Below are 57,671 nucleotides of genomic sequence, written 5' to 3'. Positions count from 1 at the left end.
CATTGGGGTTCTGATTTCGTGTGATAAATTAGCCAAAAAGGAAGATTTCAATCGGTCGCTCTCTTCTGCTTTGATTTTAGCGGTAATCAATTCGAGTTTCTGATTGTTATTTTCTTCAAATAAATTACCTATATAACTAAACTCACCATTGGATTCCTTTAATAATTTTATGGCTTTTTTATTGCCGGTTTCCAAAACCCTTCTCACCAAATCTAACGGATGATACACCAAGGTTCTGGTGTAAATTAAATTTACCAATAGACTTACAAAAAAGGCTATAATGATTACATAGAGCATGTTGATAGTATTCTCAAAATAAACTTCAAAGTCTCTTTGGAACAACAACTCTCCAATAACTTTATCCTCAGAATCTTTAAGTTGATAGATAGAAGAAATTTTATTTTTTTTATCCGAAGCTTTATAATCAGCAGCAACCAATTGCATTTCCGAATTGGTGATGCGTTCTAAATTATCAATAAACTCCTGATCAATTAACCGAACCACAAAAAAATAGCCCGAGGTTTTGGTTTTATTTTTTAGCGGATCGTCAGAAGGATGGATAGCGGCTCCTGTAATTTCAACCAACCCTTCGGGAATTCTTAAATAAAACTTTTTTATGCCTTCTTTATTAAGCAAATCCATGGCTTGCTTCGGAATAAAATCTAAGGTTTTAATGCTTGGCGTAGGTGTCCTGATGATAAAACGCTTATCAACGTCATAAGCGCCCAAATAATCTGCGTCATATATTTCTAATTCGTTTCCGATGGTTTCATCAAACCACTCCCTATCTTTTGAAGCTATAAAATCAACAAATTCATCCCAATTGGTGTCATTATTAATGGCTACCAAAACAGGCTTGGATTCCAAATCTAAGAGTTTATGAATTTCGTTTTCAAACTGCTCAACAGAATCGCTATAAACTTGCTTTTCCGCTTTCTTGGTATAATAAAAAAGAGCAAAATAAAGAATAATAAAAAAGATACTTGAGGAAATTATTAACCAAAGAATTTTAGGGAAGGTCTTTTTAACTTTCATTCAATACGACTAAATAATTATTAGGAAAATAAATTTAGGCTAAAAAACAGCCTGTAAGCCACCCAAAAATAAAACTAATGAACAAGTTATCAAGAGTTTTATATTCACTACAACACCAATAAAAACCCAAAATCCCTCAATGTTTTTAATGGTTTTGAGTGCCAAAACAATTCAAAATCTTCAAATTGTATTTCGAAATCGGTTTTGAGTTGTAAAAAAGTAATTGGTTTTTGTTGGGGAAGCGTCAAATCGTTTATAATCTTCAATACCCAATCCGCCTTTTCTTTGTCTAAATTAATTTCAACGGTGTCCTTTTTATCAAATAATACGAGTCTCATCATTTCCCAACGTTTGCCTTTTTTAGATTTAGTAAAAATTTCCGGCAAAGGCTTTCCGCCTAACCAAACTATTTTCGCAGAAGGTTTTACCACTAAATCCGGTTCTTTTTCCAAACAGGAGATAATAAAGTCGGAAATCACGGTTGTTCTCGGAATTTTAAAATCGAACCATTCTTGTAGATCGTAGTCAAACCCAATACCGTGCATATAATTGAACAATGATTTTTTTAATCCAAAACTAAATTGGTCATGGTTAATCCCGGTTTGGTCTTTAAATTGAATGTCATTGTTGGCAAAAGTAATCTCATTTTGTTCCGGTATGACTCCAAATTCTTCAGGAAACAACCCTACCGGACTATGCGCCGTCATGGCAAATTGATGCCAAAAACCCGACTGCAAGACACCTACTTCAAAAAGTTGGCGAACCATTTCCAAACTATCAACCGTTTCCTGAACTGTTTGAGTAGGATAACCATACATCAAATAAGCGTGAACCATGATGCCGCTTTCGGTGAAATTACGGGTAACTTGGGCTACTTGTTCTACGGTAACGCCTTTTTTAATCAATACCAATAATCGGTCGGAAGCGACTTCTAATCCACCCGAAACCGCAATACAACCAGAAGCTTTAAGCAGCAAACAGAGGTCGCGAGTAAAACTTTTTTCAAAGCGAATGTTCGTCCACCAAGTAACCGTTAGCTTTCGGCGCAAAATCTCCAAAGCCACTTCCCGCATCAATGCCGGTGGAGCAGCTTCATCTACAAAATGAAATCCGTTTTCTCCGGTTTGGGCAACCATTTGTTCCATTCGGTCGACCAATATTTGGGCCGCAATCGGTTCGTATAATTTGATATAATCCAGAGAAATATCGCAGAAAGTACATTTGCCCCAATAACAACCATGCGCCATTGTAAGCTTGTTCCATCGACCATCGCTCCACAAACTGTGCATCGGATTAGCAATTTCTATAACCGAAATATATTGGTTTAAAAACAAATCGGAATAGTCAGGTGTGCCAATCTCACTTTGTTTATAATCCGATTTTGTGGTATTGTTTTTATACACGACTTGGTTGTTTTCAAGAAGGAATGTTCTTTTAAACTCTTTGAAGTTTGGTTCCGAAGTTTCGGAATTAATATTGGAATTTAAAAGTTCCACCGGCAATTCTCCGTCATCTAACGTAATAAAATCAAAGAACTCAAAAACCCTTTTATCTTTTAAATCCCTAAGTTCGGTATTGGGGAAACCGCCACCCATTGATACTTTTATGTTTGGAAAGTGCTTTTTGACAAACTGTGCACAGCGAAAAGCACTATACAAATTCCCAGGAAACGGAACTGAAATACAAACTAATTTAGGCTGAACACTGTTCAATCTTTCGGACAGAATTTTGAGTGTGATTTTGTCGATGTAAGTTGGTTCCTTTTGCAGATGTGCATATAGTTCGTCAAACGAATTGGCACTTCTACCCAATCTTTCGGCATAACGACTAAAACCAAAATTTTCATCCACACATTCGACGATAAAATCGGATAAATCTTCTAGGTATAATGTTGCCAAATGTTTGGCTTTGTCTTGCATTCCCATCGAACCGAATGCCCACTCCATATCATCCAATTGCTCAAATCTTGAAGCTTCGGGCAAAAAGTTACCGCTGCAAATTTGGCGAGCCAAAGTATGGTTTTTCCCTTGGAGAAAAGCGATTACAGCATCGATAGTTTGGATATAATTTTCTCTTAAATTGAAAACTCGATGACTGTTGGATCCCGAATGCTCAATATTGGATGACTCAAAAATAGCCGTCAATCCGGGCTTGGAAAACATGGCCAAAATCACTTCTATCCCCAAATCCATTTGAAAGGCTGAAATGTTTTTAGTATTCAAAAAACCTTTCAAATAAGCCGTTGCCGGATAAGGTGTGTTGAGTTGGGTAAACGGTGGCGTTATGAGCAGAATGTCTTTCATTTGTTTTTGGTGACAAACAAAAGTACTTTATTTTTCAATCTTTTTTCTTTCCGCTATAAATTGGTTAAGCTTTTTACCGTAAAGTGATTTAGCCACTTGTGGTGACAATGATTTTTGAATGGTGTCCAAATATTTCAAATTGATGTCGTAAATCTCTGCTAAGGCTACATAAGGTGCTACTTCGTATTTAGAGTTGTTTACGGCAAAATTAGTAGTGTACAAGTATTTTCTTTTTAAAATCCCTTTTTGCTCTTCTTCCATCTTACTGACTTCGTCCATTTTTCCGGCTTTAAAGGCTTTGAATTTCTTCTCTACCAAATCCAAATCTTGGTTTATATATCTTGACATTACTTTTTTGTAGTCATCATACAATTCCTGATTTTTAGAACCGGTAATCTTGGCATCTGCGGTAAAAAAGTCTAAACTGGTTTCTAAATTCATGGTGCCTTTTTCGGCAAAAAACATAATATTATTGTCGACTGAATTGGTCACACCCCGATCTAAGAACAAGTATAACATTTCAGACGATTGCAAATCAAATTCACTGACAAAATGAGAATCTCCGTCTATTTTAATGGTATCAATCGGGACTAAAAGCGTGTCTTTTATCCTTTGTATATAAATTGTTCCTTTTTTTAATCCTTTGATATTCCCGTTAAGCACAAAGTTTTTAGTGGATTTTTGTTCCGAACAGGAAACCAAAACAAATAGGGATACTATGGCTAAAAATGTTTTTTGCATGTTTAATATTAAGAGGAGAATGTCCGGTGGACATTCGGTTTATACTTAGTGATACACAGATATTTCATATCTGTTATAAATTTTGGCAATAATACTAAAAAAACCTCAATCTGTTGACCAAATTGAGGTTTTATACTGCTTACAAAATTATTTTATTTTCCGGTCAACCAAGCTTTGTTCAGCTTCTCTTTGGAAGCATCGATTAGTCCGTAACCTTCTACTTCTTCAGAAGCCAATTTTACTTTCCCATTGATTACTTGCTCTTTTCCGTCTCTTCTGATTTTTATGCTAATGGCATCATCTGCTTTCCAATTTTGACTTTCCATAATCATATCATAAATAGTGTCTAAATTGTACTCTTTATTGTTGATAGCCAAAATAATATCGCCGCCTTTGATGCCTAAGTTGGTCATAAACGAATTCAATTCCGGACTTTGGATTACCATAATTTCTTTGGTTTTTCCGTCTACGGTGATGTATGGCGTTGATTGATCTTTTAAAAACGGATTAACAGGAACACTGATTTTGGTTTTTCCTACACCCATTTTGGCAAAAAACTCATCATATTTTATCGGTGTCGGACCGGCAACATAAGTATCCAAAAACGCACCTACTTCAGGATAGGTCAACGAGGTTATTTTGGCAAAAAGTTCTTCATCATTAAAGGGTTTATTCGGACCATACTCGTTTGATAATTTTTGCATTAAGTCTAAAATCCCTCTTTCTCCGTTACTTTTTTCACGGATAATAATATCGATACACATTCCGATTAGCGCGCCTTTTTCGTATACATTTAAATATTGGTCTTTATACGGTGGCACTAATACGTTCGCACTCATTTCAGTAAATGGCATAGTGTCATTCAAAGTAGCGGCATTATCTATTTTACCCAACATTCTTTGGTAAAACTCATCGGAATCGATAAGACCTTGATTGACTTGGAACAAATTGGCGAAATACTCGGTTACTCCTTCATACATCCACAAGTGTTTTGACATTTTGGGATTGTTGTAATCAAAATATTGAATCTCTTTAGAGTGGATGCTCAATGGTGTTACTATATGGAAAAACTCATGAGAAACCACATCCTTAATTTGCTCACCTAAAGCAGCGGCCGGCATCATGTCAGGGAAAACAACGGTTGTTGAAGTATGGTGTTCTAAGGCTCCAAAACCTTTGGCATCTTTCTTTTTAACATCAGACAAATACAACAAAACAGTATATTTTTTATTGTTATTAACAGGTCCTAAAAAGGCTTTTTGAGCACGCATAGTGGTTTCTAAATAAGTCGAAAGCGATTTAGCCGTATGCATTCCGTTGGCCGAATAAACACTGAACAAAATTTCCATACCATCAACATTGAAGGTAACAAAATCAGGTTTACAATACATAATTGGATTGTCCACCAACTCAAAATATCTTTCGGTTTTAAAAGTATCTACCGTATCACTTTTGTTGGTGTCTACCAAAGAAGTAGAACCAAAAAGTGTCGCCGGATGGGTAATCGTAACGGTGTAAGGAATCTCGAGTTTGTCATCAAAATAACCGACAAAACCATGATTGTTGAGCATAAAATTTTTGCCTTCATCAATATTAGTTCCGGCCGGTGAAAAAATTTCATCTTTCCCAAAACCTCTTCCGGTTTCAGTGTCATAAGTATCATTCACCCAATACGTTACTTTTGATAAGGCTTTAGCATTGCTGATTTTCCAAGAATTGTCATCGGTTTTGGTTACTACTAACTCTTTTCCTGATTTATCCAAAGCTTTTAAATCTTCTATCAACTTTCCGTAATTGTCTGAAGAATAAGTCCCGGGAACTGTTTTAGGAATGTGAAAAACAATTTCCTCAGATTTAAAACTTGGTGGTGTGACAGTTACCATCACTTTATCCTCTTTTACTTGATTCAAATCTATCGCTACTTTAACCTCTTGGGTTACTGATTTTTTTTGGGCTGTAGCATTAAAACTGAAAATAGTCAGTGCTACAAAGGCACTTAAAATTATTTTTTTCATTGTAGAAATTTATATTTTTGGAATATGTCACCAAATGTAACCAATAGTTACAATTGATTTTAACATTTTTAGCATTGATTAACTAAAATCGTGCCGATTAACGCTTTGAGATTTTGTTGTGGGTAATTTGTTTTTGTAGGGAACATTTGAAACGGTCTATACCATTTACCCGAAGCTTGGCGTGTTTGGTGGTTCTGCCTTGTACTCTTTCTCGCCACATTTTGAAACTTGACGGTTTCATCTCACGGCGCATCATGGCAATGGTTTCTTGTTCAGAAATTCCGAACTGAAAAGTAATCGCTTCAAACGGCGTTCTGTCTTCCCAGGCCATTTCAATGATTCGGTCGATTTGTTGTTCGGTAAATGAATGGTATTTCATAAAAACAAAAATCGGTATTAAATAAAAAAACTCTTGTTGAACAAGAGTTAAAGTTTAATCAAATTTATTTTTTATATAGTATTTGCTGTCTAAATCATCGTCGAAATCGTCTATAATTGGCTTTGGTTTTGGCTTACTACCGGTGGCTTTCTTTTTCCAAAGTTCAAAATTATCTTTCGATAATCGTTTGCGCATCAATTCGGTTACTTCATTTTCGGTGAGGCCAAATTCTTCTTTTATTACTTCAAAAGGCTTTCTTTCCTCTTGAGCCATGCTGACAACTCTCTCAATTTGTTCGTTGTCAAAGTCTGCAAGCTTACTTTTTTTCATTTCTGTAAAAGCATTATTTAAAAATAGATTTCAACTGATTAATTGGTATTCCAATATTAATAAAAAAAATAATTAGTTTTTAAGTGGCATTGTTTTTTTTAAACATCAGTTTTTGGCGAACGCTTTTTCTGAAACGGAATTAAAAGCAAATTCTTCAGATTGTTGTGCTCTTCAGGCTTCATATGAGTATCAACACCATAAACAACATTTTCCCTATCTAATACTTTAAAAGTGCCGAAAAGTCGGTCCCAAACCGAAAAAATATTTCCGTAATTGCTATCGGTATAAGGTAAAACGTAATGATGGTGTACTTTGTGCATGTCGGGAGAAACCAGTACATAACTCATTATTCTATCCAATGATTTCGGTAAAGCGATATTGGCATGGGTAAACTGAGTGGCCACAACCGATAAGGTTTGGTACAAAAAAACCATCCACATTGGACTGCCAACAATTAAAACGCCCAAAGTGGTGAACGCAAAACGAATTACACTTTCCCCGGGATGATGTCTGTTACCCGAAGTGGTGTCTATCCAGGTATCGGTGTGGTGTATCAAGTGAAATCGCCATAAAAACTTCACTTTATGCTCAACCCAATGGGCTAAATAAGCTCCGATAAAATCCAAAAGCAATAAACCAACTAGGGCAAAAATCCAACCATTCATTTCCGGTAACCAATTCAGCAAACCAAAATGATTATCCACTGTCCATTGCGCAGTATTGACCAAAACCAAAGCCAAACAAAAATTAACAATGATGGTGGTTATCGTAAAAAAGAGATTGATTCCGGCATGCTGCCATTTGTTATAACCAAATTTAAAAAACGGAACTGCACTTTCAATCAGCCAGAAAAAAGCAATCCCTCCGGCCAAAATCATAGCCCTGTGTGCAGATGGAATTGTGGAGAAATATTCTATAATTTCATTCATGGTAATAGTTTTATCAAATATAACAAAAACAAGAATTATTTGATAATGCGAAAAGTAAGATTGATTCTCGGTCCGATATCTTTTGCCGTTTTCGGGATTTGGTGTTTCCAAAAATGCTGGGTTGTTCCTCTCATGATTAACAAACTTCCATGCTCCAAATTGATTTTTAGTTTTTGATCTTTGAGCGTGTTGTGTTGCAAATGAAAACTTCTTTCCGCACCGAAACTTACTGAGGCAATTACCGGATTTCTACCCAATTCTCTTTCGTTATCGGCATGCCAACCGTTACTGTCTTTACCGTCTCTGTAATAATTAAGCAAAACCGTGGTAAAATTTTCTTGAGCAATGGTTTCAATTTCATCCTTAATAAACATTAATAACGGATTCCAATGATGCGGTTGCATGACTATGTTGGAATAGCCATAAGATTTTCCTTCATTACCGAAAAGCGCGGTTAGTCTGGGTTGCGGATGGGTTTTTCCAAAAACGGTAATATTGTCTTGTTGCCAAGGAATCTCTGCCTTTAACTTCTCGAAAAGTTCATTAGCACGAGCCAAATCAAAGAAACTCGAATAATATTCGATTTCGGCATCGGGTAAATCAAAAATGATTTTTTCTTTTGGAAAAAGTGAGTTCATTCCACAAAAATAAAGAGAAAAGAACAAATAATCTCATCCTTTTCTCTTAGTCTTTTTTTCAGGCTTTCGCCCAATATTATAAAGTTTCTTTTTTGTCCAATAGAATTTTATAAATAAATCCACCTACCAAAGCACCGGCAATGGGAGCTGCCCAAAACAACCACAATTGAGATAATGATTCGCCTTGCGCAAACAAAGCTTGAGAAGTAGAACGCGCCGGGTTAACCGAAGTATTGGTAATGGGAATACTGATTAAATGGATTAGTGTTAGTGCCAAACCAATGGCCACACCGGCAAATTTACCATTAGCTAACTTGTCAGTCGCTCCAATAATTACGATTAAGAAGAACATGGTTAAAACAAATTCTGCAACAAATGCAGAACCCATTGAATAACCATCAGGAGAAAATGCACCATAACCATTAGTAGCAAAAGCTCCCGGCTTGGTGTTGTCAATGGTAAATCCTGCTTTTCCGGAGAGTATAAAAAGTAACGTTCCCGCAGCGACAATAGCACCCAAACATTGTGAAACTATATAAGGTAACAAATCTTTCCCCGAAAACCTTCCACCGGCCCAAAGCCCGAAAGAAACCGCCGGATTAAAATGACCGCCTGAAATATGTCCTACGGCATAAGCCATAGTCAAAACCGTCAATCCAAATGCCAAGGAAACACCGGCAAAACCGATGCCTAAGTCAGGTATTCCGGCTGCAAAAACGGCGCTACCACAACCGCCGAAAACAAGCCAAAAGGTTCCGAAAAATTCTGCGAATAATTTTCTCATAAGTTTAATATTTACATCACACAAGGGCGTGATTGGTTAGTCTACTAAAATTATAAAAAATAAGGAAGCGCTTTATTTAAAAGAAACAAAATTATTAACAGTCAATCAATTAACTTTAATTTTCTTGAAGCTAATATTCATAATAACAATGGCTAAAATTATCAACAATATGCCTATCCATTGTAAAAAAACTACACTTTCATTCAGAATAACATAAGCCATTAAAACTGAAACCGGTAATTCCAAAGAAGATACGATGCTTCCCAAACCAATACCGGTATGTGGAAAACCGGAGTTCATAAGCATTGGAGGGATGATGGTTCCGAATAAGGCTAAGATGATACCCCATTTGGCAAAAATACCGAAATCAAAAGGTGTGTTTTGTGTAAATAGTGCAAAACCAAAAACAATCACAGCGCCACCCAACAACATGTACAAACTCCTTTGAGAGGTTGAAATTCCCACGGCAATTCGATTGGCTGTAAACATAGTAGTAGTAAAAGAGGCTGCGGCTAATAATCCCCACAAGATACCTCGCCAATCTAATATAATTTCGGCATTTACTAAATTAGTGGCCAAAGCCGTACCGAACAACACTATCACTACAGAAAGTATTTTTTGTAAGGAAGGAGATTTTTTGTCAAGAAACCATTCGAGTAAAACACCCATCCAAACCGTTTGCATCAACAATACTATTCCGATAGAAACCGGAATGTATTTTACGGCCAAATAGTAGAAAACACTAGTCATTCCTAAAGAAGTTCCGGCCAACATCAAATGGAAGATATTTTTTGGGGAAGCTTTTACAACCGCTCCTTTTTTTCTGTTTTTTTGGAAAAGATTGATCAGCAGCAAACCAAAGATGCCTAATACAAACTGAGAAGTTGTCACTTCTGCGGTAGTATAATTTTCATCATAAGCCAATTTGACGAAAGTGGCCAACATCCCGTAACTTGTAGCGCCTAATCCCACTAAAAAAACCCCTTTAAGGACTTTGTTTCCAAACATAATTTCATTTTTAAAAAGCCGACAAAGATACAGAATTGGAATTGTTTTCAAAGGAGATATTCCAAAAACAAAAAACCACCACTTTTCAGTGATGGTTTCTTTATTGAGCCGGCAGAGGGACTCGAACCCACGACCTGCTGATTACAAATCAGCTGCTCTAGCCAACTGAGCTATGCTGGCGTCTCAATGTGAATGCAAATATAAAAGTGAAATTTAATTCTCCAAAATATTTAAGCACTTTTTTATTGTTTTTTCTTATTGCAAAGCATTGATTTTTTCAACCAACTGATTAGCAGTTTGTTCTAATTCAGCGTTGATTTGTTTGAAATGTGCTTTTTTATTTTCCACTTTCTTAGCGTTCACTTTTGTAATCAAAGCATCAAAAGACGAAATTGCTTCATCAATAATAGCATTGGTTTTATCAGAAGGTTTTCCTGAAGTTGTCATCTCGTAGATGTAAACTGCTTCAATAATATCTCCTAAAACAAAATTGATGTCTTTTTTTAAATTCTTAACACTTCCCATTTTTCTTGTAAATTTTAAATTTCGGCAAAATTACATTAAATCTTTAGAATATAAACTACGAAATATAAATTTCTAAAACCGAGGCTTGTCCATTCAGTTGAAAATCAGTCATTGAAGCCGGAATTAAAACAGTATCTCCTTTTTGATAAGAGTAAGTTTTTCCGTTATAAACCAATTCAAAATGACCTTCAACGCACATGTAAACCGTGAAAGAATCATTGTTTTTATTCACTTTTAAATTTCCGTTTAGCGGAATAAAATCGGTGGTGAAGTACTGACAGTTAATCACTTCGTTGGAAACATTTTCTGTTCTATCATAAAAACATTGGGCTTCCACTGTGTTGTAATTCAAAGCTTCCATGGCCAAATCTAAATGCAATTCACGCTTGTTTCCCTGAGCATCTACCCTATCAAAATCGTAAACGCGATAAGTAATATCAGAAGTTTGTTGGATTTCAGCGATTAAAATTCCCGCACCCAAAGCATGTATGGTTCCGGTATTGAGCATAAAAACATCGCCCGTCTTGACCGCTTTAGTATCCAAAATATCAAGCAATGTCTTGTTCTCAAGATGGGCTAAATAAGCTTCCGGTGAAGACTTTTCTTTAAAACCTACAATTAATCGAGCATTCTCATCGGCTTGCAACACATACCACATTTCGGTTTTACCAAAAGAGTTGTGGCGTTTTTGGGCCAATTCGTCATTAGGATGCAATTGAATGGATAAATCTTGACGGGCATCCAAATATTTGAACAACAAAGGAAATTGCTTTCCGAATTTTGCATGAACTTTGGTCCCTAAAATTTCGTTTGGATAGGCTTCGATTAAATCATTTAACGATTTGCCCTTGAAATCTCCGTTAGCCACAATACTAACATCATTAGCCACCGTTGAAATTTCCCAGCTTTCTCCAGTTATCTCTGAGGTAATGGGTTTATTTAAGATGGTTTTCAATTTGGTTCCGCCCCAAATTCTCTCTTTTAAAATCGGCTCAAACTGTAATGGATAAAATGGCATCACGCTAATTTTTGGCAAACTTACGTTCTTTTGAGAATTTCAAGTGCTTTTTTGATATGAATTTTGCCCGACATACTATTAAATACCAACTGAATTACACCGTTTTTATCGACAACATAAGTCACTCTACCCGGTATCAATCCGAATAAATCATTAGGAACACCAAATAATTTTCGCAGTTTTTTATCTACATCTGAAAGCAGAATAAAAGGTAATTTATACTGATTAGTGAATTTTTGATGTGATTTCACCGAATCGCTACTAACGCCAATAACTTCGGTATCTAACGCTTTAAAATCTTCGTATTGATCGCGGAAAGAACAGGCTTGCTCTGTGCAAACTCGGGTATCGTCTTTGGGATAAAAATAAATGACAAAGGCTTTTTTGCCAACAACAGTGTCGCTTTCAAACACATTCGCATTGGTATCAATGGCTGAAAAATTAGGGATTTTGTCTCCGACTTGCAATGCCATTATTCGCCTTTATAAGTTACAAAGTTTCGCGGTGTTTCGTATAAAACAACTTCCAAATCTTTATCAGAATCAATATATTTACGGAGTTTGTTCCAAATGACTACCGCTATATTTTCGGCAGTTGGATTTAAATCCGCAAACTCAGGCACATCCAAATTTAGGTTTTTATGGTCGAAAGCATTTTCGATATGTGCTTTGATTAAATCTGATAAAATCTTCACATCAATTACATAACCGGTTTCTTGGTCAATTTCACCCGTAACCGAAACGATTAACTCATAATTATGACCATGAAAATTAGGATTGTTGCACTTCCCAAAGACCGCATCGTTTTTTTCCATCGACCAATCCTTGCGATACAATCGGTGTGCGGCATTAAAATGGGCTTTTCTGGAAACGGTGACTTTCATTGGGTTGTGAGTTGTAAGTTATAGGTTTAAAATTAAAGTTTGTGGTCTTCTAGATAGTGATAAAACTCATCAAAGATGATTTTAAACCAAACCGTGTAAATGTCGGGGTTTTGAATCATATCTTGGCGTACTTCTTCGATGCACATCCATTTCCAACTTTCCACTTCTTCGGGATTAATCTGAGGTTCGTCATTGTAATATCCAATCATTACATGGTCGAGTTCATGCTCTGTCAAACCATTGTCGAATGGCGCTTTGTAAATAAAATGAAACAGTTCTTTCAACTCGGTTTTAAAACCCATTTCCTCATACAAACGTCGGCTTCCGGCTTGGATATTGGTTTCGCCATCTCGTTGGTGACTGCAACAAGTATTGGTCCATAACAAAGGCGAATGGTATTTGTGGTGCGCGCGTTGTTGCAACATGATTTCGTTATTGCTGTTCAACACAAAAACCGAAAAAGCACGGTGTAGCACTGCCTTTTCATGCGCTTCCAATTTGTTCATCAACCCAATGGGTTCATCCTGTTCGTTAACCAAGATTACTTTTTCTTCGACCATAGCTTTTATTAATCGTTCAAAAATACGAAAAAAGATTTGCCTTTTGGGACGAATTAAGAATTAGCAAAAGTTTAACGTGTGTTGAAGAGAGAAAGAATTTTCATTAATTTGGAACAATAAATTTTACTCATTGTCGTTTTAATTGTATGAAGTTAAAAATTATCATTTTATTATTGATACCTGCATTTTGTTTTTCTCAGTTGTCTGCAAAAGTAGATTCGCTTTTTACTGTAATCAATGCGACTGATCAAGTCAAAAATGGAAAGATTGGAATAGGCAGTGATGCAATAATATATTTAGATTATGAAAATCTTTACACCAAACTTGATTCTATTGCTACTGATGAAGAAATAATCTACATCGCTGAAAAAGGAAATGAAGTGATTAAATCCTATATGAGTAGAATACTGACAAATCGAAAATCTGAATACATTAGCAGTTTGTTTTCACAATATATTTTCAACAACGAAGAAATATACATTCAGGCGGGTTGTACCGGTTATCAAACCAGTTTTGCAGGTGAATTGTATGAAAATGTATTTTATCAAAAAAATAAAATTGATGAAATTGAAATATACAAAAAAGAATTTTCGATTGAAGAGATAAAGAAAAGCAATTTACCTTTTGAAACCAATTGGACTAAACCCGAAGTTGACAGTTTGCTGGTTATTCTGAACAAAACAGTTCTCTCAAATGATAATGTATTACCAATAACACTTAAACATATTTTTACGCTCAATAAATTCAAATTTGACAATTATGAACGAGTGAAATATTTTGCTAATAAACATCCGGAAATTGAAATTTTGGCCACATTAGCTTCATTTCAAAACAAAAGAGATTTGCCATTATTTCATAAGAATATTGACAATTCGTTTTTGGCTATTTCAAAGTTTCCTGATAAATCCTTTATTCCGGAATTAAAGACAAAAATTGACAAAGGTTTTTATGATTATCAATACCTAGAAGCCGCTGCAAGTTTTTCTGATAAAGATTCAGAGGAATTATTGTCAATGATTGTTGCCAAATTTGAAACAATCAGAGATAAGAAAAGGGAATTTTGGATAAGCGATAGCGAACTATTTGGCCATTTTTACAATTGTCTTGAAAAAAAGAGCTCTCATTTTAATGATGGATTTTTATTAAAGCTTTGGACTAATAATAAAATCATCAGTTTTACCTTTTTCCAAAAGATAAAAGACAAATATTACAATGAACTTGTAAAAGGATTTATAAATGAACTTCCTTTTACAACAGCTCCAATAAACCAAAATTCCGATTGGCAAAAATATTCCGAAGAAGAAATTAATGGTTATTTGTGTCCACAAATTTTAGCTTATCTAAAATCAAATTCGATATTGAATCAGGACAAATCAATCAACTTGGACACTTTAAAATGTGAAGTGAATTAACAACCGTTAAACTTTCCTTAAATCAAGGTAATTTGTAATCTATCGGACATTTCGACTCGTATTTAGCTGTAAATTTGTATCTGATTTAAAACGATTGCTATGACAAAATCCGTTGTTAATTTTTTCATTTTATTACCGCTTTTCATATTCAATGCTTGCGGTCAAAATAACAATACAATAATCAAAACAACTGCTATGGAAAATGTGATTTCAAAACCTGAAAATCCTTATTATTCAAATACCGATACTGCTAAATTGGTTTTAACCGATGAGCAATGGAAAAAGGTATTGCCGCCTGATTTGTATGCCGTAGCGCGTCAAGCCGATACTGAAAGAGCTTTCACCGGAACCATGTGGAAAAGCGAAACCAAAGGCACTTATTATTGCGCGGCTTGTGGTTTGAAATTATTCAAATCCGATCAAAAATTTGTGAGCAGCTGCGGTTGGCCGAGCTTTTTTGAACAGGACAACAAAAACAGCATCACTTTTAAAGATGATAATTCCTATGGCATGCACCGTATTGAAGCATTGTGCGGCAGATGCGACAGTCACTTAGGCCATTTATTTGACGATGGTCCGGAACCAACAGGTAAAAGATATTGCATGAATGCCATTTCATTAGATTTTGTTCCCGATGCAGTGGCCAATCAAAACAAGGGAAATCTTGAAACCATCACTATCGGCGGCGGCTGTTATTGGTGTGTGGAAGCCGTTTATGAAAACTTAACCGGTGTAGAAAAAGTAGTTTCAGGTTTCTCTGGCGGCACCGTTGAAAATCCCAGCTACGAGGAAGTTTGTACTGGAAGAACCGGTGCGGCTGAAGTAGTAGAAATCACTTATGACAAGACCAAAACCAATTTGGATGAAATTTTCAAAGTATTCTTTACCGTTCATGACCCAACGACTTTAAACCGCCAAGGCGCTGATGTAGGAACACAATACCGCTCGGTGATTTTTTATAAAAACGAAGAACAGAAGAAAGCAGCCGAAAGCATTATAGCCGAATTAAACAAAGAAGTTTTCAATAATAAAATCGTCACCACTTTAGAGCCTTTTAAAGCGTTTTACAAAGCCAAAGACTATCACCAAAACTATTATGAAAACAACAAAAACCAACCTTATTGTCAAATGGTAATCCAACCCAAATTGGAGAAATTTGAAAAGGTTTTTAAAGACAGATTGAAAAAGAAAAACTAAAAAAAGCCCTGATTTCTCAGGGCTTTTTTTATAAAATATAATCGGTATTGATAAAATTCGATTCTTTACTGTTAAGTAATTCCTGCAGAATCGCATTGTTATAAGCGTTGTCTTTAGAGGCTACAAAAGTTCTAATCGAGAACGAACGCAAAGCATCGTGTATACTCAAAGTTCCTACCGCCGAATCTTTTCTTCCGGTAAACGGATACACATCCGGTCCGCGTTGGCAAGAACTGTTTAGGTTGACACGACAAACCAAATTCACCAACGTATCAATCAGCGGCGCTATGGTTTTGATGTCTTGTCCAAACAAACTCACTTGCTGACCGTAATTGGATTCCGCCATATCGTTCAACGGTTCTTGGATATCCTTGAAAGTCAAGATTGGAATGACAGGTCCAAATTGCTCTTCATGATAGACTCTCATTTCTTTATTAATCGGAAACAAAACCGCCGGAAATATATAGTTTTCAGTTCTTTGTCCGCCTTTCTGATTAATAACATTTGCACCTTTCTCATGCGCATCGTCTATTAATTCCTGAATGTAATTGGGTTTCTCTTTTTCGGGTAATGGCGTTAAAGAAACACCTTTCTCCCATGGATTTCCAAAAGGCAAAGCATCTACTTTTTCAGCAAATCTTCGGTTGAATTCGGCTGCGATGGATTCGTGCACGTATAATATTTTTAAAGCCGTACAACGTTGGCCATTGAAAGACAAGGTTCCCGTGATACATTCCTGAATCGCCAAATCCAAATCGGCATCCGGTAAAATAATCGCCGGGTTTTTGGCTTCCAAACCTAAAATCAAACGCAAACGGTTTTTATTCGGATGCAAATCTTGTAACGCAATCGCTGATTTACTGTTGCCAATAAGTGCCAAAATATCGACTTTTCCGGACTTCATTATTGGGGAAGCTACATCTCGACCTCGACCGTAAACGATATTGATGACACCTTTTGGAAAACTCGTTTGAAACGCTGTCAATAAAGGAGAAATCAGTAAGACACCATGTTTAGCCGGTTTGAAAATCACAGTATTACCCATGATTATGGCCGGAATCAACAACGAAAAAGTTTCATTTAACGGATAATTATACGGCCCTAAACAAAGCACTACGCCTAATGGTCCGCGACGTACCATCGCATTTACGCCTTGGCTTTTGGTAAAACGCGCATTGTTTCGGTCTAGTTCTTTATAATCTTCAATGGTATCGTAAATATATTCAACAGTTCTATCAAACTCTTTTTCAGAATCAGGTAATGATTTCCCTATTTCCCACATTAAATATTTCACTACTTCACTTCGCGTGGCTTTCATTTGGGTGACAAAATTTTCCATGCATTTGATTCGGTCAATCACTTTCATCGTTGGCCACAAACCTTGTCCGTTGTTATAAGCCGCAACCGCAGCATCAACCACTTCGTTGCCTTCGGCTTCGCCCATCGCAGGAATAGAACCTAAAACCGTTGGAGAATAATGTGCGGTAGAAGATATCGTAGAGAAAACCGGCGTGGTTTCGCCTGTCCATTTTTTCAGTTCACCGTTGACTAAATAAGTATCTTGATTTAATAAAGACGTGATTTGAAATTCACTTGGAATAGTACTCATAAAAATGATTTTTTATAAAATTACTATTTTGGTTAAAACGCTCGACATCAATTATCGGAAAGAAATTAACTAAATCGTTGTAATTGAAAACTTTTAGAAATTCACCCTAAAAAAAACATTCGGCATAATGCCCAAGGAGTAAAATTCACGCCCAACATAACGCGGATTCGAAAAATCAGATAAGTTAGCATATTGGCGTTCCAATTCTTTGCTAATTAAAGTATTTCGATTGTAGAGATTGTAAATGGAAGCGCCAATTTTAAAGCTATAGCCATTTGTGTTTTGGAACTGATAACTGCCCGAAATATCTAAACGATGGTAATTGGGCAATCTTTGAGCATTATACGAATTGATTTCCCCTGAATTATCAATGGTGCTGAATGGTTTTCCGCTGTGCCAAAACCAACCCGCAGTAAAGAGAAAATTGTCCCATTTTTTATTGAAAGCCAAATTAAAACTGTGCTTAATATCAGCATTGGAAGCAAAATAATTCCCTTCATTCAAAGTTGAAAATCGGTTTTGAGAATCCTGATAAGTATAAGTGATCCAAGCTCTCCAAGTCGATGTGCTTTTTTGCAATAACACATCAACGCCTTTGGTGAAACCTTTTCCTTGGCGAATTTCATTACCGTTTTCACCTAGAAAGCCTAAGGTAAAGGATGTGATTCCTGCAATGTTTTTATAATAAGCATCAACATCCAACAACCAATTGTTCTTCTTGAAAATAATTCCCGAAGTAAATTGATTCGCTTTCTGAATGGGATATTCTGCATTATCCGAAAGCACCCAAACGTAGTTTTCCAAACTCAAATCGTTAGCGGCATTTTCGCGCACTTGGCTCAACACCTGGCTTCTTCGCTCATAAGAAGCTTGCCAAATGAAAGATTCGGAAATGGTTTTTTGAAGCAACAATCGAGGTTCAAAACTCGACGCTTTCATTTGGCTGTAAAAATTATAGCGCAAACCGGGTTGTAGATTCCAGCTTCCGAAATCTTGTTTGAAGTGAACAAATCCGGCATGGGTTACATTATAAAGATGTCTTAAACTCAACACCACGCCTATGTCCTGATTATAACTATTGAACAAATGTGAAATGTCGTTTCCAAAGACTTGGTAGCCAAAATCGAGATTAGATTTTTCGTTGATTTGGTAACCAAAATTCAATTCTGCACCCGAATCTACTACTCGATTTAATTTTTTAAATGCTTCGAATTTATCAGTTTCATAGTCTTGTTTTTTGAGATAATCGAAACTGTACAACGAATAAAACATCAAGGTTTTTTGAGTGAATTTCGGACTGTATTTTTGCACCCAATTCAGACTGAAACCATAGTTTTCAATATTCATTTTTTGGTTACTGATGCTGTCTGTTTTGATAATGTTTTTATAATCCAAATCGTTTTTGATGACTAAACCCGAAAGTGAAATCTCGGTTTTATCATTGTGTTTAAAATTTAATTTGGCCGAATAATCATGAAACTTAAATTGGTTGTTGTTGTCGAAATCTTCAAAATTAGTATTCTGAAAAACCTTATTTTCTAATTGATTAAACGTTGGCGATTGCAGCCATTCTGTATATGATTTTCTTCCTGAAATTTGCAAACCCAATTTCTCTTTGACCAATGGCACTTGTACATAAACATCCGCATTCAAAGCATTAATCCCGGCGTTGACTTTGGTTTGGTTCGAAATTTTATCCGTCGATTTGATGTCGATTATGCCGGAAACTCTTTCTCCAAATTTAGGATTCACAGCTTTGTTGTAATAATTCACCGTTTGTTCTACATTCGGATTGATGCTCGAAATCATGCCGAATAAATGTCCGGGATGATACAACCGAATGCCATCCAGGAGAATCAAATTTTGATCCGCTGTTCCGCCGCGAATGTACAATCCGGTGGCTGTTTCGTTCGGACTTTTGACTCCCGGTAATTGTTGCAGTGATTGCAAAATATCGGCATCAGTTATACCGGGAAGCGTTTGGACTTTTTGGGGTGAAATGATGTAATGTTGGTTGGTTTTGCGAATGCCTTTCGCCAAAAACTCTTCGACTAAAACTTCTTTAAGGGGAAATACTTCAAGCTTTTCTGCTTGGTTAATCGAATAAAACCGTTCATTGATTTGGATGACTTTTAAAGTAGATTGTTGCTCAATTTGGGTATTGATTTCGGCTAATGAATAAAGTTTTTTAGGCACTGAAATTCGTTGTGAAGCCACTAAAGAATCAACATAAGAATATTTAACCTCAAAAGCTTTCTCGATATCGGTCAGCACTTGGGTAAGTTGGGCATCAGCATAATAAAAAGACTTCTTTTTTTGTGACCAAGAATGTGAAATCCAGCACAAAAAGAAGCCCAACAAAATTAATTTCTTCATTCCGAAATGATAATTTTTCCTGTTTGGTCTTTGCCGAATTTTAAATGCAACGGTAAACAAATGGTTTGCAACGCCACGGTTGGTTCCTTATGGGTAAACGTTCCGGTAAATTTGATGTTTTCAATGGTTTTCGGATATGCAACTTCAAGATTGTATTGGTTTTTAAATTGCTCAATAACGTAGCGCATCGGTACCTTTTTAAAGGATGATTCGCCTGAAATCCATGTTGGTTTAACCGAATTAACCTCTGCCCAATTTTCAGCAGTACCATTGTAAAAACGCACACTTTCGCCTTGCGTTAAAATGGTGGATTTTTCATTTTGGGTGACTTGAACTTTGCCTTCATAGCATTTTACTTCAAAGAAATCCTGAAAAGCAATCACATTGAATTTAGTTCCTAAAACCCGAATGTCACCGAGTGAAGTTTCTACCGTGAACGGACTTCCTTTCTCGACTTCAAAAAAGGCTTCGCCTTCCAGTTGTAAAGTTCGTTTGTATTCGAAAATATTGCAATAGGTTAGCTTTGATTTGGCATTCAAAGCCACTTTAGAATTATCGGCAAGCGTAATCATTTCAGACTTCCCAAAACCGGTTACTATTTTATTTTCGGCAATAAAAAAATGGTACACGCCAAACAAAATCAGCAAACTAGCGGCAATAGTAGCATAACGCCAAAGCGGAATTACTTTCGGTTTAGTTTGTTTCTTCTTGGCTAACTTTTGTTGGATGGCACTAAAGTTTTGTTCCAAATCGGGAGAACTGATTTCAAAACCGTTGAGTGTCTTTTTTATCTTTTGAAAAGCTTCAAAATCTTCAGCCGAAACCAATTGTTTTAATTGTTCATCGGTGATTTTATGGGCTAACCAATCGGATAAATACGTTTCGTTCTTCGCTTCCATATCATTATTTTTCAAACGTTTTTCACTACTTTTCTTAGGGACAACAAGGCTTGGTGCATTCTTTTTTCTACTGCTTTTACCGATAAATCCAACGAAGCTGCGATTTCAGTATACGATTGATTATCAAAACGGTTCATTAAAAATACAGTTCTTTGCTTTTCGGGCAAATCGTTGATGGCTTTTTCAAGTTGGGTTTTTAATTCAGTTTCCTCCATCAAAAACTCGGGCGATTCTTTGTGTGATGATTTGGATTGGAATTGCAACTCAAAATTATTCACTACTTGGTTGTGTTTTATTTTATTCAGAGAAAGCCTAATCGCTGTGGTGTATAAAAAGCTTTTGGCTTGTTCGGGTTGGATAATTCCGCAATTTTCCCAAAGTTTGACAAAAGCATTTTGGGCTACATCTTCGGCAGTTTCTATGTCGCCTCTGAATTTATATACCAAAAAGTTCCGCAACACTTTAAAATTAGTGTCAAAAACCGAACGGAATACCGCTTCGGAGCAGAGTTTTGCATTTTGGCTTTCTTCTTTCATAGCTTAAATTACAGACACAACCTTATCGCTAAGGTTGTGTCGTAACATTCATTTTTCCCAATTTTATTTTTAAATCAACTAATTACAATTGTTGGCAATGGCTGCTTCAAAAGCCGCCTGATTTGCCACTGTAACGGTTACCGGACCTGTAGTAGTGTTAAATGTCACAACTAAAGGATATACAAAAGCCGGAATATTGGATTGCGCCGGGAAATAGTATTGTAAAATATCTCCGTTGTTATTAGCGGTTACCAAAGCACCTTGATACTGAATCTGCACCGGAAAGGCAATGTTAAAACAAGTTCCCAACAGCGTTCCGAAATTAATGGTTGAAGCGTTACAAATTGGTGCAGACCACTGCTGCGTAGCATTACAATCGAAATTGTTTCCTATTCTGATAACAAAATAATCTGAAGAGGAACCTAAACTAGGATAATTTGGAATTGTGAATGGCAAATCGAATAAAGGATATGTCCCAACCCATGCTCCAAGAGAATTATACACTGAATAATAGGCGGAAGAAGTATTAGCATAATCAAAATCAATCGTCAAAGGATAAGTTCCGTCTGAATTACAAGTGCCCGGAGTAGCTGTTACATTGGTGATACTACAAGTTGGTGCACATGGTACAAAATCAGCGGCTGTAAATCCGTCACATTGAGCCAAACAAGCGTTGGAATATTCTACGATTCCGTTTACCGTTTGTACACAAACCGGATTGTAATCTGCCGTACAAATACAAGAAGATGTATTGCCGTCACATTCGTCATACAACTCGAATAATTCATACAAGTCGTTAACCACAATCACTTCGTTGTTTTGAGTAACACTGATAGGAAATACAATGTCTACCAATGTACCGTTAATCAACAAAGATTCCAATTCCGCTTGTGTATTCACTGCTATAGTTGCGCCATTGTCATTGATTACTGAAATAGGAAATATAAATTGCAGACAACTAAATTGCAACACATCGTCGTTTATCGGACTGAATCCGCAATCTTCAATCAGTGCGTAAAATTCGGCTTCATTATCAATGGTAATAACTGCGCCTTCTTGTTGAACTTGGAAAGGAAAAGCAATACCAACAATAAATAGGGTTTCCGATTCAGCGGTTAATACGTCTATCAAACCTTCGTAAGTTGCAACGGTAATCACCGTTCCGTCGTTATAGGATAAGGTTATCGGATAAACAAACTGAAAACACAAGAATTGATCTTGTGGTGCATTCGCATTTCTTCCGCTGATGTTATTGGCTTTCTTAATTTCATTTAAAGTGGTTCGCAACGCGATACTTTTGGAAGTCACAATTTCATTTTCCACCGGATCATTATCGCTACACGAATAGAAACCTGCGACCGATATGGTCAATAGCAATACTAAAATTTTAATCTTTTTCATCTTATTTGTATTTAGTGTTTATAGGTTAGACAACACAAAATGCCATCACCCTACTTTTTTAAAAAATAAAAATGAAAATTAATTTATTTTAAGAGACTTTCAGCAATTTTCATCGCACATTTTTCGCCGTCAATAGCAGCAGAAATAATTCCACCTGCAAAACCGGCACCTTCGCCACAAGGATATAAGCCTTTGATTTGCAAGTGCTCTAAGCTTTCATGGTCACGTGGAATTCTTACCGGTGAAGAAGTTCGGCTTTCGGGAGCGTGTAGAATCGCTTCATTAGTCATATAACCTCGCATTGATTTTCCGAATTGGGTAAAACCTTCACGCATGATTTGGGTTAAGAATCCCGGGAAGACTTGTCCCATTTCTACCGAAGTCGTTCCGGGAACATAAGACGTTTTTGGAATGGAAGCAGATACTTTGTTTTGGGTGAAATCGACCATTCGTTGTGCCGGTACTTTTTGCGTTTCTCCTGCCAAATGCCAAGCTTTTTGCTCGATGCTTTTTTGGAATTCCATTCCGGCAAGCGCTCCGAATTGAGCAAAAGGTTTGAAATCTTCCAATTTTAGTTCGACAACAATGCCTGAATTGGCAGTGGCTTGGTCACGTTTGGAAGGCGACCAACCATTGGTCACCACTTCACCCGGACTCGTAGCACAAGGCGCAATTACGCCACCCGGACACATACAAAACGAGTACATGCCACGACCGTTGACTTGCTTTACTATAGAATATGGAGCCGGTGGTAAATGTTCTCCACGGAAATCACAACTGTACTGAATTTTATCAATTAACTCCTGCGGATGTTCGGCTCGAACGCCTAGCGCAAATGGTTTGGCTTCGATTAAAATTTTCTTTCTGTCGAGTAATTCAAATATATCACGTGCCGAATGTCCGGTGGCTAAAATGACTTTATTGGCCGAAATTGTATCACCGTTTTGGGTTACAATACCCTGCATTTCATTATTCTTGACTACAAAATCAGTTACACGGGTTTCGAATAACACTTGTCCGCCGCATTCGATAATTTTTTCGCGAATGTCTTGGATGATTTGCGGTAGTTTATTGGTACCAATGTGCGGATGTGCTTCGACTAAAATATCCGGAGTTGCGCCGAAACCCACTAACAACTGTAAAATTCTGTCAACATCACCGCGCTTTTTGGAACGGGTATATAATTTTCCGTCGGAATAAGTGCCTGCGCCACCTTCACCAAAACAATAATTAGAATCTTCGTTGACGATATGGTCAACATTAATTGCTTTTAAATCACGACGACGCCCGCGAACGTCTTTACCTCGTTCGATCACAATCGGTTTTAAGCCCAACTCAATCAATTGCAGTGCTGCGAAAAGTCCGGCCGGACCGGCGCCCACGATGATTACCTCTTGGGCATTGGACACATTTTTGTAATCGGGCAGTTCGATTTTTGGTTCGGTATATTTTTCGTCAATCAAATAAACCAAGACTTTCAAATTGATTTTTATGGCTTTTTGACGGGCATCAATTGACCGTTTTAGAATTACAACTTTACCAACCAGTTTAGTGGAAACCCTTACTGATTTAGCCACATACTCATAGAGCAAACTTTCGTTTGCGGCTATTTCGGGTGAAACTTGTAGGAGTAATTCTTGCGGCATGATTTATTTTTTGCAAAAGTAAACAAATGGAATTACTTTTTTTCTTCAAAAGCGCGTAAGGCAAACGAAGCCAACCAATGCTCGCCTTCATAATTGCCGTCGACCACAGAAGGCAGCGAAAAGTTCAGGTGATAATTGGCTAGAGGTTTTAAATGAGAAAATTCTTTTGGGTACTGATTAATCAAAGCATATAAATTCCAAGCTCTGCTGAAATTCAGCCCGTCTAAGTGCACTAAATGGCCATCGGTTCTATCGGAAACCTTGGCAACTTCCCAAGTAAATTTCTTTTTAAAGAGTTGTGGTGCAAATTTTTTAAGCCAAATTAAAAACTCAGCTTTAGGTAAAATTCTTTGCATTAAAGCCATTTCTTCCAAGCAAGGAGAAAGAAAATCAGCACCGCTGGGTTCCCAAGTAAACGGACAGTTTTGATCCTTTTGAAACAACCGAACCGCATTCTCTTTGATGCATTTTTGAAACAAATCGTTTTTAGTATAAACCGCATAATCCCAAGCAAAAGTCAGCCCGAAAGCGGTATTAGAATGGGTTCCGACTCTCATTGGATACAATAATTTCGGCAAAAACTCGATGTATCTTTCGATGATAATATTGGAAAGCGGTTTTAGGTTTTGGGCTAATTCTTTTGCGAAAGGTTCGTTATACGTTTCTAACTCGAGTTGTAATTTCAGTAACCAATTCCAACCATAAGTTCGTTCAAATGATTTTTCGTGTTTTTTATTCAGATAATCTATTTCTACTTGGATGTTTGCCTTGGATAAATTGGTTCTGAGTTTTTGGACAATCAATTCGCGATTAGAAAGATTCGGGAATCTTTTTAGTAAATACACCAAACTCCAATGCCCGTGAACCGAAGAATGCCAATCGAAGCAACCGTAAAAGGTAGGATGTAGTTTTTGAGGCGATTGTATTTCGGTACTATCGACCAACATTTGTCCTAACTTATTAGGATATTCTTGTTGGAGACATTTCAGGGGTAAACCGGCTAAATGATTGGCTTGTTCGAGGGTTAACTCCTGAGAAAAACCGGGAATAGAAAACAACAGCAGTAAGATGCAACTAAATTTCATAAAAGAAGCGTTTTTCAAATGTAGCAAAAAGTTACCTTTGTCCAACTATTTCAATGTTATGTCAAGACAAATTAAACTCATTTGGGACTTTCGCGGACCGGCTTCAGCCAAGACCGCAGAGCATCATGAAATTCATTTAAAGGAATACATCACCATCGAAAAATTACCGATTACTATTACCGGTTTTGAAATTAAAAATGAGATGCATGCCATTGCTTTTATGGTGGTGACTGATGAACACATGATACAACTTCGAGATGCTTTGAAACCTCATCGCGGGGAATTATACATTTAACCTTCGGGCCTGCTTCAAAGAACCTAAAGCGTTAAATGTCATTAGTATAAAACTAAAAAATTAATTTCAAACACCGGAAACTACTTTATAAATTCTGTCATTTTGAAAGTGTAATAAAAACTTTGCAAGTTTTAAATAATTAAATTTGAGGTTTAACTCAATCTTCTTAATTTATGTCAATAAATTACCTTACCAAAAACGTTTCAAGTCAGGCGAAATTCTCCAAAGAAAAAAAACAATTTCTGAATGGAATTTTCGCAGTAGTGACTTTTTTGCTTGTTGGGACAAACCTTCAAGCACAAACTACTTTCACCTCGGTTCAATCAGGAAACTTTACTGATCCTGATACTTGGGGAACAGCCACTGCACCTACTCCAACTGACCATATAATCATTGCTGCAGGAACAACCGTACTTTTGAATGATTTGATTACCATTACTAACGCAACAATTAGTGGTACTCTAGAAGGAAGTAATGACTCACCTGATTTTACTGTAACCGGAAATTTAATCGTAAACTCTGGCGGTTTGATTGACGGTATTTACTATTATGATGCCGGAGGTTGGGGTTATGACAAAGCGATTCAGCTTAACGTAGCCGGAAACATTACTAATAACGGGAGAATCGATTTATCTATTGGTTCAAGTTACACCCCGGAAGGTGCTTTAAACCTCAATGGTTCCACAGTACAAACCATAAGTGGATTGGGTACTTTTGGAGGAACATTATATCTAACAGACAATTCAAATAATGGAGCAGTTATCAATCAATTGCTAATCAACAATACCAGCACGGCTACTCCTAATATTATATGGGGTTTTAACAACATCAAAATCAGAAGTGTTTTAAGTATGGTAAATGCCAGAGTTGATTTAGGCACTAACAAAATGACTATTGGAAACTACGGATCAGCCAACACAAATTGTGCCACCGGCAGCGGATTTTTAACCGGAACCGTAGGAAGATGGTACAGTGCTTATGATACTTTTGCACCTATATCCTCAGGTGTTGATTACTACAATAGTAACGCTATATTTCCATTTATTAATGCTAATGGAAAAAGTAGAGCTGCCTTTATTACAAGACCTGTAGACAATATTTCTTCTGCTGTATCAGGAGAACTTACTGTAAGTTACTATGATGATTCTACAGTTGCCTCCGGATTTTCGATTGCCGATGGCGGATATACTGTAACCAATATCTATGAAAGTGCTTGGATTGTAAGCAAAGATGCTAATTATGCTTTTCCTATCGGAAATCATACATTGGCTTTTTCAGCCCAAGATGCATATCTGATTATGAATGGAAATTCAAGAATAATCAAAGCTGACGGTACTACTGTCGGTAACCATCAAAACGGAACCATTACACCATTTGCAGCCAGAGTTGGTTTATCTGACAGTGACTTGAACAATACTTTTCAAGTTGGTTATAACGCTGCTCTTGATACACCGATTACTTCGGTTCAATCGGGTAATTGGAACGATATTACTACATGGAGCAGCAATAGCATTCCAACTTGTGGCAACACCGTTACTATACTTTCAGGACATACTATAACAGCAAATTCGCCTTTATCTGTTGGAGGTATTAATATTTTAGCGGGCGCAACATTAACTAGTGATTCCTCTACTTTAACGATTGGTTGTACCAATAACAACGCTACTTTTTACAATGGTGGAACCTACAATATTAATTCGGGTACACTTACGGTTAACGGTAATGTTTTACATGCCAATGGAAGTACTTTTAATCAAACAGGTGGTGAAATCATAGTTGACGGTAATCACAATGGAGCAGCTGCAACCAGTACAGATCAAACCCTTTTCAAAATTGGCAATAGTACTTTAAATTTATCCGCAGGAAAAATAACCCTTATTGATCCACCTGTAGCGAATACCGCTTTAGCCACAACTCATACAGTGACATCTATTGTTGCTTGTACAGGATGGTTTTGTTGGTTTCCGACGAATATTTTCTTAGACGCCGTTGATGGTGTAGCTGTGGGACAAATAGTGGTTGGAACCGGAGTTCCTGCCGGGACTGTAGTTGCTAGTGTTAACTTTGATGGTTCTATCAATACCAATCCGAGTTTACCGGAGACCGGTTTAAGTTTACCTTTGAATTTATCGTTTTACAACGTCATTTCTTCTCCTTCCGCCTTTGTGTATGACTCAGCCAACAATTATGCTGCCGGAGCCAATCATACTTTACAAATAGGTGACGGAATATCCACCGAAAAAGGCACCGTAACGACCAGTGGATTCAATTGTAGTTTCAGAGCTGCCGAAGGGACAATTTCCGTAAATAACTTGATTGTTAATGCTCCTGACGCCACTAATCGCTTCGTAAATCTAGATTCAAGCAACCCTAGTGGTACTAGTATAATGAATGTCCAAAATGATTTTACCATTATACAAGGGAAAGTAAAAGGACAAGGCGTTGATACTTATTTTGGCGGAAATATTATCAATAACGGAGCCTTAAATTTATACAACAACACTTATTTTGGAAATTACATCGATGGAAATTCAGTGGCTACTGATAAGGCACAAACCATCTCCGGAACAGGTACTTTTAATGCTCAAGTAGACACAATTCTTAATACACCTTCCAATACCGGCTCTGTTTCTCAACTTAGGGTTAACAATACCAGCGTTGAAGGGGTAACTTTCATGGTTCCTTTTAATGTTGTTTCTTCCTTAACAATGACTGCAGGAATAATCCATACATCAGCAACTAGTGTTCTAACTGTTGGAACACCGGCAATGTCATACACAGCCTCTCTAACAGGTAATTTTGGTGAAACATGTTATATTGATGGCCCTTTTGCCAAAGATATTGGTGGTGGTCAAAATGCAATCGACCTAACCAATGGTTCCGGATTTATAGACAAATTCTTTTTCCCTGTCGGAAAATCAACTTATGCGCCAATCTGGGTAGCTGTTACTACTCCGGCAGGTGGATTTGGAAGCCCGGGAGCCAAAATCAAAGCAGAAGCCTTTGAAACCAACTCAGGAATACCATCATCCAATATAGCGTATTTAAGCCAAAACCGTTGGGAAGTATCTAAAACTGCAGGTGATGTTACAGAGTTCAATATCAAAGTAGCGGATGCTAACGCGATTGAAAGCAGTATCATTGTTCAAGCACCTACTGCAGCCGGAATTTATGATAATGATTTTGGTATTACTGCCACTTTTGAAGCCGGAACACCAAATATGTTAACCTCAACCAGTGCTCCACTTCCTTTTGCTGATTTTAATGGTTATTTTTCAACTGCGAGACAATCGGAATGTACAACGATAAATCCGGGTAATACTTTAGCTTCTGAAACCAATATTTGTGGAGGAAAATCGGTTAACCTAAGTTTACAAAACGTGGTAGTTGGCGAAGGAATCTCTTACCAATGGCAAAGCTCTACTAATGGTACTGACTATACCGATATCAACATGGCGACTGCTACTACAGCTTCAGTGGCTCCGTTTGAAAATACTTATTATCGTTGTAATGTAACTTGCTCGTTTAGCACAACTACTGTGGCTTCAACACCAATCCAAATAACGCTAAACAACACCATAACTTCAACAACACCGGCAACGATTTGTCAACCAGCAGATACTGCTGTGCTTTCAGCAACTTCAGTTTCGGGCGATGTTAAATGGTATGCGACACAAGTTGGCGGATCTGCTTTGGCTACAGGAAACTCTTTTACAACTCCGGCTATTACCACAACTACAACGTACTATGCGGGTACCGAAACAACTATAGCGGGCACTGCAGGATTGGTCTATACTTTAGACGGATATAGTTCAGGAAGCACCAATAGAGGTTTGGCCTTTAACCTTTCTAACTCAATTATTTTAAACTCGGTTAAAGTATATCCACAACAAAATCCCGGTGGTTCAGGTCCATTACCGATAACCATCAAAGTATTACAAAACGGCATTCAAGTTCCCGGTACAACTGAAGTAACTTTTACACCAAATACATTCTCTGATTGGTCTCCAACGACAGTGGCACAAACTGTTACGCTTAATTATACATTATCTGCTGGCGACAACTATTCCCTTGAAATTACAGATGGAGCAACATATGACAATGCCTTGGCTTATGTGAGTCCGTTTCCGAGTCCGTTTCCGGTTACCAACGGAGCAGTTTCTATCATCGGTGGGATTAATAATGGTTTTGTAGATACTTACAGCTATTACTATTTCTTCAATTGGGATATTACAGAAGTATGTTCTTCCGCAAGAGTTGCGGTGGTTGCTACCGTACAAACCGCTGATGATTGTGGTTTAGGAACAGCTCCTAATTCATCATTATCCAGAGTGGTGGCTTATCCGAACCCTTACAGCCAAACTTTTAAATTAGACATTCAAACCAATAATACAGCTGATGTGGTCATTAAAGTGTATGATATGATTGGCAGATTAATCGAAAATCAAACGGTTGGTTACAATGATTTATCTCAATTGGAAATCGGTAACGGCTATCCTTCGGGCATTTACAATGTATCAATAACCCAAGAAGGCAAAGCAAAAACCCTTCGGGTGATTAAAAGATAAAACCAAACTTCAATGCAATAAAAAACGGCTACTTGAGAAAGTAGCCGTTTTTGTTTATTTGATTTTTTATTGGAATTGAATAGCGCTTGATTAGAAATTATTTTCAAAACTATTTCATTAGATTTGTATTATATGGAGATAAAATAATTAAACGATAAATAAAAATGAAGAAAAAAAAAATAATCATTTCTGTTTTATGTATTTTGTTTTTAATCAGCTGCGATCCCATTGATAATCGATTAATAATCATTAATAAAACGAATCGCCCTTTATTCTTTACTATATCTAGATTTGATTCCATTGAAGGAGGAAATCCATTTGAAGAATATATAAAAGTCACAAACAAAGATACTTTATGGTTAGACAGTGATAATTTTATTAAACCTTATGGTGAAAATAAGTTTCCTGCTATCTCTAGTTGGGAAGACCTAATTAATCATAATTTCAATGGTCGTTTGAAATTATTTATTTTTGAGGCCGATACATTAAAAAAATACAATTGGCATGAAATAAAATTCGGCGAAAAAGAATTCAAAAAACTTAATTTAAGTGTAGATGATTTAAAAAGATTAAATTGGAAAATTGAAATTAAAAGATAAAAACAAACTTCAATGCAATAAAAAACAGCTACTTGAGAAAGTAGCCGTTTTTTATACTAAATAAAATCTGCCTTCTTAAATCTTCTTTCTGCCTTCTAATTTGCTACTTCGCTAATAAACTTAATTCGCATCAAACGCAATTCTTCGATATCATAATCGCCGTCGAATTCTTTTAGTGCATCTTCAATTTTATCGGATTCAGAATCCATAAAATAGTCGTGAATTTCTTCTTGTTGTTCCTCATCTAAGATTTCGTTGATCCAATAACTGATGTTCAATTTAGTGCCTGAATAAACAATTTGCTCCATCTCTTTGAGCAAAGTATCCATGGTAAATCCTTTTGCCTTGGCGATGTCATCCAGCGACAGTTTTCTGTCGATGTTTTGGATGATGTATAATTTATTCGAAGAATTGGCTCCGGTCGATTTAACGACCAAATCATCCGGACGAATAATATCATTGTCTTCTACATATCGCTCAATCAATTCAACAAACTCTTTACCGTATTTTTTGGCTTTGCCTTCCCCTACGCCGTGAACATTGCTAAGTTCATCAATTGTAATCGGGTATTTCAACGCCATGTCTTCTAATGATGGATCTTGAAATACCACAAATGGTGGTACACTGAGTTTTTTGGCTACTTTTTTACGCAACTCTCTCAGCATAGCCATCAAAGCTTCGTCAGCCGTTCCGCTCGATTTGGCAGCAGTTACTATAGCTTCGTCTTCGCTTTCGCTGTATTCATGGTCTTCCGACATCATAAACGAAACCGGACTTTTAATAAACTCATGCCCTTTGTCGGATACTTTTAAAATGCCGTAAGTTTCGATGTCTTTGGTCAATAAACCATCCACCAAAACTTGGCGAATCAGTGCCATCCAATAGCGCTCATCAAAATCGGAACCACAACCAAAGAAAGTTTGGGTATCGGTTCTGTGGGCTTTTATAGTCGCATTAACTCTGCCGATAAGGGTAAATACAATTTCTTTTGATTTGTATAAATGTTTGGTATCGCGTACGACTTCCAATAAGGTTTTGACTTGGTCTTTGGCTTCGACTTTACTCTTCGGATTGCGAACATTGTCATCCATATCAGCACCTTCACCGGTTTCACTATCGAATTCTTCTCCGAAATAATGCAACAAAAACTTGCGTCTCGACATTGACGTTTCGGCATAAGCTACTACTTCCTGCAACAACGCAAAACCAATTTCCTGTTCGGCTACCGGTTTGCCCGACATGAATTTTTCTAATTTTTCCACATCTTTATACGAATAGTAAGCCAAACAATGACCTTCTCCTCCGTCTCGACCGGCACGTCCGGTTTCTTGGTAATAACTTTCCAATGATTTTGGAATGTCGTGGTGAATTACAAAACGCACATCCGGTTTGTCAATTCCCATTCCGAAGGCTATCGTGGCCACCACCACTTCTACATCTTCCATTAGGAACATGTCTTGGTGTTTGGCACGGGTTTTAGCATCTAATCCGGCGTGATAAGGAACAGCTGAAATTCCGTTTACTTGAAGTACTTCGGCAATTTCTTCAACTTTTTTACGGCTTAAGCAATAAATAATGCCCGATTTGCCTTTGTGTTGTTTGATGAAACGAATGATATCCGCTTCGATATTTTTGGTTTTGGTACGTACTTCGTAAAATAAATTCGGACGGTTAAAAGAGGCTTTAAAAGTCGTGGCATCAGACATATCCAGATTCTTTAGAATGTCCTCTTGTACTTTTGGTGTAGCCGTCGCGGTTAAACCGATTACAGGTACATCACCCAATTGTTTGATAATGTGTCTCAGGTTTCTATATTCGGGTCTGAAATCGTGTCCCCATTCAGAAATACAGTGCGCTTCATCTATCGCTACGAAAGATATCGGCACACTTTGTAAAAACTCAACATATTCTTCTTTGGTCAAAGATTCCGGCGCTACATAAAGCAATTTGGTAATCCCTGAGGTAATATCTTTTTTAACCTGACTGATTTCGGTTTTGGTTAATGACGAATTTAGTACATGCGCGATGCCGTTCTCGGAAGACAGGCTTCGGATGGCATCGACTTGGTTTTTCATTAAAGCAATCAATGGAGAAACTACTATGGCAGTTCCGTTTTGAATTAAAGCCGGCAATTGGTAACACAAAGACTTACCACCACCGGTTGGCATTATAACGAAGGTATTATGTTTAGTAATAATACTTTTTATGACTTGTTCCTGTAATCCTTTAAATTGGCTGAAACCAAAATACTTTTTTAATTCTTTGTGGATGTCAATTTCGTCTAAATTCATTCTGTGTTAATCGTATTTTTACATAAATTTGCAAACATAAAGATACGACTTTCTTTTATACATACAAATTTTATCTTATTTCAATTTTGATACCTAAAGAAACCATTTTAGCCTCTGCCAAAAAGACCATATTATCAGAAAGTGAAGCCATTACAAAGTTGGTGGATTTTGTGAATGACGATTTTGTCAAAACAGTTGAAATCATATACAATTCTTCGGGAAGATTAGTAGTGACAGGAATTGGCAAAAGTGCCATCATTGCCCAAAAAATTGTAGCCACACTAAATTCTACCGGAACGCCATCACTATTCCTTCACGCTTCCGAAGCCATTCACGGCGATTTGGGTATGGTACAACCCGGCGATGTGGTGATTTGCATTTCCAAGAGCGGCAACAGTCCGGAGATTAAAGTTTTGGTGCCGTTATTAAAACGATTTGGCAACAAATTGGTCGCTATTACCGGAAACACTACTTCGTTTTTAGGCAAAGAGGCCGATTATGTTTTGAATACGTATGTAGAAAGCGAAGCTTGCCCTAATAATCTGGCACCAACCAACAGTACTACAGCCCAATTAGTAATGGGAGATGCTTTGGCGGTTTGCTTGATGGAAATGAGAAACTTCACCGCTGAAGATTTTGCCAAATACCATCCCGGTGGTGCTTTGGGAAAAAAATTATTATTGCGTGTGGGCGATATGCTCGATACCACACACAAACCGATAGTTGCGCCTGATTCCAACATCAAAACGGTTATCGTAGAAATCTCTGAAAAACGTCTCGGTGTCACTGCTGTCGTTGACCAGGAAAAAGTCATCGGTATCATTACCGATGGTGATATCCGAAGAATGTTGAATAAAACAGAAACCATTTCAGGTTTGGTAGCAAAAGACATTATGACTGTGAATCCGAAAACCATTAAATCTACCGATATGGTTAGTGATGCGCTGAATATATTAGAAGATTTCTCTATCACACAATTGGTTGTTGTTGATAACGGTGAATACAAAGGCGTTATCCATTTGCATGACATTTTAAAAGAAGGCATCGTATAATGGCTAGAAAACCGATTAGCGAGATGTCATTCTTGGATCATCTCGAAGAATTAAGATGGTTATTGGTAAGAAGTACTTTGGCAGTTGTAATTGTTGCTTGTGCTTGCTATTTTATTGACGACTATATTTTTGACCAAATTATTTTTGGCCCAAAAGACCCCAACTTTATTACTTACCGTTTCTTTTGTCAATTGACCCGTTTTTTTGGGGTTGATGACACTTATGCTTGTGCTACTGAATATTCGTTTATCATACAAAACACAGAGGTCGGCGGACAGTTTTCCATTTATTTATGGATATTGATTACTGCCGGATTCATCATTGGTTTTCCCTATATTCTATATGAGTTTTGGCGATTTATCAGTCCGGCGCTTTATGAAAAAGAACGCAAAAATGCAGCGCTGTTTATCATCGTTTCTACTTTATTGTTTTTTATCGGTGTGCTATTCGGTTACTTTGTCATCGTACCCTTATCGATTAACTTTTTTGCAACTTTCAACGTCAGTGATGCTGTAGTCAATCAGTTTACAATAGAATCTTACATCAGTATGATTAAAACTTCCGTTGTAGCCAGCGGATTGGTATTTGAATTGCCGATTATCATTTATTTCCTAACCAAATTAGGATTGGTAACACCCGCATTTTTGAGAAAATACAGAAGAGCTGCCATAGTAATTATTTTGATTGTGGCCGCCATAGTTACACCACCGGATATCCCGAGTCAGGTTGTGGTTTCTATTCCGATATTGATTTTATATGAAGTGAGTATTTTAATTTCCGCAGTAGTGGTTAAAAAAGAAAAAGAAAATGTCTGATTTAGTTCAAGAATTTAACGACTATCGTTCTAAAATGAACGAAAAGTTATTGGCTGACAATAACAAAATTGTAAAACGAATTTTCAACCTAGACACCAATGCCTATGCCGAAGGCGCTTTGGACGTTAAGACCAAGGAACTTTTAGGCTTAGTAGCTTCAACTGTTTTGCGTTGTGATGATTGCATCAAATACCATTTGGAAACGAGCTATAAAGAAGGCATCACCAAAGAAGAAATGATGGAAGCTATGGGCATCGCAACATTAGTTGGCGGAACCATTGTCATTCCGCATTTGAGAAGAGCTTACGAGTTTTGGGAAGCGTTGGAAGAAAAAAAATAATTGTTAAATGGTGGATTTGGTGATTTGTTTATTCGTTAATTTGTCGAATAACCAAATACACAAATAACCGAATAACCTCAAACATGAAGTTAAGAGCCGAAAATTTAGTCAAAACCTACAAAGGCAGAAGCGTTGTAAAAGGCATTTCCGTGGAAGTAAACCAAGGAGAAATTGTTGGTCTTTTAGGGCCAAACGGTGCCGGAAAAACCACTTCTTTCTATATGATTGTAGGCTTGGTAAAACCCAATTCCGGAAACATCTATTTGGATGACATGAACATCACCGATTTTCCGATGTACAAGCGTGCCCAACACGGGATTGGTTATTTAGCCCAAGAAGCTTCTGTCTTCAGAAAGCTGAGTATCGAAGATAATATTTTGAGCGTTTTACAATTGACCAAACTGACCAAAGAAGAACAAATCGCCAAAATGGAAAGTTTGATAGCCGAATTCAGCTTGGAACACATAAGAACTAATCGCGGTGATTTACTTTCGGGTGGTGAAAGAAGAAGAACTGAGATTGCACGTGCTTTGGCTACCGATCCAAAATTCATTTTATTGGACGAACCTTTTGCCGGAGTTGACCCGGTGGCAGTAGAAGACATTCAAAGAATTGTAGCCCAGTTAAAAAATAAAAACATCGGAATCCTGATTACCGACCACAACGTACAAGAGACTTTAGCCATTACCGATAAAACCTACTTAATGTTTGAAGGCGGTATCTTGAAAGCCGGAATTCCGGAAGAATTGGCAGCGGATGAAATGGTGAGAAAGGTTTATCTCGGACAAAACTTTGAATTGCGCAAAAAGAAATTACATTTCTAACTTATAACTATTCACTATGCAAAATCCTTCAGAAGAAACACTCAAAGATTGGCATGAAAATCCAAAATACTGGAAACTTGGCGGTCTATTTTATGTGAACAAAGATGACGACCGACTTTTAGTTGACAAACGCAATCCTAACTACGGAGCAACCTTAAATTTTGCCCACAAAAAATCATACTGGTTCATGTTGCTTATTTTTTCCTTTTTCGGATTTATAATCTACATGATAACAAGAAACCAATAAAAAAGCTTCCTAAACGGAAGCTTTTTTATTGACCATATTATTCAAAACCGACAGTAAAACGTAAAATAAAATAATTAAAGGAACCGCTAATATTTGAAGAAAAACAATCATCAATATTGAGACTGTCAAAAAGAAAATCTGCAACTTATACTTGGCAAAACTAAAATTCTTAATCTTCAAAGAGAACAAAGGAATTTCGGCATTCATGATGTAAGCACTCAAAAATGTCATCAGCAACAATGCCCATTTGTCATAAAAAATACCCAAATCAATATCCTGATGAAAGTAATCGGCAATAACCGGTAAACTTGTAAAAAACAAACTATTAGCAGGCGTTGGCAAACCAATAAAAGAATCCGATTGACGCGTATCGATATTAAATTTCGCCAAACGATAACAGGCACCTAATGTAATGACAAACCCTAAAAACGGCACATAACTTTCTATACCAAAAGCATGATAATCACGTAAAAGAACAAACATCACATAACCCGGGACTACACCGCTTGTTACCATATCCGCTAATGAATCCAACTGAACTCCTAACGGACCGGCAACGCCAAACTTTCGGGCAAAGAATCCATCAAAAAAGTCAAAGAAAATTCCGAGACTGACAAAATAAAAAGCCCATTCATATTGGGCATTAGAAACAAAAACAAGCGCCACGCAACCACTAAACAAATTAAGCATCGTAAATAAGTTGGGAATCTGCGCTTTGATATTCATCGGTTAGGTTTGTTATTTTTTAAGAAATACAAATTTAATACAATAAGTTGCAGACTTCTGCGTTTTATATTCAAGATTTTTATGTGATATTTGTAAAAAGAAAAATTGCCTTGAAAAAAACGATTGCTATTCTGCTGCTTTTCATTAGCCTAATTACTCATGGTCAAGCCGTTAGAAAATACTCCAATGAGTTTATGAATATAGGCGTGGATGCGGCCGCTTTAGGCATGTCGAATGCAGTAACTGCTTATACCGGCGATGTCAATTCGGGGTACTGGAATCCTGCCGGATTACTCAAAATTGAAGACCATGAGGCGGCTTTGATGCACGCCAGTTACTTTGCCAATATCGCCCAATACGATTATGCGGCTTACGCCAAAAAAATAGATGACCAGAGCGCCTGGGGTATTTCCCTGATCCGTTTTGGCGTTGATGACATTTTAAACACTACCCAATTAATCGACAGCGAAGGCAATATCGATTTCAACCGTATCAGTCTTTTTTCTACTGCCGATTATGGTTTGACATTTTCCTATGCCCGAAAAATGAAACTCGAAGGTTTTCAATACGGCATAAATGCCAAAGTCATCCGAAGAGTGATTGGCGATTTTGCCAATTCTTGGGGTTTTGGTTTTGATGCCGGTTTGCAATTTGACAAAGACAATTGGCATTTTGGTTTGATGCTTCGAGACATTACAACAACTTATAATGTTTGGGCCATTGATGAAGATAAATTTGAAGCCATTCAAGGCGCTGTAGAAGGTCAGAATCAGGAATTGCCTGAAAGTACCGAGATAACTTTACCTAAAGCCCAACTCGGAATCGCCAAAAAATTCGAATTCCACTACGATTATACATTATTGGCTGCCGTAAATCTGAACATGCAATTTGCCGAAACCAACGATGTAATCTCAACCAGTGCTGTAAGTATTGATCCTGCTTTAGGGTTTGAGTTTGGGTATACCGATTTGGTTTTTCTCCGCGCCGGTGTTGGTAATTTTCAAAATGTGGAACAAATTGATGGTTCGACTAAAGTGAATTTTCAACCTAATATTGGTTTAGGTTTCAAATACAAAGGCATCCAAGTAGATTATGCTTTAACCGATTTGGGAGATCAAAGTGCCGCTTTGTATTCCAACATCTTTTCGGTTAAAGTGGATTTGAGTATTTTTAGATAAAAATAAATTATGTTGAAAAAAGCACTTTTCTTACTCCTACTTATCTTCAGTTTACCTGCTTTTTCTCAAAGTCCGAAACTTTCCGAAAATACCCAAATCAGCATCTTTACTTGCGGTCGCGGTGAAGAACTGTATTCTACTTTTGGACACACGGCTTTAAGAATTAAGGATGAAGCAAACGAATTGGATATTGTTTTCAACTATGGCGCTTTCGATTTCAGAACCGAAAATTTTTATTTAAAATTTGTCAAAGGCGATTTGCAGTATTTCATGAATGTAACTTCGGTGGAAGATTTTATATTAGAATACCAAATTGATGAAAGAGAAGTCATCGAACAAACAATCGACTTGTCTTTGACCCAAAAGCAAAAGCTTTTCGACGAATTAAGCGCTTCACTTAACACTTCGGATAAATATTATACTTATAAATTTATCGACCGAAACTGTACGACCATGGTCGCTGAAAAAGTTAATGGTTTATTGGGTCAAGCCCAAATTCAAAAAGTTGACAACAAAACCATCAGTTACCGTGCTTTATTGTATCCGTATTTTGACAATTACTTTTGGTACAAATTGGGTATCAACATCATCTTTGGCGCCAAAACCGATGCCGATGCCGAGAAACTATTTCTGCCCGTTGAATTGATGAATAGTTTAGACAAAGCTACAGTAGCCGGAAAACCATTGGTAACTGATAAAAAAACCATTCTCAAAGGAACTGAAATCAAACCGGTTTTTTCCTTTTTTAATAGCCTATACATCATTATCACTTTCTTTGTAGTGGTGATTGTCATCAATAAGCGTTGGTTGTTTTTGACCTATCTTTTTGTTGCTGGACTATTAGGCGTTTTTCTTTGTTTGGTGGGTTTGTATTCGCAGCACCAAGAAGTGCTCTGGAATTACAACGCTTTGCTTTTCAGTCCGCTATTTTTGGCTTTGCCTTTCTTAAAAGAAGTAAAACTGAAAAAAATCGGCAATCTCTCTTTGGCGATTTTGATGGCATATATGATTTTTATGTTCAATAAACCACATTTACCTATCATGTTGCCCTTTATTTTAGCTACGGTCTATATGCTGTTGAAAATCAGCGGGAGAAATCCTTTAAAACTATTGTCCTCTGTAAAATAATACCGTACTCAAAGTTTTAAACATAATACTAAAGTCGAGGAAAAGACTGCGGTGTTTGATATAATACAAATCGTATTGGAGTTTAATTAAACTGTCTTCTATAGTTTCGCCATAAGAGTAGTTGACTTGTGCCCAACCCGTTAATCCCGGTTTAATCACGTGACGTGTTTCATAAAACGGCATAACTTCAGCAATCTCGTTAACAAAAACTGGTCGTTCGGGTCTTGGCCCAATTACTGCCATTTCGCCTTTAAGGATATTAATGAATTGCGGAAATTCATCAATTCTTGATTTTCGCATAATTTTGCCAAACGGGGTTATCCTCGAATCATTGGTCGTTGCAAAAACAGCACCGCCGCTTTCGGCATTTTTAACCATGGTCCTGAACTTGACAATATTAAAAACTTTACCGTTTTTCCCCACTCTTTCTTGGGTATAAAACAATGGTCCTTTGTTGCCGAAAAGATTTCCCAAAGCTACAACAGGAATTAACAACAATCCAACAGCCAATCCGATTAGGGAAATCAGAATTTCCAAAAATCTAACGATGATTAAATACAAATGGTTTTGGTTGCTGCGGCTGAATGGAAAATAACGGTAAAAATCACGGGAAACATATTGCACCGGAATACGTTGGGTAATATTTTCATAGACTTGGGTGTATTCTCTGATGATATAACCGTTTTCGAGTAAGTGAATCAGTTGGTTGTATAATTTGACCGTAATTCCGTCTGTTTTTTGGGAAGCAATTACAATTTCCGAAATGGAATTTTTCTTGACAAAAACTTCCAAATCATTAATATCTACACTTTTAATCTTAGGATAAAGATCGCTTTTCAAATTGGTGCTGTCTGAATTCACAAAACCCATCACACGATAATGTGGATCGGCATTTTCCAATCCGTCAACCAATTCTTTAACTTGTTCTTTATCACAAATGAGGATTACTTTTTTTAAGAATCTATTAGAGGCAAAAAAGCGAACATAAATCATTCGCCAAGTAAACAAAGCCACAAAAATAGCTATAAAGAAGAAAAAGATTTGGATACGATTCGTGGGTAAAATCGGAGTAAATATTGGGGTCAATAAATACATCAATACCGTAGTCGAAGAAGTCAGTATGATACTTTTGATAACCTGAAACTGATTGCTGGCTACTTGCAAATTATACATTTCAAAGACCGAACCGATGAAATTCAGATAAAGCCCTAATACAATGGTCCAGTAAAAATTGGTGGTCGAAATATTGAAGTAATTAAACTTAAATACTATTCCTACCAAGTACAAAGAAACCAATACAGAGATGACATCAAAGAGTCTTAAAAGAATTTTTCTTTCCGAAACTTCGAAGTGAATATCCTTGTATTTGTTCATTTTTTTGATAGCACTTATTTTTTTGAAGTCGCAAGTTAGTAAATCTCGTGATTAAATCAGTAAATCTATCCATTCCTTTTTTACAATTTCCCAATCAAAGCTTTGAACAGTCTCTTTGGCATTTTTAGTGATGCTTTGGACCAAGTTTTGCTCTGTGAACAATCGATTCACTTGTTGGGTCATTTCATCCGTATCATCATCAGAAACCAATAAAGCATTGGATTCGTGCTTCAATAAATAAGGAATTCCACCAACATTAGTGGAAACCACCGGCAAACCTAAAGCCATGGCTTCTATGACACTTATGGGCGTATTATCGAAATGAGTGGTATTGATAAAAACATTGTAATCTTTGGATTTGGCAATCCAATCTTCTTTAGATAACTTTCCGGTAAAAGTTACTTCTACTTTATGCTTTTGGGCAAAACGCTTCGTTTTTTCGAAACTATCGTCTTTTTTGGGACCAATCATACACAAAGTCGCTTCGGGATAGATTTTCTTTAAATTGATAAAAACCTTTACCGCCATTATCGGATTGTAGATTTTGGCAAAAGATCGAACCCAAAGGATGCTTGGTACCTCAAATGTTTTGACTGACTCCGGATAAAGTTGGAGTTCGATAGTGTTGGGAATGTATTTTAAATTAGTATAACCATTATTCTTAAAGGCTTCATACAAATAATAAGACGGCGCAATATTAATAAAGGCATTGTTAAATATTAAATTGGAGAAAAACTTTGACCTTTCAATTCTGCTGGGCAAATCACCACCGTGTAATTTTGGGATGTATTTTACCTTTAACATTCGGCAAAGCTGAGAGATGATAAAAGCATACCAAAAATTTTTAGTACTATAAGTATCAATTAAAACATAGTCAACTTTTTTGGCATATTTAAAAGTCATATAAATCATTTCCAGCATTCTTAAAGGCTTACTTTTCTTTGAAGAAGCATAGTAAACGGTAAATCCTTCGGCTTCCAAAAAAGAACCCAAGGTTTCTATAGAAGTTGAAGTATATCCATGGTCGGACAGCTTATTTCCAATGTAAAGAAGCTTATTCATCCATATAAACTTTTAATAGCGACAACGAATATACAAAAGCCGGCGCAGCAATTCGCATGGCAGCATGATTAATTGTCAGCAACCAAAATACTAAAAAACAAAACATATAAATATTTTGTTTGTTGTCGAGATACAAAAATATAGGCGTTAAAAACACAATTAGCAGTGCCATTATACCCAAAGTTCCATGTTCGGCAAAGGTTCTGGAGACTTCATTGTGTGACGTAATAATTTCACCTCCGGTTTTTTCTTCCCTAATTTCTAATCCTTTGGCAACACCTATGCCAAAAACCGGACTGTCTAAAAAGGCATCTATTTCGCTATCTAAAATTTCCTCTCGTCCGGTAAATTGACTCTCTTTAACTTTCCCGGTTGCATCCTGATTGGCGTATCTTTTATCAATCAAACCACCGGTTTGGTTCGAAGTATAAACCCAAGTAAAGGCAAATCCCAAGAGAAACAAAACCAATAGTATATTCAATTTGTATTTCCCTTCTCCTCTGGTATTTTTATATAAAAAGAAGATTAAAATTAAAATCATCAACAAACCGGTAATCATGCCTCCGCGGGAGAAAGTGACCAAACCTCGGTAACTGATATTAAAAATAATAATTAAATTCAGGGCAAACATTAACTTGGTTTTTGATTCCAAAACCAGTCGTGAAAAGAAAATAAACATGCCTATCCCAAGCAATGTGGCTACTTGATTAGGACCAAATCCGCCGGAAGTTTCCAAATTAGAACCCGTACTCGTCAAAATAGTTTTGAGTTCAGGAGTGTACAATATCAAATACATCGTAGTGGCTATGATAGGCAAACCCATAGCCAACAAAATGTTATTGAGTTGTGAGAACAATATTTTTCGATTGTAATTATAGATCGCAGCAACGCCCAAACAAGCCGGTCCGGAAATATTAAAAGCCAGTGAAGTTCGGAGATCTGATTTTAAATTCAGTGTTTCGGTGGCCACAATAATCCCGGGAAACAACAAAAGCAGATAAATCCAAAAGGGAATGGCATTTTTTGAAAATCCGCTGTAATACATCCCCAAAAACAAAAAAGCCATGACGCCGTATTTGGAAAACTCATACAAGATATTTCCGCCCGTCATTCGCAAAAAAACTTCACTTCCAACTAAATAGGCCGAAACATAAAGCACTTCATTACCTCGATTGCCGTTTTTAATAACAAAATAAATGCCCAATATCAAAATTGACAGTCCGTAAACTTTTGAAAATTGTGGAAAATTATAGATCAAAGCCCCAATCAATACGTGAGCTAAAACCAACAATATATAGTTTCTTTCTTTCATAGTTTTACAACCCTTTGATCCAGGTTAAATAGTTGGTTAAAACACCATCTTCCGAGTGATTTTCTACAATCGTTTGGTGCAAAGCGTTGCCTAATTGGATTCGTAAGTCTTCGCTTTTGACCAATTTTACTAAGTATTCATAAAAAGCCTCTACCTCATTTACACCAACCATAAAACCATTTATCCCATTTTTGATAATTAACGGAATCTCGCCAACATTAGTAGTAACCACCGGTTTTTTATACAAGCCGTATTCAATCAATGCTACCGGCAAACCTTCTGATTTTGAAGTAAGAATAGCAATCGCTGATTGGTTAATGATGGCAACAACATCGTTTTTTGATCCGTAAATAAAAACCGTATTCTGCAAGCCTTTACGGACAATCAATTCCGCAATTTGCTTCGAATACTCATCTTCAAAATCCTTCCCTACCAAATGAAAAGTCCATTCCGGATGAGATTCTTTAAGTTTTTCCGCTACTTCCAGCAACAAAAAATGATTTTTTTGGTCTCTCAAATTGGCCAAACACAAAATACGTTTGCCTTCCACTCCTTTCAAAATGGTTTCCGCTTTGACCGCTGAAACCTCATTGGTAAAATTAGGGAAATAAACCACGTTTTTACAATTGAGTTCTTTTTCGGCCCAATTTTTCAATTTAAAATTTACAACGATAATGCCTTTAAAGAAAAACGAAGCCATTTTGAGCACCAATGATTTTTGCGTACTGATAAACTCACTCAACCCATTGTGGTCATGCCAAATGATTTGAATTTTGGGGTAAATTATTTTGACCAATAAAGCAATGAAATAGGAACTACTGTGCGGTTGCAGAAAGTCAACCTTATTCATTTTACAATATTTTTTTAGGCGAAAAGCCGCAGCAAAATCTAGTGTTTTGGTCTTTTTCAAAAAAAGATAAGACACTGAATCATGCAACTGACTTTTCAAATGACCTTCCGATCGAGTTGCAACCAAGCCCGAAAAATCAACTCTCTTGGAAAGCGCATTGGCATAATTGATGGCCATTTTTTCGGCGCCGCCAACTTCTAAAGAGTCAATAATTTGTACTATTCTCATGATTGCAAAAGCTGTTTAATTTCATTTTCAAACACATCCAAAGTGTATTGTCTCGACCATTGAATAGCGCTATTGACTTGCGTTTGGTAGCGTTTCTCATCTGTAATCATCGATTCGATTTGAGCTACATCATTGGCTAATTGCAGTTCCAAAAGCAATCCGCGATTTCCGTTATCCAACATATTGGGCACACAAGAAACTGGGGAAGCGATTGGCAAACAACCCCAAAACATGCCTTCTGCAATGACTTTGGGCCAACCTTCACTCAATGACGGTAAAACTACAAAATGATTTTTGATATAAGCTTCTTTAACGGTTTCCTGGTTTTGATTGCCTTGCAAACTGATAATGCTTTCAAGATGATTAATCTTTATATATTCTTCTAAACTTTTTCGCTCTGCGCCTTCTCCAAATACAGTCAACGCAACGTCATGTCCTTTTTTATAAAGTTGTTCCACCAATTGAATAGCATACAATGGTTGTTTCCCATTAGACAAAGTGCCCACAAAAACAAAAGAAATCTTTCCGGTCAATGGTTTTGGACTAACGGCAATCTTATCTTTCTCAAAATAACTCGCCGTAAAAAAAGGCTTGATATTTTTGGTACTGTTTTCCCATTCGCCATACACTAAAACCTGCATGTTTTTGGTCAAAAAAGTATTGCTCAAAATCCATTTTTGCAGACGATAACTCAGCGGTTGCTTGGCTTTTAAATCCCAATTGCCGGCGTATTTAGCAGTTTTGGGTTTGCTTGGAAATAAAACCTGCACCAAACAACCCAACAACCCCATATTTCCGGGACATCGCAAATGAATATGATCAGCTTGCCTCATGGCTTTGTAGATTTCTAAAACAACTTTAGGCAATTTGAACATCGATTGTAAAGCCGATTGTAAAGACAAAAAATGATAAGAAGCTACTGTTCTGAAATCAATGTTTTGATGGGAATAGGGAATTTCAATCGCGGTTTTATTTTTTAAAGTCAGTGGCGCGACGACGATGATTTTATCTACATAGTTTGCCCAAATATTCATCTCTCTCACATAAGGAGAATACGCATAATATTCGCCATTTTGAAAGCCGTGAGGAACATGTGTAATGAGGCAAAAGGTCATGTTGGTTTAAGATTCTGTTTTGGGTTGGTCAAAAAGCAAACGCACCAAACCCACGGTTCTTCCCCAAGATTCGGTTAACGCTTCCCAACGTTTGTTAGTGGTAAAGATATTGCTAAATCTGATGAATATCAATACTAATGAAATGGCAGTCCATTTTAACTTAGCTTGGAACGAAGGCTTCGGGTATTTCACACGCCATACAAACCAACCGTTTCGCGTCACCATTTGGCCATATTGGTATTTGTTTGGCCTGCCCGATTGGTCGTGGTAATGCGATAATTGGGCTTTGGTGGCAATTACATTTTTTCCGAATTGTTGTGCTCTGATACTAAAATCGGCATCTTCATACAAGCCGTAACCTTCAAAATAATGCGAGAATTTAATCTTGTCAAAAACTACTTTCTTGAATGAGAACGACATCCCAATCAACAAATCGACTTCATAAATTTTGCCCGTCAAAGGAAAACCACAAGTTCGGCCGTGTGAGTATTCAGGCATGCGTCCCGGACCTAAATCCGACTGCAAACCCAAATAATTTCGGAATATATTTCTGGAACCTTCCGGATAAACGTAGCCTTCGAATTCATAAAACTTATATTTACTGTATGTTTTATTCGGTTCTTTTTTTACCCATCGATTTTCATTAATGGCAATTCCGGCCACGCCGGTTATGGTTGAATCACTTTGATATGCGTTGATAATTTCCTCAAAATAATTGGGTTCCAAAACCGTATCATCATCCAAAAAACAAATCACTTCAGCATCCGATGACACTTTGGAAACCCCAAAATTGCGCTGTTTGGTTAAACCCCTGTGCTCCTTTTCCACTTTAAAATAAGTCAGCTTTTCAAAAGTATGCTGAGCAATCATGCCTTGGGTTTCGTCATTCAATGAACCGTCAATAATGAGAATTTCATTAGGATAAAGTGTTTGCGTCTTTACCGAAGTCAGTAGCTTCAATAAAGGATTGGGCCGCATATACGTACAAATTACCAGGGTAAAATTCATCTTATTCATGCTTTAATTTAGTGGCCCAAAAAACACTGGTGTCCCATTTTTTTCTGAACAATTTAATATAGCCAAAAGGATTCTTTAAAAAACTTTTGTTGAGATTCTTCAAAAAAATCGTGGTTTTATAACTCAACAATTGCTCCGGCGTATCATACAGCAATCGAAACAACATCACTGTCGGTGAAGGTTTGGGTTGGATTGCTTCGTGTTGCCAACGCAAAGTTGGTTTGGTCCTGAATCCGCCCATCGGGGCTTTTAAGTGCAAAATATGGGTTGTGGAAATATACAAAATATCAAATCCTCTTTGGCGCAATTGCATCCCAAAATCATTGTCTTCGCCAAAACCAAATTCGTAACCCATATTGAATCGCAATCCTTTAAGACAAGCACTTTTTACAAAAGCATGTCCGGCACCAAAAACAGTAAATTGCTTAGGTGCTTGGCGTTCTATAGTTTGCGTTTTCAAATGACAAGCCACTAAAAACACTTCATTTCCGGTTGACCGAAAAGTGTCTATAGCCTTTTCGAGTAAATCATTGCCAAAAACAATATCGTCATCGGCCATAAAGCAAAACTCACTTGTTATCAATTCCAATCCTAAGTTTCGGGCGTTACAAGCACCGGCTTGATGGGTAAAACGGTGTTTGATGGCAAAAGGCCAAGTAGTATTTTGGATAAAATCCAATTCGGAAACGCTGTCCGCCATTGGATTTTGTTCAATAATGACAACGTTGGTTGGCAAATGCGTTTGTGCGGCTAAATTATTGAGCACATCCAACAAATATTGTTTCCGACCAATCGTAGGAATCAAGACATCAATCGTGCCTTTTTCCACTATCGTTTTGGTTGAGGCTAATGGTATTTGGTTTAGTCTAATCGGGTTCAAAATCCTCTTTTTATAAAACAAAGAAAACACCAATGGCAGCAACGGAAAACGCTTTTCAAACAACATCAAATTAAAAAACAAAAGGAAAATCCACCGCATTCGGTAATGTTGTTTTGTGAATTTAAAAAGAGTGGAAAGACTTGCGGTTTTCAGTGGTGTTTCGGAGGTTTTGCCTTGGAGCAATTTGGGCTCGGAATAGCACAACAAACCGTGAACGATGGCTCTTTTGGCCAAAGAATGTAAAAAATAGTCAAAGTCGTTTTCAACTTTTAGCTCAGATTTACACGCTTTTAAAACCGTAGCATGAACGGCTCCAACCTGACTGCTCGTTTGCCAAGTGGCGTATCGGACTTCTTTATTAATTTTGATAAAAGGCGAATCTTCTATGTAACCCAACTCTCTTCCGAAATAATTGGTCGATGAAGGATTAAAAGAAAAAAGCAGCTTTTGATGGTGAAACAGGTTTTCAATCGAATTGACATTCAAATTATCTTTTAAACTTTCGTGACACCAAACCAATATTTCCTGTTCAAATTTATCCGCCAAATCAAGCATAACGGCAACCACGTTCCGATTTATTAAAGTCGGAAAGTCACGCGCTTCGGTTGAAACGACGTTGGTTACTTTTGATTGATTGTGATAAATTATAATCATGAAACTTTCTTTTATTTCAAATTCGGTCCGGCAAAAGTGATAATTTCATTACCTCTGAAGGTGACTGTTTTGTAGGGATAATTCATTTGGCGGAAAAAAGATTCTACCTTGATGAATGTTTTCTCACCATTAACAAAGTGATACGAAGCAATGGCAAAGTTCGGTTGCAAAGTTTTAATCGTTTCCACACATCCGTCAAGCGCTTCAATCTCGGCACCTTCGATATCCATTTTGATAAAATCAAGTTTTTGAAGTTGGTTGGTTTTAACCCAATCGTCAATAGTAACCGCTTGCTTTTTGACACAATGTTCGGCATCGGGCATCCAAACCGCGGAAGAACCTACTGTTCCGGCTTCATAAAAATCTATCCATTCATTTTTATCCCAAAGCAACAAATCTTCAATTTTGATATTGTCTGTCAAATCCGGATTCAAAGCCATGTTCTTTCGGATTCGCTCTATATTGAATTTATCCGGTTCAAAGGCAAATACTTTTCCGCTTCGGCCTACCAATTTGGAGAAAAAAACCGTCAGATGGCCACAATTTGCCCCGGCATCAATGACAACATCTCCCGATTTTACCTTATAAAAATGCTGGTAATAGTCAAAATCAGCCACTATCGGATACAAAGCCTCGTGAGTGATTAGAGAAGTGTTTTGAAAACCGGTTTTGTATACCACTTTATCTTTTCCTTCCACCAAGTCAAACGTCACTTGCTTAGGTTTTAATAGTCTGTAATAAAAAAGTTTAAGTTTTTCTTTGGCGTTCCCTTTGGGCATTAAGCCACTGAGTATTTTCTTGAGCGCTTTTTTCATTTGATTAGTTTTTGATAGAAAGCAGCACTTTGTCGGGCAACGACTTCAATACTGAATTTTTGTCTGACTTTTTCTTGAGCTGCTGAACCGATTTGACTTCTCAAAGAAGCATTTTCCAGCAGCGCATTTATTTTTTTTGCATAGGTTTGATGGTCTTTCGGATTAACTAAAAATCCGTTGACGTCATCGTCAATTACTTCTTTTGCCCAGCCGATATCCGAAGCCACGATAGCCTTTTGTACTGCCATCGCTTCTATCCAGGAAACGGGCAAAGCTTCGGCAAATGTGGGAAAAACACAAACGGTTGAAGCATTGATATGCATTTTCATTTGGTCATAAGGAACACTTCCCAAATAAGTCACGTTTTGAAAAGCAGCGGTGTCAAATAACGGTTGCATCATGGCCCAAATCGAAGAATTTCCGGTGGTAATATCTGCAGCATCACGACCAATAAGGACTAATTTGGCTTGTTTATTTTGCTTATATACCTCGTTAAAAATCAACGGCAATTCGAGTAAACCTTTTTTTCGAATTAGCGTACCAAAGTATAAAATGGTGTTTTCGGCTGTAGTGTTTTTCATTTCAGCCACCGAAAAATCAGTCAAGTCAATGCCATTCGGAATGACGGTAAAATCATTTGGCAAAGCAAATAATTCTTTGGTAACTGTTGCCGTATACTGACTGACTGAAAGCCAAGCATCGGCCTTTTGCAATGCCTTTTTTTCTCTAAATTTATTAAGGAACTTAACCGGTCGTTGGTCTAAATGACAAAAATAAGTATCGCTGCCGTGAAGTTTGATTACCAAAGGACATTTGAGGTTGATATTGGACGTAATTCCCGTCCAATCTGCGGCTTCAACAATGTCAATTTCGCCTTTGTCGACCAAATCATTAATCTGTTTTTGAATCTTTTTTTGAGTCAAAATTCTCGAAAATCCTTTGAGTTTTCGGTTTTTGATTTTATAAAATGTCAATCCGGCATCAGTAAAAGTTTCGTCTTGGTCTTGGCCATAAATTACAATCGTAACTTGATGACCCAATTGGAGTAAGCCTTTGCTTAAATTCAGGATACTCGTCCCTATTCCGGCCGAAAAACCGGTTTTGGCATGAGGATATTCTGGTGTCAGGAAGGCTATTTTCATCATCCTATTTTTTCATCCAAATACAGGATATATTTCGACCATTGGTTTGATTCTCGGCAATCAATTGGGTTTCTTCTGCCTGATAACTCTCGATTAAATCACTTTTTAAGTAACCGAAAAAGCCATAGGAACGCATTTTTATCAATTCAAAGTTTTGCAATTGATTTTTCAAAAATTTCAGCGAAATGCCTTTGTTCACCGAATCGGTTTTGGTTTCCACATGGATATCGGTAACCGACCAAATCTCATCTGCAGTCATTCGTCTTTTGATGGTTTTCTCTGCCAATAATTGGTCATTGATTAAGTCGATATAATCTTTTCGACCCAAAAATCGCTTGATGGATTTCAATAATTTCTTCGGAATAAAATCGGTTAGTTTTTTATTTTTCGGCAAAGCTTCGAGGGCTTTTTCATAACGATTTCTTCTACTTAAATACTCGGTTTCATTGATAGCATCTCCATTTGGATCTTGCAAATGAATTAAAATTCCACCCGAAGGCAATGCGTTGTCGACTTGACTCAAGAAAGTCTCTAAATCAGGAATGTGGTGCAACACCGAACTGATGATAATCACATCAAATTTTTCGGTAAGTGATGCCAAATAACCATTGACCGTTTTATAGGGTTTGCCCCAAGTCTTGGCTTTGGCTTCGGCAAACTTTAACATGTTGGGCGAAGTATCGAGTAAAGTCACTTGACCAATGTGTGGTCCGAGCTTTGAGTTGAGTAAAATTTGTGTACTCAAACCTGTACCGCAACCAATGTCGAGCAAGCTGAGTGTTTTGCTTTCTATATTTTTTTGGGCCAATAAATCGCCGACCAATAAATTAATCTGTTCTTGTAAACTGCCCCACATATCGGTGTGCATCGCGTCATAGTGTTGCGCTTCAAAATCGTGAAACACGATATTGATTCTTTCTTGGAATTGCTCCGGCGACAGTATGCTTCCGGTTTTTTGTATCAAAGGCAATAAAGATTGGTAGGACATGATGTGAAATATAGTTAGAACAATTAGTTAATTTTACTTTGAATATAATAGTCAGACAAATCTTTGTCGATGATAATCGCCGCAGCAGGAAGCACAGTTTTACCGTCAGGAATATCGTCAGTAACTACAGAGTTGGCACCAATGGTGACTTTGTTTCCGATCGTAATTTTGCCAAAAACTCCGGCATTAGGTCCGATAAAAACTTCGTTTCCTATAGTTGGCACTCCCATTTTTTTTCCATAATTACTAACACCGATGGTAATGCCTTGAGAAATATTGCAGTTCTCACCAATCACGCTATCTCCATGAATCACTACGTTCCCGAAATGACCGATATAAAATCCTTTGCCTATTTGTGTTCGATACGAAATATCAAATCCATACTTAACCCTCAATCGTCTGAGCCACAAAAAGTAAAAGTAAAACAACAGTCGGTTGCGTCTTCGGTAATGTTGTACCAAACGAAAAATCGTCATGTATTTCAATCCGGGATTGGGTCTTAGGATAAAAACGTCAAACAAAACACCGATGGTAATTTTGTGAATACCACAGCGCTTATAATCAGATAAAATATATTCGTTTGCCATTTTATTTTGTACAGATTTCCTCTATTGCCGTCCAAATTCTTTCCGAAGCGGATTGCGGCGGATGTTGGGTAATTTTTTCAAACCATTGTTTGGCGTTAGCAATCACGTTTTCAGCTTTGTTATCTAATGTCTTTGTTATGCAATCCTCAATTTCATTAGGATGGTTAATCCAAAAAACCGAATCTTTACTCGGCATCGACCTGAAGTGGATGAACTGATAAATATTTTTCACCGACCATTTAGGATATTGTGCATTGGGCACTTCATAATTAATATAACCACAAGGTTTGTTAAAAGAAACGTAATCAAACACCATAGAAGAACCTAAGTTAATCACCATTTCCGTATGAGCAATGGTATTCATTTGCAACGCCAAATCGGCTTTGGTAGGCGAAATGTCGTGCCAAGCTTCCCCTTTTTTCTCCCATTTTGGGATAATGCTTGTGATAACGTCTTTGTATTGCTCTAACACAGCATCAAAACGGTTCGAAAAATCAACGGGACATCTTCTGAAAATGATGCCCAAATTGTGTCCTTTTTCATTAAGTCTTACTACTGCGGCAGCGGTATCTGACAAATAAGTTGGATCATTAGGAGAAGTCGTTACATCATCTCCCGAAAAACATAGATATTTTTTATTTAAATCTAAATGGTGCTCGTTGAAAAAAGCTTCTTTGGAAACCAATAATTCTTTTTCGGTGTGGGTTTCAAACTGTGGCGTTCCGGTCACCCTGATTTGGCTTTCTTTGACATGCGGATAGTAATACAATAATTCGTCTTTCATGTGTTCGCTCCAAACAAAATAGTAATCGGTTTCGACAATCTTGGTGGCTTTGGGCAAATTATCCCAAGAGAAAATAAACGTGGCGGTTGGAATTCCTAAATCCTGAGCGGCCAGTATCGGTGCTACGGCCAACATGGTTCTTTGATTAGTACAAAAAACAAAATCCGGATTTTCCTTTTTTAAGGTTTCCAAGCTGTCAAAGTAGAGTTTGGTTTTTCGCTCTTGCTTGGCGATGCTTTTTTTGATGCGTTCTAATCCTTTTTCAGAATTATTAAAAAGAATCAACCCTTCTTTGTAAAGGCTTTTCAGAGTTGATTTCACATTGGAATAAGAAAACGGAAATCGATAATAATTGTAGATGGTATCTTTAGATCTCTTGATATTTAAATTTAATTCTATTCGGGTTTGGGCCATCTTCAATAAATCGGTCATCGGATGCGCTTTGGCATTTTGGAAACGTATTTCTTTGAAGCCCAACTCACTTAAATCAAAAAGGGTATTGTTCCAAAAAGTGATATCGATTCCTTTTTGTAAACCAATTTTATGAAAATTTGTAAAAGAAAAATTTCTCAATCCGACACCATCCGGAAGAAGTATGAATATTTTTTTGTTTTGCATTCCTGTTTTTCAATTGAAGTCTCAAATATCTCTATTTTAGAGTTAATATGAAAGTAAATGAATGCTAAAATGTTCGGCTCGGATAATATTTATTGCGATAAGTAAGGAAAAACTTTTCAATTCGATAAGTCATGATAAAACCCGAAATGACGGAAATAATGAATACTATAGGAAAAGCTATAAAACGATTAGTAATGTGCAGAAATCCAAAACAATAAATCACCAAAGAGTGAATCACGTAAATCGAATAGGAACAAAAACCTATTTTACTGATAAAATTCACCACCGTTGCCGTAAAAAGTCGATTCAATTGCCGATTGACATTAGCATCAATTAAAAAATGCACCAACAAAATTCCGAAAGCCACATAAAGCATTGTAAACCCAATGGTTTTCACAAAGAAAGAATCTCCGGGCGCAATGAAGGGAGTAAAAGAAACCAATCCCAAGGAAAGCCATAACAATTTAGACTTGTGTTGAAGGTAAAATGCGGTCAATTTTTCTCTTCTGAAATGGTACCAAAACGAAACCAAAACACCAAACAACAAGGAATCTATACGAAGGTGCGACATGGTCATGTTTCTCGCTGTGTCCTCAGGAAATTGGATGTTGGCCAAAATTCTTAAAATGAAAACCAATACCAAAACCACTATTAAGTATTTTTCAAAAGCCGAAGTTTTATTGGTTACGACTTCAAAGCGGAAGATTTTTTTATTGAAAACCAACCATAGTACTAAGGCTAAGCCAAAATAAAAATGCTCCTCAACCGCCAAGGACCAACTCGCTGCATAAGCATAACCCCAACCCAAAGCGTAATTTTGAACAAAAACCAGCTCATAAAAAGCTTTTTCCAAATCGAATTTATGGAGAATAATTCTTGGGATAATATAGAGAATATAGGTCAGGTAAAATATGGGGTAAATTTTAAACCCGCGTCTGATTAAAAATAATTTAGCATTGATGGAACCAAACTTTTGGTATTCTTTAAACAACAAACCCGAAACCAAAAAACCGCTGAGTACAAAGAATAAATCAACGCCAATCCAACCCATCGTTTCCAAAAAATCAAACAACACCTGATGGCGGAACAGCACTAAAATAATAGCGATGCCGCGCAAAAAGTCGAGTTCTCTTAATCGGTTGACGGTTTGCATTACAGTAAGTTTTGGTTAATTCCTATGGTCAATTCACCCGAATTGAAGAACTCAAAATTATATTGTCTAAGCACTTTATAAATCGCTTCTCTGCAATCAAACTCATCGTGAATTTCAATGGCCACACATTTGGTCTTGGCCAAATAAGAAACATCTGCTTTTGGTGAAGTAAACACTTCTTTTTCCGAACCTTCAATATCAATTTTTAGGATATCAATGGTTTCAAAATTGTTTTCTTTAACCAGATAATTGATGGAATAAGCTTTTAAATTGGTGGCTGTTGTAGTTTCTTCTACACGAAATGACCAATCGTTTTTATCTCTAAAATCGCTTACAATTCTTAAAAAAGAATTCGTACTCCAAATACCGCCTTTTACTTTTTCTTTAGCCTCAATACCATTGGTCAAAAGGTTAAAAGACATCGTTTCAAAATTCGAATCATCAGGCTCGATAACAATAAAATTAGAACCCGGAAAAAAGGTAGAAAAGTAAACTGAAGTCAAGCCGATATTGCTCCCGGCATCAATAAAATTCAACTTTTTATCATTGGGGAAATGCTTTTGAAAAACCTCTACAACCGGTTTATATTCCAAATACCTGTAAATTTGACTAAACACATCCATATCGCTGGAAGGTCTTTTTCTAATTTTTAAAGTGACACCCAAATCGGGATAGGCTGACACAAAATCCTTAGTGTTTTCTTGCTTCAAAAAGCCCTTAAAACTAATCAGGTGAAAATAGAACTCATTGAGTTTTCGCTCATTTTCAGTAGTTTTCCAATGCAAAACACGCTTGAGCAAATACCGAATTACCAGCAGTCGGTTTCCCCAATTTAATCGATAAAGCTGTGTTATTTTTTGCATACTATTTTAAAATTTGTGCTGCGTTAATCCATTGCCAAATATGGAAACTGCTTTGATTATCGCCGTTAAAAAAATGGTCTAATTCGGTTTGCAAAGCCTTAGCATCAAACCATGAATTTTGCTTCAACACTTCCACTTCAGCCATTACCCAAGCTTTCAAATCTTCCGAAAGCCATTCTCGTTGCGGTGTTTGCAAAGGTCTTTTGGGTGCCAAAACTAAGTCTTTTTGCAAAAACTTTTCGGCTATTTTGCGAAGCATCCATTTTTGAATGCCGTCTTTGATTTTAAAATCGGTCGGTCGGCTGAAAACATATTCCACCAATTCATAATCCAAAAAAGGCTCGCGCAATTCGGTGCCGTACATCATAGAAATGCGATCGTTAAAACGCAAAGCTCTCGGGATTTTGGTACAGAATAAATCACGGTATTGCATATTCAGTAAGGCGTCTTCAAAAGGTTTCGGGTAATGGGTTTTGGCATAATTTTTAGCAAAATCCCCATCCAAAACGCCGGCTCTAAAAGGCGATTTCGTCACGCCTTGCACTATGCTTTGCGAATTGGAAAGATAATAATCATATCCGGCCCAAGCCTCATCGGAACCTTGACCGTCAAGCAAAACTTTGACGCCTTTTTGACTTGCCGTTTTAAATATATTCGAATAAGCTATCGTTGGGATACCACCATAAGGTTCGGCTTGCATTTGGGCGATTTTCAATGACAAATCGGGAATTTCATTCGCGGAAAGCGGACAAATATTCAAATGATACGGTCGTTGTTCCAACATCGATTTGACCCAAGGCAATTCGTCATAGCGCTCGTCATGGGTCACAAAAGTAAAAGCTTCAATCGTTGATTTGTCGATCTCTTGTTGGTCAATCAGTGCCAATAACGTACTAGAATCCAAACCACCGCTCAAATTAAACCCGATAGGAACATCAGCTCTGAATCTTAAATTAATGGCTTTAAGCAATAAATTGGTGATATATTCTTCTTCGTTTTGATGAAACTGGTTTTGCAAATGAGCAATGCGTTCCTCAAAGTGGTACCATTTTTTGATTTGCAAATGGTTGTTTTGTAAAGTCAAAAAGTGTCCGGCTTCCAGTTGCTGAATGTTGGTCCAAAATGTTTCATTGGGCAAACCATAACTGCCTTCGGAAAAGAAATTGAGCCAAACTTTATCATTCGGTTTTTTAGCAATTCCCGCGGCAAAAAGCGTCGGGATTTCAGAAGCAAAGTAAAAATTATTTTGGTCAAAAAAATAATGGAACGGCTTTACGCCAAATCGGTCGCGTGCAACAAACAAACTTTGTTCTTTGACATTCCAAATCGCAAAAGCAAACATACCATTGCATTCGTCCAAACAGCTTTCACCCAATTCGCGGTAAGCGTTGAGCAAAACTTCGGTATCGGATTGGGTTTTGAAAGTGTATTTGGACTGAAGTGTTTTACGCAACTCCAAGTAATTGTAAATCTCGCCATTAAAAACCATCACATAATTTCCGCAATCACTAAAAAAAGGTTGGTTCGCGCCTTCCGACAAATCGATGATGCTTAAACGGTTGTGACCTAAAGCGACTTTGCCTTCAACAACCCAATCGGCTGTAAAATCGGGACCGCGATGCTTTTGGGCTTCGAGCATTTTCCTTAGGTTAGGCTGATTGGCTTTTGGACCAATGATTCCGGCAATTCCGCACATCTTATGAAGTCGTTGTTTTTAAAAATTGAGACACTATAAACTCTTCCGTCATCGACATCGATTCATACGTGGCACCGGCTATATGTGGTGTGATGATGATATTGTATTCTTCGGTAGCCAATTCGACCAAAGGATTTCTTTTTAATTGTTTTTGATTGAATTCGTCTTGCAAAACATCAGTGGCTATACCGAATATTTTATCTTGTTTGAGCAATTCAGCCACGAACTTTTCATCCCAAACATTCCCGCGAGAAGTATTGATTAAAACCGCATTTTTTTGACAATGCTTTAATAATTCTTCATTGACAAAATTTTCATTTTCTGTGTTATATGGAATATGAATGCTTATGATTTCAGCCCACGCAAACATTTCTTGTGGATTTGAAAAACATTTATACTTATTGGTTTGAGCCACTATATCAAAATAACCTATCTCCAAACCGAAAGCTTCAGCAAAATGAGCGACTTGCTTTCCTACTCTGCCCAAACCTAAAATCCCGATTTTTTTTCCGCGAAGGTTATTGCCTTTGAAATGATCTCGATGCCAATTTCCATCTTTTACGTCTTCGAAAGCTGTTGGGATTTTTTTGAGCAAAGCCAATAGCAAAGCCCAAGTATGTTCGGCTGTTGACGGAATCGAACCTAAAAAATCCACTTCGCCTTTGAGCGAAATGACTTTTCCGCCACGGCTTTCAAAATAGTTGGTATCAATATGATCTAAACCGGTTGTAGCGGTTAAAATGTATTGGAGCTTTGGTGCTTTTTCGAGGATTTCTTGGGTCAGTTTGAATCTTAATCGGACAAACAAAACATCAACCTCGGCAATATTTTCTGTCAAGTCTTCAAGTGAAGTAAAATCACGTTGAACCACCTCAAAATGTTTTTGAAGTTCGGCAATCGCATTCGGACTAAAATCTTCCGATTCAGTGATTAAAATTCTCATCTTTCCAATCTTGGTATAGTATTTCGGCTATCTTAAAATCTCTTGGGGTATCAATATTGGCCAACCATTCTGCATTCATCACATAAGCTCTTTTATTGGCAACCATAAAAGATTTTTCTTTGAAAAAAGCAGTAGTTTTCACAGCATAAAAACAACCGTTTCTATAATAGACAGGCTTTAAATCTTGTCTTCTGGCAGTTTCTCCTTCGGTTAAAAAA

Annotated in this window: 53 protein-coding genes and 1 tRNA gene (2 of these 54 cut by a window edge); 12 read left to right on the top strand and 42 right to left on the bottom strand. The window is 37.1% G+C overall.

Annotated features, from left to right (window positions below):
• From P7V56_RS06160 to idi, 16 genes are all read right to left on the bottom strand, one after another.
• Positions 1 to 1,035 carry the start of an ATP-binding protein gene (locus P7V56_RS06160; RefSeq protein ID WP_171222797.1) on the bottom strand. It extends 1,074 nt beyond the left edge of the window, so the window shows 1,035 of its 2,109 coding nt (coding positions 1-1,035); it begins with the start codon at positions 1,033 to 1,035; its stop codon lies beyond the left edge, outside the window.
• Between the two features lie 107 nt (positions 1,036 to 1,142).
• Positions 1,143 to 3,338 (bottom strand): B12-binding domain-containing radical SAM protein, encoded by a 2,196-nt coding sequence (locus P7V56_RS06155; RefSeq protein WP_171222795.1) that lies wholly within the window; start codon positions 3,336 to 3,338, stop codon positions 1,143 to 1,145.
• A 27-nt stretch (positions 3,339 to 3,365) separates the two neighbouring features.
• Complete coding sequence (locus P7V56_RS06150; protein WP_171222794.1) at positions 3,366 to 4,079, bottom strand: DUF4369 domain-containing protein; 714 nt, start codon at positions 4,077 to 4,079, stop codon at positions 3,366 to 3,368.
• A 152-nt stretch (positions 4,080 to 4,231) separates the two neighbouring features.
• Positions 4,232 to 6,094, bottom strand: coding sequence for a M61 family metallopeptidase (locus tag P7V56_RS06145; protein ID WP_171222793.1), 1,863 nt, complete (start codon positions 6,092 to 6,094; stop codon positions 4,232 to 4,234).
• Positions 6,095 to 6,191: 97 nt separating this feature from the next.
• On the bottom strand, positions 6,192 to 6,473 hold the full coding sequence (locus P7V56_RS06140) for a TIGR03643 family protein (RefSeq protein ID WP_171222792.1): 282 nt from the start codon (positions 6,471 to 6,473) through the stop codon (positions 6,192 to 6,194).
• Positions 6,474 to 6,527: 54 nt separating this feature from the next.
• Positions 6,528 to 6,803, bottom strand: coding sequence for a TIGR03643 family protein (locus P7V56_RS06135; RefSeq protein WP_171222791.1), 276 nt, complete (start codon positions 6,801 to 6,803; stop codon positions 6,528 to 6,530).
• 98 nt (positions 6,804 to 6,901) lie between these two features.
• Positions 6,902 to 7,732: a sterol desaturase family protein gene (locus P7V56_RS06130; protein ID WP_171222790.1), complete on the bottom strand. Its 831-nt coding sequence runs from the start codon at positions 7,730 to 7,732 to the stop codon at positions 6,902 to 6,904.
• 35 nt (positions 7,733 to 7,767) lie between these two features.
• Positions 7,768 to 8,370 carry an alpha-ketoglutarate-dependent dioxygenase AlkB family protein gene (locus tag P7V56_RS06125; protein WP_171222789.1) on the bottom strand — a complete coding sequence of 201 codons (603 nt, stop codon included), beginning with the start codon at positions 8,368 to 8,370 and terminating at the stop codon, positions 7,768 to 7,770.
• A 76-nt stretch (positions 8,371 to 8,446) separates the two neighbouring features.
• Positions 8,447 to 9,154, bottom strand: a complete 708-nt coding sequence (aqpZ, locus tag P7V56_RS06120; protein WP_171222788.1) for an aquaporin Z — start codon at positions 9,152 to 9,154, stop codon at positions 8,447 to 8,449.
• A 105-nt stretch (positions 9,155 to 9,259) separates the two neighbouring features.
• Positions 9,260 to 10,162 carry an EamA family transporter gene (locus P7V56_RS06115; protein ID WP_171222787.1) on the bottom strand — a complete coding sequence of 301 codons (903 nt, stop codon included), beginning with the start codon at positions 10,160 to 10,162 and terminating at the stop codon, positions 9,260 to 9,262.
• Between the two features lie 106 nt (positions 10,163 to 10,268).
• Positions 10,269 to 10,342: transfer RNA gene (locus tag P7V56_RS06110), tRNA-Thr, on the bottom strand.
• Between the two features lie 75 nt (positions 10,343 to 10,417).
• On the bottom strand, positions 10,418 to 10,687 hold the full coding sequence (locus P7V56_RS06105; RefSeq protein WP_171222786.1) for a hypothetical protein: 270 nt from the start codon (positions 10,685 to 10,687) through the stop codon (positions 10,418 to 10,420).
• A 55-nt stretch (positions 10,688 to 10,742) separates the two neighbouring features.
• Complete coding sequence (locus P7V56_RS06100) at positions 10,743 to 11,705, bottom strand: type I phosphomannose isomerase catalytic subunit (protein ID WP_171222855.1); 963 nt, start codon at positions 11,703 to 11,705, stop codon at positions 10,743 to 10,745.
• Positions 11,706 to 11,725: 20 nt separating this feature from the next.
• Positions 11,726 to 12,178, bottom strand: a complete 453-nt coding sequence (locus P7V56_RS06095) for a peroxiredoxin (RefSeq protein WP_171222785.1) — start codon at positions 12,176 to 12,178, stop codon at positions 11,726 to 11,728.
• Entirely contained in the window at positions 12,178 to 12,588 is a 411-nt protein-coding gene (locus P7V56_RS06090; protein ID WP_171222784.1) for a 6-pyruvoyl trahydropterin synthase family protein, read from the bottom strand. Before P7V56_RS06090 ends, P7V56_RS06095 begins: the two co-directional genes overlap by 1 nt.
• Before the next feature lie 32 nt (positions 12,589 to 12,620).
• Positions 12,621 to 13,148 (bottom strand): isopentenyl-diphosphate Delta-isomerase, encoded by a 528-nt coding sequence (gene idi, locus P7V56_RS06085; RefSeq protein ID WP_171222783.1) that lies wholly within the window; start codon positions 13,146 to 13,148, stop codon positions 12,621 to 12,623.
• A 146-nt stretch (positions 13,149 to 13,294) separates the two neighbouring features.
• Here idi and P7V56_RS06080 point away from each other — a divergent pair, with 146 nt between their 5' ends.
• On the top strand, positions 13,295 to 14,560 hold the full coding sequence (locus P7V56_RS06080) for a hypothetical protein (protein WP_171222782.1): 1,266 nt from the start codon (positions 13,295 to 13,297) through the stop codon (positions 14,558 to 14,560).
• A 99-nt stretch (positions 14,561 to 14,659) separates the two neighbouring features.
• Positions 14,660 to 15,757 (top strand): bifunctional methionine sulfoxide reductase B/A protein, encoded by a 1,098-nt coding sequence (locus P7V56_RS06075; RefSeq protein WP_171222781.1) that lies wholly within the window; start codon positions 14,660 to 14,662, stop codon positions 15,755 to 15,757.
• Positions 15,758 to 15,785: 28 nt separating this feature from the next.
• Here the strand turns inward: P7V56_RS06075 and P7V56_RS06070 are convergent, their stop codons facing one another.
• The 7 genes from P7V56_RS06070 to P7V56_RS06040 form a co-directional block, all read right to left on the bottom strand.
• Complete coding sequence (locus tag P7V56_RS06070) at positions 15,786 to 17,366, bottom strand: NADP-dependent glyceraldehyde-3-phosphate dehydrogenase (RefSeq protein WP_171222780.1); 1,581 nt, start codon at positions 17,364 to 17,366, stop codon at positions 15,786 to 15,788.
• A gap of 93 nt (positions 17,367 to 17,459) precedes the next feature.
• Complete coding sequence (locus P7V56_RS06065) at positions 17,460 to 19,742, bottom strand: TonB-dependent receptor plug domain-containing protein (protein ID WP_171222779.1); 2,283 nt, start codon at positions 19,740 to 19,742, stop codon at positions 17,460 to 17,462.
• Positions 19,739 to 20,641 (bottom strand): FecR domain-containing protein, encoded by a 903-nt coding sequence (locus P7V56_RS06060; protein ID WP_171222778.1) that lies wholly within the window; start codon positions 20,639 to 20,641, stop codon positions 19,739 to 19,741. The genes P7V56_RS06065 and P7V56_RS06060 overlap by 4 nt, the downstream gene beginning before the upstream one ends.
• Before the next feature lie 11 nt (positions 20,642 to 20,652).
• Positions 20,653 to 21,177 (bottom strand): RNA polymerase sigma factor, encoded by a 525-nt coding sequence (locus tag P7V56_RS06055; protein ID WP_171222777.1) that lies wholly within the window; start codon positions 21,175 to 21,177, stop codon positions 20,653 to 20,655.
• 78 nt (positions 21,178 to 21,255) lie between these two features.
• Entirely contained in the window at positions 21,256 to 22,578 is a 1,323-nt protein-coding gene (locus tag P7V56_RS06050; protein WP_171222776.1) for a hypothetical protein, read from the bottom strand.
• Positions 22,579 to 22,661: 83 nt separating this feature from the next.
• Positions 22,662 to 24,224 (bottom strand): NAD(P)/FAD-dependent oxidoreductase, encoded by a 1,563-nt coding sequence (locus tag P7V56_RS06045; protein WP_171222775.1) that lies wholly within the window; start codon positions 24,222 to 24,224, stop codon positions 22,662 to 22,664.
• A gap of 32 nt (positions 24,225 to 24,256) precedes the next feature.
• Positions 24,257 to 25,309 carry a DUF2891 domain-containing protein gene (locus P7V56_RS06040; RefSeq protein WP_171222774.1) on the bottom strand — a complete coding sequence of 351 codons (1,053 nt, stop codon included), beginning with the start codon at positions 25,307 to 25,309 and terminating at the stop codon, positions 24,257 to 24,259.
• A gap of 58 nt (positions 25,310 to 25,367) precedes the next feature.
• Between P7V56_RS06040 and P7V56_RS06035 the strand changes: the two genes are divergently transcribed.
• The 3 genes from P7V56_RS06035 (at position 25,368) to P7V56_RS06025 (ending at position 30,771) form a co-directional block, all read left to right on the top strand.
• Entirely contained in the window at positions 25,368 to 25,604 is a 237-nt protein-coding gene (locus tag P7V56_RS06035) for a hypothetical protein (protein WP_171222773.1), read from the top strand.
• A 173-nt stretch (positions 25,605 to 25,777) separates the two neighbouring features.
• Positions 25,778 to 30,172, top strand: coding sequence for an Ig-like domain-containing protein (locus P7V56_RS06030; RefSeq protein WP_171222772.1), 4,395 nt, complete (start codon positions 25,778 to 25,780; stop codon positions 30,170 to 30,172).
• Positions 30,173 to 30,336: 164 nt separating this feature from the next.
• Complete coding sequence (locus P7V56_RS06025) at positions 30,337 to 30,771, top strand: hypothetical protein (RefSeq protein ID WP_171222771.1); 435 nt, start codon at positions 30,337 to 30,339, stop codon at positions 30,769 to 30,771.
• Positions 30,772 to 30,866: 95 nt separating this feature from the next.
• On the opposite strand, the gene recQ is transcribed toward P7V56_RS06025, so the two are convergent.
• Positions 30,867 to 33,062, bottom strand: a complete 2,196-nt coding sequence (gene recQ / locus P7V56_RS06020; RefSeq protein WP_171222770.1) for a DNA helicase RecQ — start codon at positions 33,060 to 33,062, stop codon at positions 30,867 to 30,869.
• An 86-nt stretch (positions 33,063 to 33,148) separates the two neighbouring features.
• On the opposite strand from recQ, the gene P7V56_RS06015 reads away from it, so the two are divergent.
• The 5 genes from P7V56_RS06015 to P7V56_RS05995 all read left to right on the top strand — a co-directional run bounded on the left by P7V56_RS06015 (position 33,149) and on the right by P7V56_RS05995 (position 36,340).
• On the top strand, positions 33,149 to 34,114 hold the full coding sequence (locus P7V56_RS06015) for a KpsF/GutQ family sugar-phosphate isomerase (RefSeq protein WP_171222769.1): 966 nt from the start codon (positions 33,149 to 33,151) through the stop codon (positions 34,112 to 34,114).
• The gene (gene tatC, locus P7V56_RS06010; RefSeq protein WP_171222768.1) at positions 34,114 to 34,929 is read left to right on the top strand and encodes a twin-arginine translocase subunit TatC; all 816 of its coding nucleotides are present in this window, start codon (positions 34,114 to 34,116) and stop codon (positions 34,927 to 34,929) included. The genes P7V56_RS06015 and tatC overlap by 1 nt, the downstream gene beginning before the upstream one ends.
• A complete protein-coding gene (locus tag P7V56_RS06005) occupies positions 34,922 to 35,269 on the top strand; it encodes a carboxymuconolactone decarboxylase family protein (RefSeq protein ID WP_171222767.1) in 348 nt (115 codons plus the stop codon). The genes tatC and P7V56_RS06005 overlap by 8 nt, the downstream gene beginning before the upstream one ends.
• Before the next feature lie 83 nt (positions 35,270 to 35,352).
• On the top strand, positions 35,353 to 36,093 hold the full coding sequence (gene lptB, locus P7V56_RS06000) for an LPS export ABC transporter ATP-binding protein (protein WP_171222766.1): 741 nt from the start codon (positions 35,353 to 35,355) through the stop codon (positions 36,091 to 36,093).
• 16 nt (positions 36,094 to 36,109) lie between these two features.
• Positions 36,110 to 36,340 carry a DUF5808 domain-containing protein gene (locus tag P7V56_RS05995; protein ID WP_171222765.1) on the top strand — a complete coding sequence of 77 codons (231 nt, stop codon included), beginning with the start codon at positions 36,110 to 36,112 and terminating at the stop codon, positions 36,338 to 36,340.
• A 9-nt stretch (positions 36,341 to 36,349) separates the two neighbouring features.
• Here the strand turns inward: P7V56_RS05995 and P7V56_RS05990 are convergent, their stop codons facing one another.
• Entirely contained in the window at positions 36,350 to 37,066 is a 717-nt protein-coding gene (locus tag P7V56_RS05990; protein WP_171222764.1) for a CDP-alcohol phosphatidyltransferase family protein, read from the bottom strand.
• A gap of 110 nt (positions 37,067 to 37,176) precedes the next feature.
• Between P7V56_RS05990 and P7V56_RS05985 the strand changes: the two genes are divergently transcribed.
• Both P7V56_RS05985 and P7V56_RS05980 read left to right on the top strand, forming a co-directional pair.
• Positions 37,177 to 38,244 (top strand): putative type IX sorting system protein PorV2, encoded by a 1,068-nt coding sequence (locus tag P7V56_RS05985; RefSeq protein WP_445972094.1) that lies wholly within the window; start codon positions 37,177 to 37,179, stop codon positions 38,242 to 38,244.
• A gap of 9 nt (positions 38,245 to 38,253) precedes the next feature.
• On the top strand, positions 38,254 to 39,372 hold the full coding sequence (locus P7V56_RS05980) for a lipoprotein N-acyltransferase Lnb domain-containing protein (RefSeq protein ID WP_171222763.1): 1,119 nt from the start codon (positions 38,254 to 38,256) through the stop codon (positions 39,370 to 39,372).
• Here P7V56_RS05980 and P7V56_RS05975 read toward each other — a convergent pair.
• The 17 genes from P7V56_RS05975 to P7V56_RS05895 all read right to left on the bottom strand — a co-directional run.
• Positions 39,352 to 40,746: a sugar transferase gene (locus tag P7V56_RS05975; protein ID WP_171222762.1), complete on the bottom strand. Its 1,395-nt coding sequence runs from the start codon at positions 40,744 to 40,746 to the stop codon at positions 39,352 to 39,354. The genes P7V56_RS05980 and P7V56_RS05975 overlap by 21 nt on opposite strands.
• A 51-nt stretch (positions 40,747 to 40,797) precedes the next feature.
• A complete protein-coding gene (locus tag P7V56_RS05970; RefSeq protein ID WP_171222761.1) occupies positions 40,798 to 41,808 on the bottom strand; it encodes a glycosyltransferase family 4 protein in 1,011 nt (336 codons plus the stop codon).
• Positions 41,801 to 43,120 carry an O-antigen ligase family protein gene (locus tag P7V56_RS05965; protein ID WP_171222760.1) on the bottom strand — a complete coding sequence of 440 codons (1,320 nt, stop codon included), beginning with the start codon at positions 43,118 to 43,120 and terminating at the stop codon, positions 41,801 to 41,803. The genes P7V56_RS05970 and P7V56_RS05965 overlap by 8 nt, the downstream gene beginning before the upstream one ends.
• Before the next feature lie 4 nt (positions 43,121 to 43,124).
• Positions 43,125 to 44,198, bottom strand: a complete 1,074-nt coding sequence (locus tag P7V56_RS05960) for a glycosyltransferase (protein WP_171222759.1) — start codon at positions 44,196 to 44,198, stop codon at positions 43,125 to 43,127.
• The gene (locus tag P7V56_RS05955; RefSeq protein ID WP_171222758.1) at positions 44,195 to 45,313 is read right to left on the bottom strand and encodes a glycosyltransferase family 4 protein; all 1,119 of its coding nucleotides are present in this window, start codon (positions 45,311 to 45,313) and stop codon (positions 44,195 to 44,197) included. The genes P7V56_RS05960 and P7V56_RS05955 overlap by 4 nt, the downstream gene beginning before the upstream one ends.
• Before the next feature lie 6 nt (positions 45,314 to 45,319).
• Positions 45,320 to 46,321, bottom strand: coding sequence for a glycosyltransferase family 2 protein (locus P7V56_RS05950; RefSeq protein ID WP_171222757.1), 1,002 nt, complete (start codon positions 46,319 to 46,321; stop codon positions 45,320 to 45,322).
• Between the two features lies 1 nt (position 46,322).
• Positions 46,323 to 47,864 carry a glycosyltransferase family 2 protein gene (locus tag P7V56_RS05945; RefSeq protein ID WP_171222756.1) on the bottom strand — a complete coding sequence of 514 codons (1,542 nt, stop codon included), beginning with the start codon at positions 47,862 to 47,864 and terminating at the stop codon, positions 46,323 to 46,325.
• Positions 47,865 to 47,875: 11 nt separating this feature from the next.
• Positions 47,876 to 48,679, bottom strand: coding sequence for an FkbM family methyltransferase (locus P7V56_RS05940; protein ID WP_171222755.1), 804 nt, complete (start codon positions 48,677 to 48,679; stop codon positions 47,876 to 47,878).
• On the bottom strand, positions 48,676 to 49,821 hold the full coding sequence (locus tag P7V56_RS05935) for a glycosyltransferase family 4 protein (RefSeq protein ID WP_171222754.1): 1,146 nt from the start codon (positions 49,819 to 49,821) through the stop codon (positions 48,676 to 48,678). Before P7V56_RS05935 ends, P7V56_RS05940 begins: the two co-directional genes overlap by 4 nt.
• Before the next feature lie 4 nt (positions 49,822 to 49,825).
• Positions 49,826 to 50,809: a class I SAM-dependent DNA methyltransferase gene (locus tag P7V56_RS05930; protein WP_171222753.1), complete on the bottom strand. Its 984-nt coding sequence runs from the start codon at positions 50,807 to 50,809 to the stop codon at positions 49,826 to 49,828.
• Positions 50,810 to 50,832: 23 nt separating this feature from the next.
• Entirely contained in the window at positions 50,833 to 51,396 is a 564-nt protein-coding gene (locus tag P7V56_RS05925; protein WP_171222752.1) for a serine O-acetyltransferase, read from the bottom strand.
• A gap of 1 nt (position 51,397) precedes the next feature.
• Positions 51,398 to 52,798 carry a glycosyltransferase family protein gene (locus tag P7V56_RS05920; protein ID WP_171222751.1) on the bottom strand — a complete coding sequence of 467 codons (1,401 nt, stop codon included), beginning with the start codon at positions 52,796 to 52,798 and terminating at the stop codon, positions 51,398 to 51,400.
• 64 nt (positions 52,799 to 52,862) lie between these two features.
• Positions 52,863 to 53,951 (bottom strand): acyltransferase family protein, encoded by a 1,089-nt coding sequence (locus tag P7V56_RS05915; protein WP_171222750.1) that lies wholly within the window; start codon positions 53,949 to 53,951, stop codon positions 52,863 to 52,865.
• Positions 53,951 to 54,814 carry an FkbM family methyltransferase gene (locus P7V56_RS05910; RefSeq protein WP_171222749.1) on the bottom strand — a complete coding sequence of 288 codons (864 nt, stop codon included), beginning with the start codon at positions 54,812 to 54,814 and terminating at the stop codon, positions 53,951 to 53,953. The genes P7V56_RS05915 and P7V56_RS05910 overlap by 1 nt, the downstream gene beginning before the upstream one ends.
• Position 54,815: 1 nt before the next feature.
• On the bottom strand, positions 54,816 to 56,510 hold the full coding sequence (gene asnB, locus P7V56_RS05905; protein ID WP_171222748.1) for an asparagine synthase (glutamine-hydrolyzing): 1,695 nt from the start codon (positions 56,508 to 56,510) through the stop codon (positions 54,816 to 54,818).
• Between the two features lies 1 nt (position 56,511).
• Positions 56,512 to 57,453 (bottom strand): NAD(P)-dependent oxidoreductase, encoded by a 942-nt coding sequence (locus P7V56_RS05900; RefSeq protein WP_171222747.1) that lies wholly within the window; start codon positions 57,451 to 57,453, stop codon positions 56,512 to 56,514.
• Positions 57,434 to 57,671, bottom strand: the 3' portion of a protein-coding gene (locus P7V56_RS05895) for an acylneuraminate cytidylyltransferase family protein (protein ID WP_171222746.1). The gene runs 461 nt beyond the window's last position; 238 of the gene's 699 nt are visible here — the last part of the coding sequence; the start codon falls outside the window, past its right edge; its stop codon occupies positions 57,434 to 57,436. The genes P7V56_RS05900 and P7V56_RS05895 overlap by 20 nt, the downstream gene beginning before the upstream one ends.

It is taken from the genome of Flavobacterium sp. IMCC34852, assembly GCF_030643905.1.
GTDB lineage: Bacteria > Bacteroidota > Bacteroidia > Flavobacteriales > Flavobacteriaceae > Flavobacterium > Flavobacterium rivulicola.
The sequence above is the reverse complement of the archived record's forward strand: the minus strand, read 5'-3'. Positions and strand labels throughout refer to the sequence as shown.

Bases quoted from the DNA above. Each gene is read 5' to 3' on its own strand.
- P7V56_RS06155 (WP_171222795.1), bottom strand. From the start codon at position 3,338: ATGAAAGACATTCTGCTCATAACGCCACCGTTTACCCAACTCAACACA.
- P7V56_RS06150 (WP_171222794.1), bottom strand. From the start codon at position 4,079: ATGCAAAAAACATTTTTAGCCATAGTATCCCTATTTGTTTTGGTTTCC.
- P7V56_RS06145 (WP_171222793.1), bottom strand. From the start codon at position 6,094: ATGAAAAAAATAATTTTAAGTGCCTTTGTAGCACTGACTATTTTCAGT.
- P7V56_RS06140 (WP_171222792.1), bottom strand. From the start codon at position 6,473: ATGAAATACCATTCATTTACCGAACAACAAATCGACCGAATCATTGAA.
- P7V56_RS06135 (WP_171222791.1), bottom strand. From the start codon at position 6,803: ATGAAAAAAAGTAAGCTTGCAGACTTTGACAACGAACAAATTGAGAGA.
- P7V56_RS06130 (WP_171222790.1), bottom strand. From the start codon at position 7,732: ATGAATGAAATTATAGAATATTTCTCCACAATTCCATCTGCACACAGG.
- P7V56_RS06125 (WP_171222789.1), bottom strand. From the start codon at position 8,370: ATGAACTCACTTTTTCCAAAAGAAAAAATCATTTTTGATTTACCCGAT.
- aqpZ (WP_171222788.1), bottom strand. From the start codon at position 9,154: ATGAGAAAATTATTCGCAGAATTTTTCGGAACCTTTTGGCTTGTTTTC.
- P7V56_RS06115 (WP_171222787.1), bottom strand. From the start codon at position 10,162: ATGTTTGGAAACAAAGTCCTTAAAGGGGTTTTTTTAGTGGGATTAGGC.
- P7V56_RS06105 (WP_171222786.1), bottom strand. From the start codon at position 10,687: ATGGGAAGTGTTAAGAATTTAAAAAAAGACATCAATTTTGTTTTAGGA.
- P7V56_RS06100 (WP_171222855.1), bottom strand. From the start codon at position 11,705: ATGCCATTTTATCCATTACAGTTTGAGCCGATTTTAAAAGAGAGAATT.
- P7V56_RS06095 (WP_171222785.1), bottom strand. From the start codon at position 12,178: ATGGCATTGCAAGTCGGAGACAAAATCCCTAATTTTTCAGCCATTGAT.
- P7V56_RS06090 (WP_171222784.1), bottom strand. From the start codon at position 12,588: ATGAAAGTCACCGTTTCCAGAAAAGCCCATTTTAATGCCGCACACCGA.
- idi (WP_171222783.1), bottom strand. From the start codon at position 13,148: ATGGTCGAAGAAAAAGTAATCTTGGTTAACGAACAGGATGAACCCATT.
- P7V56_RS06080 (WP_171222782.1), top strand. From the start codon at position 13,295: ATGAAGTTAAAAATTATCATTTTATTATTGATACCTGCATTTTGTTTT.
- P7V56_RS06075 (WP_171222781.1), top strand. From the start codon at position 14,660: ATGACAAAATCCGTTGTTAATTTTTTCATTTTATTACCGCTTTTCATA.
- P7V56_RS06070 (WP_171222780.1), bottom strand. From the start codon at position 17,366: ATGAGTACTATTCCAAGTGAATTTCAAATCACGTCTTTATTAAATCAA.
- P7V56_RS06065 (WP_171222779.1), bottom strand. From the start codon at position 19,742: ATGAAGAAATTAATTTTGTTGGGCTTCTTTTTGTGCTGGATTTCACAT.
- P7V56_RS06060 (WP_171222778.1), bottom strand. From the start codon at position 20,641: ATGGAAGCGAAGAACGAAACGTATTTATCCGATTGGTTAGCCCATAAA.
- P7V56_RS06055 (WP_171222777.1), bottom strand. From the start codon at position 21,177: ATGAAAGAAGAAAGCCAAAATGCAAAACTCTGCTCCGAAGCGGTATTC.
- P7V56_RS06050 (WP_171222776.1), bottom strand. From the start codon at position 22,578: ATGAAAAAGATTAAAATTTTAGTATTGCTATTGACCATATCGGTCGCA.
- P7V56_RS06045 (WP_171222775.1), bottom strand. From the start codon at position 24,224: ATGCCGCAAGAATTACTCCTACAAGTTTCACCCGAAATAGCCGCAAAC.
- P7V56_RS06040 (WP_171222774.1), bottom strand. From the start codon at position 25,309: ATGAAATTTAGTTGCATCTTACTGCTGTTGTTTTCTATTCCCGGTTTT.
- P7V56_RS06035 (WP_171222773.1), top strand. From the start codon at position 25,368: ATGTCAAGACAAATTAAACTCATTTGGGACTTTCGCGGACCGGCTTCA.
- P7V56_RS06030 (WP_171222772.1), top strand. From the start codon at position 25,778: ATGTCAATAAATTACCTTACCAAAAACGTTTCAAGTCAGGCGAAATTC.
- P7V56_RS06025 (WP_171222771.1), top strand. From the start codon at position 30,337: ATGAAGAAAAAAAAAATAATCATTTCTGTTTTATGTATTTTGTTTTTA.
- recQ (WP_171222770.1), bottom strand. From the start codon at position 33,062: ATGAATTTAGACGAAATTGACATCCACAAAGAATTAAAAAAGTATTTT.
- tatC (WP_171222768.1), top strand. From the start codon at position 34,114: ATGGCTAGAAAACCGATTAGCGAGATGTCATTCTTGGATCATCTCGAA.
- P7V56_RS06005 (WP_171222767.1), top strand. From the start codon at position 34,922: ATGTCTGATTTAGTTCAAGAATTTAACGACTATCGTTCTAAAATGAAC.
- lptB (WP_171222766.1), top strand. From the start codon at position 35,353: ATGAAGTTAAGAGCCGAAAATTTAGTCAAAACCTACAAAGGCAGAAGC.
- P7V56_RS05995 (WP_171222765.1), top strand. From the start codon at position 36,110: ATGCAAAATCCTTCAGAAGAAACACTCAAAGATTGGCATGAAAATCCA.
- P7V56_RS05990 (WP_171222764.1), bottom strand. From the start codon at position 37,066: ATGAATATCAAAGCGCAGATTCCCAACTTATTTACGATGCTTAATTTG.
- P7V56_RS05980 (WP_171222763.1), top strand. From the start codon at position 38,254: ATGTTGAAAAAAGCACTTTTCTTACTCCTACTTATCTTCAGTTTACCT.
- P7V56_RS05975 (WP_171222762.1), bottom strand. From the start codon at position 40,746: ATGAACAAATACAAGGATATTCACTTCGAAGTTTCGGAAAGAAAAATT.
- P7V56_RS05970 (WP_171222761.1), bottom strand. From the start codon at position 41,808: ATGAATAAGCTTCTTTACATTGGAAATAAGCTGTCCGACCATGGATAT.
- P7V56_RS05965 (WP_171222760.1), bottom strand. From the start codon at position 43,120: ATGAAAGAAAGAAACTATATATTGTTGGTTTTAGCTCACGTATTGATT.
- P7V56_RS05960 (WP_171222759.1), bottom strand. From the start codon at position 44,198: ATGAGAATAGTACAAATTATTGACTCTTTAGAAGTTGGCGGCGCCGAA.
- P7V56_RS05955 (WP_171222758.1), bottom strand. From the start codon at position 45,313: ATGACCTTTTGCCTCATTACACATGTTCCTCACGGCTTTCAAAATGGC.
- P7V56_RS05950 (WP_171222757.1), bottom strand. From the start codon at position 46,321: ATGAATTTTACCCTGGTAATTTGTACGTATATGCGGCCCAATCCTTTA.
- P7V56_RS05945 (WP_171222756.1), bottom strand. From the start codon at position 47,864: ATGATTATAATTTATCACAATCAATCAAAAGTAACCAACGTCGTTTCA.
- P7V56_RS05940 (WP_171222755.1), bottom strand. From the start codon at position 48,679: ATGAAAAAAGCGCTCAAGAAAATACTCAGTGGCTTAATGCCCAAAGGG.
- P7V56_RS05935 (WP_171222754.1), bottom strand. From the start codon at position 49,821: ATGAAAATAGCCTTCCTGACACCAGAATATCCTCATGCCAAAACCGGT.
- P7V56_RS05930 (WP_171222753.1), bottom strand. From the start codon at position 50,809: ATGTCCTACCAATCTTTATTGCCTTTGATACAAAAAACCGGAAGCATA.
- P7V56_RS05925 (WP_171222752.1), bottom strand. From the start codon at position 51,396: ATGGCAAACGAATATATTTTATCTGATTATAAGCGCTGTGGTATTCAC.
- P7V56_RS05920 (WP_171222751.1), bottom strand. From the start codon at position 52,798: ATGCAAAACAAAAAAATATTCATACTTCTTCCGGATGGTGTCGGATTG.
- P7V56_RS05915 (WP_171222750.1), bottom strand. From the start codon at position 53,951: ATGCAAACCGTCAACCGATTAAGAGAACTCGACTTTTTGCGCGGCATC.
- P7V56_RS05910 (WP_171222749.1), bottom strand. From the start codon at position 54,814: ATGCAAAAAATAACACAGCTTTATCGATTAAATTGGGGAAACCGACTG.
- asnB (WP_171222748.1), bottom strand. From the start codon at position 56,510: ATGTGCGGAATTGCCGGAATCATTGGTCCAAAAGCCAATCAGCCTAAC.
- P7V56_RS05900 (WP_171222747.1), bottom strand. From the start codon at position 57,453: ATGAGAATTTTAATCACTGAATCGGAAGATTTTAGTCCGAATGCGATT.